This window comes from Epilithonimonas hispanica (assembly GCF_003385395.1).
Lineage (GTDB): Bacteria > Bacteroidota > Bacteroidia > Flavobacteriales > Weeksellaceae > Epilithonimonas > Epilithonimonas hispanica.
Genome location: NZ_QNUG01000022.1, coordinates 1 through 57,671 on the forward strand (window position 1 = coordinate 1; position 57,671 = coordinate 57,671).

34 protein-coding genes and 1 tRNA gene (1 of these 35 running past the window's edge) are annotated in these 57,671 nt (G+C 37.6%); 31 read left to right on the forward strand and 4 right to left on the reverse strand.

The features are described 5' to 3' along the window. Positions 1–735, forward strand: a 735-nt coding sequence (locus DRF58_RS11155) for a tyrosine-type recombinase/integrase (protein WP_245955408.1), incomplete at its 5' end; no start/stop codon positions are given. Next, positions 732–1,946 carry an IS91 family transposase gene (locus DRF58_RS11160; RefSeq protein ID WP_116035485.1) on the forward strand — a complete coding sequence of 405 codons (1,215 nt, stop codon included), beginning with the start codon at positions 732–734 and terminating at the stop codon, positions 1,944–1,946. The genes DRF58_RS11155 and DRF58_RS11160, both read left to right, overlap by 4 nt. 251 nt (positions 1,947–2,197) lie before the next feature. Here the strand turns inward: DRF58_RS11160 and DRF58_RS11165 are convergent, their stop codons facing one another. The 3 genes from DRF58_RS11165 to DRF58_RS11175 all read right to left on the reverse strand — a co-directional run bounded on the left by DRF58_RS11165 (position 2,198) and on the right by DRF58_RS11175 (position 4,062). Beyond that, a complete protein-coding gene (locus DRF58_RS11165) occupies positions 2,198–3,055 on the reverse strand; it encodes a GLPGLI family protein (RefSeq protein WP_157966726.1) in 858 nt (285 codons plus the stop codon). Next, positions 3,009–3,719: a GLPGLI family protein gene (locus tag DRF58_RS11170; RefSeq protein WP_116035488.1), complete on the reverse strand. Its 711-nt coding sequence runs from the start codon at positions 3,717–3,719 to the stop codon at positions 3,009–3,011. The genes DRF58_RS11165 and DRF58_RS11170 overlap by 47 nt, the downstream gene beginning before the upstream one ends. 61 nt (positions 3,720–3,780) lie before the next feature. Further along, positions 3,781–4,062 (reverse strand): hypothetical protein, encoded by a 282-nt coding sequence (locus DRF58_RS11175; protein WP_123902399.1) that lies wholly within the window; start codon positions 4,060–4,062, stop codon positions 3,781–3,783. Between the two features lie 1,021 nt (positions 4,063–5,083). On the opposite strand from DRF58_RS11175, the gene DRF58_RS11180 reads away from it, so the two are divergent. The 3 genes from DRF58_RS11180 (at position 5,084) to DRF58_RS11190 (ending at position 10,146) form a co-directional block, all read left to right on the forward strand. Further along, positions 5,084–8,053, forward strand: coding sequence for a tetratricopeptide repeat protein (locus tag DRF58_RS11180; protein WP_116035491.1), 2,970 nt, complete (start codon positions 5,084–5,086; stop codon positions 8,051–8,053). Positions 8,054–8,200: 147 nt separating this feature from the next. Continuing rightward, positions 8,201–10,000 carry a TonB-dependent receptor gene (locus DRF58_RS11185; protein ID WP_116035493.1) on the forward strand — a complete coding sequence of 600 codons (1,800 nt, stop codon included), beginning with the start codon at positions 8,201–8,203 and terminating at the stop codon, positions 9,998–10,000. A 72-nt stretch (positions 10,001–10,072) separates the two neighbouring features. Next, a tRNA-Arg gene (locus DRF58_RS11190) sits at positions 10,073–10,146 on the forward strand. A gap of 20 nt (positions 10,147–10,166) precedes the next feature. Here DRF58_RS11190 and DRF58_RS11195 read toward each other — a convergent pair. Next, positions 10,167–10,877, reverse strand: a complete 711-nt coding sequence (locus DRF58_RS11195) for a zinc ribbon domain-containing protein (protein WP_116035494.1) — start codon at positions 10,875–10,877, stop codon at positions 10,167–10,169. Positions 10,878–11,819: 942 nt separating this feature from the next. On the opposite strand from DRF58_RS11195, the gene DRF58_RS11200 reads away from it, so the two are divergent. The 26 genes from DRF58_RS11200 to DRF58_RS11320 all read left to right on the forward strand — a co-directional run. Then, on the forward strand, positions 11,820–12,545 hold the full coding sequence (locus DRF58_RS11200) for an NUDIX hydrolase (RefSeq protein ID WP_116035496.1): 726 nt from the start codon (positions 11,820–11,822) through the stop codon (positions 12,543–12,545). 18 nt (positions 12,546–12,563) lie between these two features. Continuing rightward, positions 12,564–14,048: a xylulokinase gene (locus tag DRF58_RS11205; protein ID WP_116035498.1), complete on the forward strand. Its 1,485-nt coding sequence runs from the start codon at positions 12,564–12,566 to the stop codon at positions 14,046–14,048. Positions 14,049–14,157: 109 nt separating this feature from the next. Then, on the forward strand, positions 14,158–15,486 hold the full coding sequence (gene xylA, locus DRF58_RS11210) for a xylose isomerase (protein WP_116035500.1): 1,329 nt from the start codon (positions 14,158–14,160) through the stop codon (positions 15,484–15,486). An 80-nt stretch (positions 15,487–15,566) separates the two neighbouring features. Then, positions 15,567–18,479, forward strand: a complete 2,913-nt coding sequence (locus tag DRF58_RS11215; protein ID WP_116035501.1) for a SusC/RagA family TonB-linked outer membrane protein — start codon at positions 15,567–15,569, stop codon at positions 18,477–18,479. A 10-nt stretch (positions 18,480–18,489) separates the two neighbouring features. After that, positions 18,490–20,310, forward strand: coding sequence for a RagB/SusD family nutrient uptake outer membrane protein (locus DRF58_RS11220; protein ID WP_116035503.1), 1,821 nt, complete (start codon positions 18,490–18,492; stop codon positions 20,308–20,310). Positions 20,311–20,415: 105 nt separating this feature from the next. Further along, complete coding sequence (locus tag DRF58_RS11225; RefSeq protein WP_116035504.1) at positions 20,416–22,875, forward strand: glycoside hydrolase family 95 protein; 2,460 nt, start codon at positions 20,416–20,418, stop codon at positions 22,873–22,875. Between the two features lie 6 nt (positions 22,876–22,881). Next, a complete protein-coding gene (locus DRF58_RS11230) occupies positions 22,882–24,600 on the forward strand; it encodes a glycoside hydrolase family 43 protein (RefSeq protein WP_116035506.1) in 1,719 nt (572 codons plus the stop codon). 249 nt (positions 24,601–24,849) lie between these two features. Next, positions 24,850–26,460, forward strand: coding sequence for a glycoside hydrolase family 43 protein (locus tag DRF58_RS11235; protein ID WP_116035508.1), 1,611 nt, complete (start codon positions 24,850–24,852; stop codon positions 26,458–26,460). Positions 26,461–26,795: 335 nt separating this feature from the next. Continuing rightward, positions 26,796–28,721, forward strand: a complete 1,926-nt coding sequence (locus DRF58_RS11240) for an alpha/beta hydrolase-fold protein (RefSeq protein ID WP_116035510.1) — start codon at positions 26,796–26,798, stop codon at positions 28,719–28,721. A 361-nt stretch (positions 28,722–29,082) separates the two neighbouring features. Further along, positions 29,083–29,589, forward strand: a complete 507-nt coding sequence (locus tag DRF58_RS18730) for an alpha-glucosidase domain-containing protein (RefSeq protein ID WP_245955409.1) — start codon at positions 29,083–29,085, stop codon at positions 29,587–29,589. After that, positions 29,559–31,523 carry a glycoside hydrolase family 31 protein gene (locus tag DRF58_RS11245; protein WP_245955410.1) on the forward strand — a complete coding sequence of 655 codons (1,965 nt, stop codon included), beginning with the start codon at positions 29,559–29,561 and terminating at the stop codon, positions 31,521–31,523. The genes DRF58_RS18730 and DRF58_RS11245 overlap by 31 nt, the downstream gene beginning before the upstream one ends. 15 nt (positions 31,524–31,538) lie before the next feature. Further along, a complete protein-coding gene (locus tag DRF58_RS11250; protein ID WP_116035511.1) occupies positions 31,539–32,906 on the forward strand; it encodes a glycoside hydrolase family 43 protein in 1,368 nt (455 codons plus the stop codon). A gap of 16 nt (positions 32,907–32,922) precedes the next feature. After that, entirely contained in the window at positions 32,923–34,947 is a 2,025-nt protein-coding gene (locus tag DRF58_RS11255; protein WP_116035535.1) for an NPCBM/NEW2 domain-containing protein, read from the forward strand. A 6-nt stretch (positions 34,948–34,953) separates the two neighbouring features. Next, complete coding sequence (locus tag DRF58_RS11260; protein WP_116035513.1) at positions 34,954–36,360, forward strand: glycoside hydrolase family 43 protein; 1,407 nt, start codon at positions 34,954–34,956, stop codon at positions 36,358–36,360. Positions 36,361–36,484: 124 nt separating this feature from the next. After that, the gene (locus DRF58_RS11265) at positions 36,485–37,852 is read left to right on the forward strand and encodes a glycoside hydrolase family 43 protein (protein WP_116035537.1); all 1,368 of its coding nucleotides are present in this window, start codon (positions 36,485–36,487) and stop codon (positions 37,850–37,852) included. A gap of 2 nt (positions 37,853–37,854) precedes the next feature. Further along, positions 37,855–39,798, forward strand: a complete 1,944-nt coding sequence (locus DRF58_RS11270) for a glycoside hydrolase family 97 protein (RefSeq protein WP_206605221.1) — start codon at positions 37,855–37,857, stop codon at positions 39,796–39,798. 48 nt (positions 39,799–39,846) lie between these two features. Further along, complete coding sequence (locus DRF58_RS11275; RefSeq protein ID WP_116035516.1) at positions 39,847–42,372, forward strand: glycosyl hydrolase 115 family protein; 2,526 nt, start codon at positions 39,847–39,849, stop codon at positions 42,370–42,372. 727 nt (positions 42,373–43,099) lie between these two features. Next, entirely contained in the window at positions 43,100–43,594 is a 495-nt protein-coding gene (locus tag DRF58_RS11280) for a glycoside hydrolase (protein WP_157966727.1), read from the forward strand. Between the two features lie 12 nt (positions 43,595–43,606). After that, complete coding sequence (locus DRF58_RS11285; protein ID WP_116035520.1) at positions 43,607–45,775, forward strand: T9SS type A sorting domain-containing protein; 2,169 nt, start codon at positions 43,607–43,609, stop codon at positions 45,773–45,775. 247 nt (positions 45,776–46,022) lie between these two features. After that, the gene (locus tag DRF58_RS11290) at positions 46,023–48,650 is read left to right on the forward strand and encodes a glycoside hydrolase family 3 C-terminal domain-containing protein (RefSeq protein ID WP_116035521.1); all 2,628 of its coding nucleotides are present in this window, start codon (positions 46,023–46,025) and stop codon (positions 48,648–48,650) included. 220 nt (positions 48,651–48,870) lie between these two features. After that, the gene (locus tag DRF58_RS11295) at positions 48,871–50,853 is read left to right on the forward strand and encodes an alpha-L-arabinofuranosidase C-terminal domain-containing protein (RefSeq protein ID WP_116035523.1); all 1,983 of its coding nucleotides are present in this window, start codon (positions 48,871–48,873) and stop codon (positions 50,851–50,853) included. A 220-nt stretch (positions 50,854–51,073) separates the two neighbouring features. Beyond that, entirely contained in the window at positions 51,074–52,768 is a 1,695-nt protein-coding gene (locus tag DRF58_RS11300; RefSeq protein ID WP_116035525.1) for a ribulokinase, read from the forward strand. A gap of 365 nt (positions 52,769–53,133) precedes the next feature. Then, entirely contained in the window at positions 53,134–53,832 is a 699-nt protein-coding gene (locus DRF58_RS11305) for an L-ribulose-5-phosphate 4-epimerase (protein WP_116035526.1), read from the forward strand. Between the two features lie 145 nt (positions 53,833–53,977). Further along, complete coding sequence (gene araA / locus DRF58_RS11310; protein WP_116035528.1) at positions 53,978–55,474, forward strand: L-arabinose isomerase; 1,497 nt, start codon at positions 53,978–53,980, stop codon at positions 55,472–55,474. Positions 55,475–55,494: 20 nt separating this feature from the next. Further along, positions 55,495–56,655 carry an aldose epimerase family protein gene (locus tag DRF58_RS11315; RefSeq protein WP_116035530.1) on the forward strand — a complete coding sequence of 387 codons (1,161 nt, stop codon included), beginning with the start codon at positions 55,495–55,497 and terminating at the stop codon, positions 56,653–56,655. A gap of 3 nt (positions 56,656–56,658) precedes the next feature. Beyond that, on the forward strand, positions 56,659–57,671 hold the 5' portion of the coding sequence (locus DRF58_RS11320; protein WP_116035532.1) for a sodium:solute symporter family transporter. The gene runs 715 nt beyond the window's last position; 1,013 of the gene's 1,728 nt are visible here — the first part of the coding sequence; it begins with the start codon at positions 56,659–56,661; its stop codon lies beyond the right edge, outside the window.

Sequence of the window (57,671 nt, forward strand, 5' to 3'; positions counted from 1 at the left end):
TTTTACCTTCAGAAAAAATCTAAATCGCCTTCGCAATCGTATTTTAAACACACCGTTTACGGACTTCGATTTCTGCTTAAATCGGAAGGTTTGAGCTATGATTATTTGAGTCTTCCGGAAATTAAAAGAGAGAAAAAACTGCCTGTAGTTCTCAGTAAACAGGAGGTTTGGCAGATGCTTTCGGGGTGTAAGCTTTTAAAGCATAAAATCTTAATCGGGATTCTTTACGGTTGCGGATTGCGCTGTATGGAGGTTAGAAATCTGCGTTTATGTGATTTAGATTTTGATCGAAAACAGTTGAAAGTGGTTCAGGGAAAAGGCAAAAAAGACCGTTATTTGCCACTTTCCGAGCATTTGATTCGGGGACTCAAAAAGTATATCGAAGCTGAAAAACCAGAAGATTATCTCTTTGGAATGCCACGAGAAGGAAGAGCCGGCGCTTCGACTTCGCTCAGCACAGGCTTCGATTCCAGATATTCGCAACGGGGCGTTCAATGGGCGGTAAAACAGGCATCAAAAACGGCAAAAATATTGAAAGAAGTGAGTGTTCATACGCTTCGGCACAGTTTTGCGACGCATCTTCTGGAAGATGGGATGGATATTTTAAGCATCAAAAATCTTCTCGGTCACGAAAGTATTGACACGACGTTGATTTATCTTCAAATTGCACAACTTTCCACACAAAAACTCTTTTCACCGCTCGATACCCTTTTTTCAGAATTTGGGAAGAAATGAGAGGTTTTAAAACCATAAAAAAACAGCCAACTCAACCTCAATCTCAATCTCAATATGAAGTTGCCGATGTTTTAAACAAATTAGGTTCAAAATTGGAAGATTTAGGATTAAATTCCTGGCAATTAAGAACTTTATTTGCATTAAAAAAGTGCAGAACATCGGCTTTGGGAGGTCATATTGACGCTTGTGATGAATGTGGAAATGTAAGCATCAGTTACAACTCCTGCCGAAACCGTCACTGCCCAAAATGTCAGGGCAAAAACCGAGAGCAATGGATTGAAAATCGGGAAACCGAACTGCTTCCGGTACCTTATTTCCACGTGGTTTTTACGCTTCCTGATGTATTGAACAAAACCGCGCTTCACGAGCCCAAAATGTTGTACGATTTTTTATTTGAATCTGCCTGGGAAACGCTTCAAACGTTTGGTGAAAATCGAGGTTTAAAAATGGGAATGATTGCTGTTTTGCACACTTGGGGACAGAATCTGAGTCTTCATCCGCATTTGCACTGCATTGTTCCGGGCGGTGGAGTGGATGAAAGCGGAACTTGGAAAAACATTAGAAGTGAGGGTAAATTTTTGTTTCCGGTAAAGGCTTTGAGTAAAGTTTTCAGGGCTAAATTTTGTGAGAAACTGAAGCATCAATTATCATTAAAATTGAATGAAAATCAACGAGAAAAATTTACTGAAAATGAGGCTGGGAATTACGAAAAATTAAGACAAAGTCTGTGGGAAAAACCTTGGGTAGTTTACGCCAAAAAGCCTTTTGGAAGCCCAAAATCTGTGGTGGAATATTTGGGCAGATACACGCATAAAATCGCCATCAGCAACCAGAGAATCAGGAAAATTGACGCGGAAACGGTAACTTTTTCTTACAAAGATTACCGCCAAAAAGGCATCAAAAAGCAGATGGTTTTAAGCCACGAGGAGTTTATCCGCCGTTTTGCGATGCATATTTTACCGAAAAGATTTGTAAAAATCCGTCATTATGGTTTTTTGAGCAGCACCTGGAAGCGTATCAAACTTAAAAATCTGCAACAAAATTTAGGCATCCAACCCAAAGAAAAGGCTTTGCCAAAAGCTTTTCAGCCGAAATGTACGTGTTGTAAAGTTGGAAATCTTGTGACGATTGCCACGTTCGATCTTCGAGGTCCGCCAAGTTGGTTTTTGGAGATGAGCCGAAATTTACCTGCTCCTAAATCTGCATTTTAGCGGATTTGGGTAAGGGAAATGTTACCCTAACGTGAAGGAAAGCACGATAAAACCAAGAAAAACTCGCCAAAATCACCCACAAAAAAAGAGACTCTTCTCAAAGTCTCTTGTATCTCTAAAAATCTTTTGTCGATAAACCCATAGTGTGGGAAAATACCCAGCAAAAAGCTCCCGAAGGTTCCGTTCAACAGGGTTTTCATTGTTCGTGCTTCGCACGCAACGAAAACTTAGCTATTGTACGATGTTTTTATTTATCTTATCCAAATTTTATTTTTCTCAATATGATTATTATGTGTTTGTATGAAATAATTAAATTCTTTATCAATTCTTTGGTACAATTCACTTATTTGTAAAGGGTTTCCGTCCGTTGCTTTAATTTGAACATCGTTATTTCTCATAATAGACTCTCTAACAAATAGAGAAGGATCCCGAATCAATTTATTTTTAATTTTCAAATAGTTTATTTGAGTAGTTTTTATTAACGATGTAGGCAGTTTTATTTTTTCGCTTTTTTTAATAACTGAAACAGTCGAAAAATGATAATTATTCCCTGTGTCATAAATTTCTAAAATTAACCCTGGTAATCCAAAAAATTTATATGGACCATCTGGAATAGGAATATCTTTTGAAAACCACGCTTCCCAAATTCTTCCTCCAAAAATAACAATTGCTTTTGTGCAAGAGTATTTTAAAATTTGTTTTTTTTCATTGGTGATCTTCCAATTCAACTTTTCAAAATCACTTTTGTAGAAAAAATTTCTTGAACTAACATTTTGTATTTCATATAGTTCTTGTTTTGATAAATTTTTGTAAATGCCAAAATTAAGTTCATATTTCAAAGAAATTTTTGGTATTTGTCCTGTTTTCAAATATTCTGTAGTCACACTATCATAAATTGAATCTAACTTAAATTTGGTTTCATTATAAAAGTATGATTTATCTTCAAAATGTTCTAGTGTCATTTCTTCGATGTTATATTTCTCTATGGTAGAATCAGGTTTGTATTTTACTTCATAAATTACTTTAACTTGCGCATAGCTGAAAAAGCATAAAAATAATAAACTAGTAAATAATACCCGATTCGTGTAATTCAGGATATATTTTTTCAATTTTAGTAATTTTAAGAATGTTTTTGCCATCATCTTTACAGTTGCATTTTTGTTCTTTTATGAAATTTTTAGTATCATTTATGTAAAAATTTTCAAATTCTTCCCAAGTAAGAAAAGAATTTTCTTTTAAAAAAAAATCAAAATTTTGGGTTTTGAATTCTTTTTTATCCATTAGTATTCTAGTTGCTTCAAAATTGTATAGACCATCATCACTTTCAACTTTTAAAATTATTCCATCTAATCTACTAAATTTCCAAGGTCCAGAATTCGGCAAAATATTTTTAACATAGTAAGCTTTATAATTTCTTCCTCGAAACAGTGTTGTTGCTGTTAAACATTCATAACCTAAGATAGACGTTTTCTCATTACTCGAAATATCCCAAACTAATTCGGATTTGTCAATAATTGCAACTCTTCTTGTAAGTGTCTTTTCTAAGAAGTAATATTCATTACCTTTTTTAAATAGAGATTTTGAAAAATCATTTGAATTTATTGAATCTCCTTTCGCATTTACTATCATTTTCCACTCACTACTGCCATCATTATTTAGAAGCAGTTGATATTTTAGTTTATTTTCTGTATTCGTAAAATTATAATCAATTACTTGTGATTTAACAATAATAATAAAAACCAAGCCAAAGAGAAAAGTTATATTTTTTTTCATTTTATTTCATTTTTATAAAATATAACAAGGGAAGACTTTTAAAAGTCTTCCCTTGATTAGATTAACATCCTACTCCAAAAACGGCAGCTTTTAATTTAGCAGCAGCACAATTGTAGGCTTCTTCAAAAGTAGTTCTACAGCAAGTAACGGTCACTGTATCCCCATTACAATCACTGGATGATTGTGTTACACATTCGCTAACTTTTTCAACTGATTTAGAAAAGTTAGCTTTTCCAGAATCTTTTTCCGATTTATAAAAATCTTTAGAAACAACGACATTGCTTGAAGCATATGCAAAAGTTCCTAACAATAGGAAAAGAAATGAAAAGAATAAATTTTTCATACAAAATTAGTTTAAGTTATTGCATACTCTCTTATTTTATAACGTTATTTCTGCTTATTCCGTTATTATTTAGCAGTTAATTTGTTTAAAATATCGTACAACACTCAAATATACGAAAGTTTTGTAATATTCTAAAAAAAATAAAATACTATTTTTCAGTGTATTACATTTTTATTATATTTGAATAGCCAGAATACGCAATACGTAGAATATTAAAAATACGCAACTCAAAAATGGAAAACTCATTCCTTGATTTTGACAAAGCACACTTCCATGCAGAGTCCAATCTTCATCAGGAAAAAAATGTAATCTAGATCAGATTTCAGATAAATAAACAACTCAGGTCTACATTTTCACCGTCCGTTCATCGTCTAGACTATCATTTTCATCGTATAAAACACCACTTTCACCGTCCGTTCACCGTCTAGACTATCATTTTCAGCGTATAAAACACCACTTTCACCGTCCAATCACCGTCCATTCACCGTCCATTCACCGTCCATTCATCGTCCATTCATCGTCCAATCACCGTCCAATCATCGTCCAATCACCGTCCATTCACCTTCTACTAGCCGTTCACCAACCATCCAAGCCGCTTATTCGAAAAAAACTCAAAATCTTTCGCAAATAATTTTCAATATACTTCACCTCAAATAATAACTTTTCCCTATTTTCGTTGAAAAAGGAACAAACTTTGATGCAGCTCTCGCTTCGACAATTATTATAACAATATAAATTAAAAAGTGCGGTTAATGATTTAAGCATATATTTTTGAATCTTACAAACAATTAACTTTCGCCCCTTGCTGAGCTATGCGCCTCTGCGAACCTTAAAAATGTTTTCAATAAGATTAAATAAAAACTTGGCGCTCTTTGCGTTAAAATGATATAATTAATTATTTTTAAATATCTAAATTATAAGTCTAAGGCTTCAAAAGACCAAAACAACTGTCAGTCTGAGGCGGAGTTTATCCTGAGCCAGACGAACAGAAGACAAACAAAAAAATTTAATTCAATTAAGAATGAATTCAAAAAAGATATTAATAGCTTCTGTATTATCGCTTTATGGGATTGCAGAGGCGCAACAATCTCAATATTTTACTCAAAAAGAAGACTACCATTTTGGTTTGGCAGAGAATCTCTACAATACCAAAGTCTACAATGCTTCCCAATACGAATATTCCAACCAATATTTTTATAACAAAAGTCTTAGCAATTCCAGAAAAGAAGCGTCATTATTTTTCAGCAATGTGATTGGGGTGATTTTGCAGCAACAATATGCGGAAGAAGGCCTGAATGCTTTTATGAAAGAGTATCCAAAGTCGGCATATTTTGCTCAGGCGAATGGACCTTTGGCGGATTATTATTTGTCCAAAAAAGATTTTGAAAAAGCCTTGGAAACTTTGCAGAAAGTGAATCAATACCAATTGAGCAAAGAGGAAAATACGCAGCATATTATGAAGCTGGGTTACGCTAAGTTTATGACTGGAGATTCTGCCGGAGCGATCGAGGCGTTGGAAGAATCTTTCAAGAATGCCGACGAAAATAGCAAACCTGCCATTTCTTATATGTTGGGACATCTTTATTACGCCGACAAGCAAAATGAAAATGCCTTCGTTTACTTCGACCAAATCAAGAATAATGAGGATTACGCACATCTGGTGAAACCTTATTATGTGCAGATGTATTACAATCAGAAGAATTATGATTTAGCAATCTCGGAAGGAAACGAAATCCTGAACAACGGAAAAACGACAGCTTACGATACAGAAATCCATAAGATTGTAGGAGAGAGTTATTTTATGAAAGGCGATTATCAGTCGGCTTATCCGCACCTTAAGTTATTTTTGGATAAAGAGCAGTCGCCATCAGAAACTGACCTTTATGAAATGGGATTTGTGTCTTCTCAAGTGGGGAAAAATGCCGAAGCGGTCGGTTATTACAATCAATTGATTAACAGCAATTCTCCATTAGCACAAAATGCTTATTATCAGCTTGGGAATGCTTATTTGCAAAACAATCAAAAGCAGGAAGCGCTTTCGGCTTATCGTAATGCGTCTCAGATGAATTATGATGCGAAAGTTCAGCAATTGGCTTTGGAGCAATACGCGAAATTGGGTTACGAATTAGGAAACCCATTCGAGAATTCTTCAAAAGTGATTCAAAGATATTTGGATAAATATCCTAACTCGAAAAGCCAAGAAATGAGGTCGCTTTTGGTGAAGTCTTACTTATATTCCGGAGATTACAAAGCCACTTTGGATGCCCTTTCAAAATTGGATAAGAAAACCAATGAGACCAATAAGATAGAGCAGGAGGTTTCCTATCTTTTAGGTTCCGAGGAATTTAACAAAGGTAATTTTGTCCAAGCTGAATCCTATTTCCTGAGAAGTCTTAAATTCAATTTAAACAAAGATTATTATAAGAAAGCCAAATATTGGTTAGGGCAAACCTACTACCAAAGAGCAGATTACAAGTCTGCAATTGCGGTTTATAAAGAATTGGAAAACGAAACTGCAGAAGGTTTCCCGGAGCGCGAGCAGTTGGATTATGATCTGGGTTACGCTTATTTCAAGTCTAAAGATTTTGCTTCTGCTCAGGAGTATTTTAAGGAATACTTGAGATTCCCGAAGCAGGAGTTCAAAGCAGATGCAGAACTGCGTTTGGCGGATACTTATTATGCCAACAATCAGTTGAATGAAGCGCTTGATATCTACAACAAGACAGAAAATGCCAGCGATTATACATTATACCAAAAAGCATTGGCATTAGGTTTCAAAGGCGATACAGTAGCGAAGATTTCTGAACTGAAAACTTTGATTTCAAAATACCCTAATTCGGAATATGTGGATGATGCGAGTTACGAGATTGGCTCTGCTTATGCTCAGAATGATGATTTTAGTAATTCTAATGCTTACTTTGATAAAGTCATCCAATCAAGTCCAGATAAAGATTTGGTAGCGAATTCTCAGATTTACAGAGCTCAGAATTTGATTGATTTGAATCAGAATGATAATGCAATTGCAGAATTCCGACAATTGGCAAATCAATATAAAAATACAGCTTATGCAGACAAAATTGTTGCGGCTGCAAAACCTGCTTTTGTGAAAAACGGCGATGTTGCAGGCTATGAACAATTTGCAAAAGGTCTTGATGTTAATGTTTCCGGAACCGAAATCAGCGAAATCAATCTGAATTTGGCACAAGACAGTTTCTCGAAAAAAGATTACACAAAAGCAGTTTCTTACTACGAGAAATACCTTGACCAAAGTCCAAGCGGTGACAACCTCTTCAAAGCGCAGTACGAATTGGGAGAAAGTTATTACCAATTGAAACAAACGGATAAAGCTTTATTGCCTTTACAAAATGTGGCAGATTTCCACAACGATTATCAGCAGGAAGCTCAGGTAAGATTGGCTCAGATTTATTTGGCTCAAGATAAAGTGGCTGATGCGAAGAAATACCTAGAGCAAAACGCCAATTCTACCAACGTTACGATTAAAAACTTCGCTTCGGTTGAATTGATGAAAATCTATGCAGATGAAAAGAACTTTGCTGAAGCTGAAAAGTACGCCAATGCTGTAATTTCAAATACAAAAAATTCAGCAGCAACTTTAGAACAGGCAAAAGTCATCAAAGCTAGAAGTCTGATGAATCAAGGAAAGGACAAAGATGCGCAAACCGCTTATACCGCTTTGGAAAAGTCTTCTAATACAGAAGTAGCGGCGGAAGCACTTTACGCAAAAGCCTTTTACCAGAACAAAGGAAAAGCCTTCAAATCGTCCAATGAAACTATTTTCAAACTGGCTAATAATTATGCTTCGGAAGAATATTGGGGCGCAAAAGCGTTGGTAGTAATGGCGAAAAATTACTTAGCTCTCAAAGATAATTACCAGGCAAGTTACACGGTTGACGAAATCATCAATAACTACGGCGATTTCCCAGAGATTGTTGCAGAAGCAAAAGAAGTAAAAGCGCAAATCAAAAAGTAATTTGCAAATATGTTAATCTGATAATGTGAAAATCTCTGCTGAGTTTGAAGTTTATACTGAGCTTACCGAAGTACCTTTGCGAACTTAAAAGCAGTTTGATATTCAAAAAAAATCTTTGCGCTCTTTGCGTTTAAATTAAAGTAAAAAATGAACAAACTAAAATATATCGCCGTTTTGGCATTTTTGGGAACAGTTGGAATCTCGGAATTAGGCGCTCAAATAAAAGAGGAGCAATTGATTCTTAACAGAAAACGTGAACCCGAAGTCAAGAAAATTGAGAAGAAGAAAACCTCTGTTGTTCAGGAAAAAAACTACCCGCCGGATAACAAGAAAAAAGAAGATTCACTCAATCTGAAATATGACATTGTGAATGTTCCACCTGTTTCGGATTTCAAAACAACCGAAATCCAAGGCGAAGATATCTCTCCAAAATTCTCTAATGATTATCAATCCAATTATTTCAGATTAGGTTATGGAAATTATGGAAAGTTTATGGCGGATGCTAATATCTCAGGCAAGATTCAGGACAATGTTGAGATTGGGGCAGATGCGCATTATCTTTCTACGAGCGGTTTGAAAAAAGACTACGATTGGGATTCTAAACAAAATGAAGCCAAAATTGGGGTCTTTTCCAATATTTATACAGAGACAGGGAAGTTTAATATTGACGCGAATTATGCTTTTAACAATTATAATTATTACGGGATTTATGCTTTAACACCAACAAATAACGGTGTTGATTTGCAACAGAAAGTCAATAAATTCAGTGTCAATGGTTATTATGACCACTATTCCAATGATATTCTGAATAACCTGCGTGTAAAATCCTATTTCTTGAGCGACCATTTTGGCGCCAAAGAAAATTACGCCAATGCAGAACTGAATTTGTCTAAGCACGATTTTTCTGTTTATGATGATGTTACAGCCAACGGTGATTTGGGAATCAATCTGGAAACGGTTAATTCTAAATTCGATATCCTGAATAAGAACACCAACAATCAATTCAATTTTACATTGTCGCCAAAAGTGACTTTCTACAAAGGCGATTCTTACTTGTTGATTGGTTCTGATTTCAGTTTCCTTAATTCTAAAAATTCGAGCAATGTAACTGACGAATCAAAGAATAATAAGTTCTACTGGTTTCCAAAAGCAGAAGTTTTGGTTGCAGCAGCAGATGAATTCAAATTCTATGGAGGAATTGACGGCGGTTTAAAACTCAATACTTATGGTAATCTTTTAGAAGAAAACCCCTTTTTGATTTCTGATTTGACTTTAACGCCAACTGAAACTAAATATCATTTCTATTTCGGTTTGAAAGGAGATGTGGATCAGACTTTCAAATATGATGTGAATGCAGGTTTCAGCAAAGTGAATAATGCGCAGTTTTTTGTAAGTAATCCGTTGTTGTTCTATTTGCCTACTCCGAATCCGCTGGGTGTTGATCTGAATCTAGGTAGAAATGGATATGATTATGCGAATACGTTCAGTTCAATCTATGACAATGGAACTTTGATGGAAGTAAAAGGAGATTTGCAAGTATTTCCAATGGAAAACTTGACTGTGGATGCGGGTTTGCATTTTATGAAATATAAACTCGACAATCTGGAAGAAGTTTATTACAAACCATTATTTCAATTCAATCTTGGCGCAAAATATACAATGCTTGAGAAAAAACTGAACCTTGGTTTCAAAGCTTATTTCGTAACCGATAGAACATCTAATTCTTATTCTGTCGTAACCACTTTTCCAGCCTTTAATATGCAAGAGAATGTGAATGAGAAAGTTGGAGGTTATGCAGATATTAATCTTTCTGCAGAGTACAAGATTCACAAAAATTTCAGTATTTTCGCACTCGGAAATAATCTTCTAGGTGCCAAATATCAAAATTACTTGGGCTACAAAGTTTTGGGAGCTCAGGTTGTAGGAGGTGTGAAGATTACGTTCTAAAATAATTGATAGATGATAATTGATGAGAGATGTTGTATCATTTATAATTCATCAATTATCATTTATAGAAAGGGCTTCGTAGTTCAACTGGATAGAATATCGGATTTCGGCTCCGCAGGTTGGGGGTTCGAATCCCTCCGAGGTCACCCAGCGGGAGAAAGCATTTTTAGAAATGCTTTCTCTTTTTTTTTTTTTTACTTCGTAATTGGTTGTTAATCAATACGATTTGAGCAAGTGTGGAATTTAATTTAGGTGTTCGAAATGTTGTTTCTTCAAATTCAAGTTTTTCAGCTAAAATCGAACACAGTATAGAACTTTTTGTCTCATTATCGCCTTTTAAATACAATTTAGAAAGATTTGGTAGAATATCTAGTACTTGATCAAGTTTAGCCTTAATATCTAAATTTTTGCGTGATAGCTTTTGATTTTGAAGTTCCATTTCAAGCTCATCAATCCTTTTCTTACTTTCATTTTTTATAATCTGATAATCCTCAAAATCTAATTTGTCTTCGAGATACTTTTCTCTGGCACTATCCAATCGATTTATCAAATTGGCTATTTGTATAGAAAATTCTTTTTTCTTACTATCAATATTTTCTTGTATGGATTTAAAATTTCTTAATATTATTTCTTTTATTAAGCTATTCATAGATTCATTATAATCGTACTTTTCTAATTCTTTTTCAAATGCAGAATTAACTTTATTTGAGCTATGCCTGTAACCACATTTTGAATTACAGTGATAGTAATAATAGACGTTTTTCTTACCCTTAGATCCACTACCTGAAATATGTCTTCCACATTGAGGACATTTTAAAAAGCCTCGAAGTGGAAATTCGTTTGCCGCAATAATTTTACCTTTGGGTCTTTCTGCCAATGTTTTTTTTTAAATGTCCTGCTTTATAGATACATAGGAATTTTATAAGTAAAATTAAATCACTCCGGATAGTATAAAAAATAGGATATAATTTTAAGAGCTATTTTTTTAGTTTAAATGGTCTTTTAGTTTAAAATAGTATTAAGAATCCTGCCATCAATAATTTTTCATACTATGTTATCAATGCCGAAGAGATATCGAAAAATTGATCAAATATTCGAGGAAAATTTTAGAAATTGATAATCCTGTCTATTGAACTTAACAGGACTCTATTCAAACCAATTATTGGTGGATATAGATATTATTTTGAAAGTATTAAATGGTTTGTGAAATTATTTAAATCGTAAAAGGGAATTTGTAGTCGACGCAATATGCCAAATTGTTACCTAAGTGTTGAAATAAAATCTTATCTCACTAGAAAAAGCAAACCAGTTGCTATCTTAGTTATGTAGTAAATTATATAATCAAATGATTTACTATATATTTATTATTGATAATTTATCCTTAATAAAATTGAAGCAATTATCTTCGTCATAATAATCCTGGAATCTTTATATTTTTGATTTTTTTAATAAAAGTTAAAGACTGATATCTATTTTTGGCATAAATTAAGTGTTAAAAACACATTTTTAATTCGTTTAATGTCGTTTTTAATATATTTTCAAAACTTTTTTTCAACGATTCTTTCTTTTTTCTTATCATATTAATCATTATTTAGTCAATTTAAGACTTCAGTTGTTATCTCCTGATCTTATTCTATTTAGGTAAGCATAGGGAATAGATAGTGTGTTAAATATGATAAGCTTATCATAAATTAGCGTGTTACCTTATCATAAAAATTAGATTTATAAAGTGCTGGTTTTGTGTGAATAATGAAAAATTTATTTTTTTATATCAATTCTATTTTTATATTTGTGATGTTACGTAAATGTTAACACTTAAATGAATCCAGATTTCATTCATACCTACGTTTCTGTCGATTGTGTCGTTTTTGGTTTTGATGCTGAAAATAGACTCAATATTTTGTTGGCACAAAAGCATGCAGATAACGTTTCTGTAGATAGTCAGAAAAAATTACCTGGAAGTTTGATCTTCAGTAATGAAGATGTAGATGACGCGGCAAGCAGAGTGCTGTATGAATTGACAGGAATCAAAAAGATGATTCAGAAACAATTTAAATGTTTTGCAGATCCAAATAGAGCGAGCAACCAGAACGACATCAATTGGATGGGAAATGAGTACAACCAAAACATTGATAGAATCATTACAGTTGCGTACCTCTCGCTTTGTAAGATAGATCATAAGATTAATAGCTCAAAATATGATACAGTAGATTGGCATCCGATAGATAATATTCCAGAGTTGCCTTTTGACCATAATAAAATCATCAACGAATCTTTGATAGAAATCAGAAAATGGATGGAGACAGATTTTTCAATCATTTTTGTTCTTCTGCCAAAGAAATTTACAATCAGGCAGTTGTATCAGCTATATAGTGCAGTTAGTGAGAAAATAATTGACATCAAAAATTTTCACAAGAAGATTTCATCATTCAATTACATCATTCAGCTTGATGAGATTGAACAAAATGTATCACACCGTGCGGCAAGATTTTACAGGTTCGATCCAAAGATTTATAAGAAAACACACACTAAATTAATTAAATAAAATAAGTCTCAAAATAAAATGTATTTATTAGGATTCGATATCGGCAGTTCATCTGTAAAAGTTTGTCTTATTGAGGCATCCAGCGGCAAAGTCATTGCATCTGATTTTTCTCCTAAAAAAGAGATGAAGATCATTGCAGAACAACCGGGATGGGCAGAGCAAAATCCTTCCGATTGGTGGACTAATCTTAAACTGGCGCATCAGTCTGTAATGTCTCACGCAAATATTGAGCCAGAAGATATCAAGGGAATCGGGATTACTTGGCAGATGCACGGATTGATTTTGGTAGATAAAGATCAGAATGTTCTCCGTCCTTCTATCATCTGGTGTGACAGCCGCGCAGTTCCTTATGGCGAAAAGGCGTTTAAAGAAATTGGCGAAGAAAAATGTTTGTCTCACCTTTTAAACTCACCAGGCAATTTTACAGCTTCTAAACTGGCTTGGGTTAAGGAAAATGAGCCAGAGCTTTTTGATAAGATTGATAAAATAATGTTGCCGGGAGATTACATCGCAATGAAACTTTCCGGCGACATTGGAATTACTGTAGAAGGACTTTCCGAAGGGATTTTCTGGGATTTTAAAAACAATTGTATCTCTGAAGATGTTATTAATTATTACGGAATTCCAAAGAGCTTCTTTCCAGAGATCGTTCCAACATTTGGAATTCAGTCTACTGTTTCTTTATCTGCAGCAGAAGAATTAGGATTAAAAGAAGGAACTCCAATTTCGTACAGAGCCGGAGACCAGCCGAATAATGCATTATCGCTTAATGTGTTCAATCCGGGAGAAATTGCTTCCACAGCAGGAACTTCAGGTGTTGTTTACGGAGTTTTGGATCAGTTGGATTATGATAAATTATCAAGAGTTAATACGTTCGCACACGTCAATCATACTGAGGAGCAGATGAGATTGGGTGTTTTACTTTGCATCAATGGAACAGGAATTCTTAATTCTTGGTTGAAACACAATTTTGCCACTTCATTATCGTCTTATGGCGATATGAATGAGTTGGCTTCACTTTCTCCGATCGGTTCCAAGGGGTTAAGCATTATTCCATTTGGGAACGGTGCCGAAAGAGTTTTAGAAAATAAAGATACCAGATGTTCTATCCACGGAATTAATTTTAATATTCATTCAAAAGGTGATGTTCTCCGCGCTGCACAGGAAGCCATCGTTTTTTCTTATGAATATGGGATGAACATTATGAGAGATATGGGAATGAACATCAATGTCATCCGTGCCGGGAATGCCAATATGTTTTTAAGTTCCATTTTCCGCCAGTCGTTGGCAAGTGTGAGCAATGCAACAATTGAACTGTTTGATACAGACGGAGCAGTTGGTGCGGCAAGAGCCGCAGGAATGGGAATCGGTTTTTATGCAGATTCCAAAGAAGCATTTTCCTCGTTAGAAAAAATCACTGTTATAGAACCTGAAGACGAAAAAAGAGAACAATACCTGGAAGCCTATGAGAGGTGGAAAGATCATCTTCAAGAAATAATTTAATCAACCATTTTCAAAAGAATTTTTATAATACTTATTGATCAGAAAAATCAATGAGCAGGGGATTCTCAAATCAATTTTAATCAAAATAATTAAAAAATAAATTAAATATATGAGCACTTTAACAGGTACAAAAGAGTTTTTTACAGGTATCGACAAAATCAAATTTGAAGGTAAAGAAAGCAGAAATCCATTGGCATTCCGCTATTATGATGCAGATAGGGTAGTAATGGGAAAACCAATGAAAGAATGGACAAGATTTGCAATGGCTTGGTGGCACACACTATGTGCAGACGGAAGCGATCCTTTCGGAACGTCTACCATTCATCATCCTTGGAACAAATCTACAGACGCTGTTTCCAGAGCTAAATATAAAATGGATGCAGGTTTCGAGTTTATGCAGAAAATGGGATTCAATTTCTACTGTTTCCACGATATCGACTTGGTAGATCCGGCTGATAACTGGAAAGACTACGAAAAAAATCTTCAGGAGGTTGTAGAATATGCTAAAGAGAAGCAAAAAGAAACGGGTATCAAATTACTTTGGGGAACAGCTAACGTTTTCACGCACGAGCGTTATATGAACGGAGCTTCTACCAACCCTAACTTTGATGTTGTGGCTTGTGCTGGTACTCAGGTTAAAAATTCTATCGATGCAACGATTGCATTGGGTGGAGAAAACTATGTTTTCTGGGGAGGTAGAGAAGGTTATATGAGTCTTTTGAACACAGATATGAAGCGTGAAAAAGAGCATCTTGCACGTTTTCTTACCATTTCTCGTGATTATGCAAGAAGCCAAGGTTTTACAGGTAATTTCTTGATTGAGCCAAAACCGATGGAGCCTACCAAACACCAATACGACTACGATGCAGAAACAGTAATTGGTTTCCTAAGACATTACGGTTTGGATAAAGATTTTAAATTGAATCTTGAGGTTAACCACGCTACATTGGCAGGTCACACCTTCGAGCACGAGCTGCAGGCCGCAGTAGATGCAGGAATGTTAGGAAGCATTGATGCCAATAGAGGCGATTACCAAAACGGTTGGGATACCGACCAGTTTCCTGTAGATTATCTTGAAATGATCCAGGCTTGGTTGGTGCTTCTTCCAGCGGGTGGATTAGGAAAAGGTGGTGTAAACTTCGATGCAAAAATCCGTCGTAATTCTACCGACGCAGAAGACCTTTTCATAGCACACGTTTCCGGTATGGATGCCTTTGCAAAAGGATTATTGGTAGCAGCTGATATTCTTGAAAATTCGGATTACAACAAATTGAGAACAGAAAGATATTCATCATTCGATAATGGTAATGGTAAAGCGTTCGAAGAAGGAAAACTGACTTTGGAAGACCTTCAGAAAATTGCTCATCAATCTGGTGAACCAATGCCAAAAAGCGGAAAACAAGAGTTGTTTGAGGCTATTGTGAATATGTATATCTAAAAAAGACTTTAAGAAAGTTTATCCAATTTCAACAGCTGTTATAAAACTTTCTTAAACCTAACTATTTAAAAATAATAATTATGAATCTATTTCATTTAAGTAAAACCAATAGAGCCGCATTGTTTTTCGCAATGACTCTATTACCAACAGGTCTTGTCTATGCGCAGAGCAAACGGGACACTGTACAAAAGGAGAAGCAGATTGAGGAGGTTGTTATGATAGGCTATGGTAAGCAGAAAAAAGCAGATCTTACATCTGCGATTAGTACGCTAAATCCAAAAGAAGTTTTAAAAGCGCCCGGAGGTGTTGCAAGTGCCTTACAAGGTACTGTTGCTGGTGTTAATGTTTCGGGAGGTAAAATTAGAATCAGGGGTACAGCTTCTATAACAGGCTCTACAGATCCACTCTGGGTTGTTGATGGTATCATTGGAGGTGTTATTCCTAATGATGATGAGATAGAATCAATACAAGTTTTAAAAGATGCTGCTTCTTCTGCCATATATGGGGTAAGAGGATCAAATGGTGTTATTTTGGTAACAACCAAAAAAGGGAAGAAAGGCGCAATGCAGATGAATTTTAATACATATTATGGTATTTCTGAATTATCAAAAAAAATTGATATGATGAATGCCTATGATTATTCGCTGTATGTTAATGAACTTTATTACAATTCATCTAGCCCTGCTGATATTGCTAATGGTACTTGGAACAAAATTGTGCCAACTAATGCAGCAAAACCAAGCCAACCATTGGCAAATACCAATTGGTTCGACAAATATTTTACTAAAACAGCCTTCAAAAAGTATAATTTTAGTGTAAACGGAGGAGGAGATTGGGGAGACTATCGATTCGGAGTATCTCACGAAGACTCAGACAATAGCTTGGACACATATAAATTTAATACCAATAATATTTTTGGTAACGTTCAGGCTACAAAAGACAAATTTACATTTGGGGGTAGAATCAATTTATCTTTTAACAATACGGATCAAAAAACTGGTGCAAGTTTAATGAATACATTGATGCTCCCATCAAACTTACCAGTCTATAATCCCGATGGAAGTTATTATATCACAGGAATAAATGGTCTAGATGGTAATGATCTTTCTAACCAAGTGTGGTTTCTAAAAAATCAACAGGCAAGGAATAGATCAACCAGCACATTAGCCAATGCGTATGTAGAATATAAGATTTTGGATTGGCTAAAGTTTAAATCTTCATACACTTATCAAAACGATAGCTATGTAAACGAAGAAAGAATACCGCAATACGATTTAGGAGCCTCTCGTCAAAATTATAATTATCAAACAAGAACGAGAGGAGGTGGTAACCATCAGATTTGGGAAAATCTTTTATCTTATGATAAAAGTTTTGGAAAACATAATTTCTCAGGAACTGTAGGTACAATATCAGAAACATTCTTTACTTCTTCCACAACCAATACGGGACAGAGTCAGGAAATAAATTATTTTGCTCCAGAAATTTTGTATCCTAATAATCAAACAATTAGAGGAGACAAATATGAGAGTGCATTTTATTCTTATTTAGGTAGATTAATGTACAACTATGATAGTAAATATCTATTTACAGCTAACTTCAGAGCAGACCAAACATCAAAATTTGCTCCAGGAAAACGTTGGGGTTACTTTCCTTCATTTTCTATCGGTTGGAATGTTACGAGAGAATCTTTTATGCAATCGACATCTAATTGGTTAAATAATTGGAAAATACGTGCAACATTAGGATGGATTGGTAGTGCAGGAGCTGTGGGTAATTATGACTATCAATCAGTAGTCCAGATTAATAATAGATATTATACTTTTGGATCAGGACAAACTTCACCAAATGCTGCAGCATCTAATGTGCCTGCACCATTGCCAGAATCAATTGCTAATAAAGAATTAACCTGGGAAACCACTAAGGATATGGGCTTGGGTACAGATATAGATTTGTTTAATAACAAATTATCGATAAACATAGACTATTATAATAGGCAGGTTTCTAACATGATTGTAGGTATACAGCCTCCAGGTTCTGCTGGGACACCTAACATTATTAATATGAATGTCGGTGATATGACCAACAAGGGATTAGAGGTTGCAGCGACTTATCGTCCTCAGATTGGCAATGTAAAATTTAGTATTTCACCTAATTTTTCCACCTATTCTAATATGGTGACAAGTTTAGGAATAGCTAAAGCACTTGCTGGCGGAAATATAAACACAGGGGCTAATGTTACAAAAACTGTTGTAGGTATGCCTGTTGCCCAGTTTTGGGGATACCAGACTAATGGTATTTTTAAAACCGATGCAGAAGCAAAAGCTTCTGGACAGCAAGGAGCTTCTGCTGGTGACTTAAGGTATGTTGATCGTAATGGCGACGGAAAAATTACAGAAGAAGATAAAACTTATCTAGGATCACCACTTCCGAAGTGGTCTGCAGGTATTAATATCACTTTAGAATATAAAGGTTTTGATTTCTCAATCTTAGGCCAAGGCGATTTTGGAAATAAAATTTATAATAACTGGAAATCTCAGCTTATGGGAGGTTATGCCGCTAAAAACCAATTGCAGGATATGAACAACAGATTCCGTGCAACTGATATAACTTTTACAACATATGGTGGTGAGACTGTATTTTTACCGGCTAATACAAATACAAATATTCCAAGAGCCATTTTAAATGATCCAAATAATAATCATATCAATGCTTCGGATTATTTTATAGAAGATGGATCATATTTCAGAATAAATCGAATTACTTTGGGTTATACTCTCAAAAAAGATTTGACAGAAAAACTTTTTGTACAGAATCTTAGATTCTATGCAGGGGTGAGAAATCCATTTACATTTACAAATTATTCTATGTTTGACCCGCAGGTTCCTAATAGCGGAAGTACTTTAGATCGAGGGGTAGATGGGACTGTTTATTATTCAACAAATACCTATTGGAGCCCAAGAGAATATTTCTGGGGATTACAGCTAACTTTCTAAACTTATCAAAATGAAAACAAAATATTCGAATTTTTTAGTAATAGCAGCCGTTGCTCTTTCTGCAAGTGCTTGCCGTCCAGATATGGATTATGCGAATCCACAAGCACCAAATGATCAAAATTATTATAGTACAAAAGAGCATTTAACTTACGCCGTTAATGGTGCTTATAATATATTGCAGAGAGGTGGTGGCTGGGCAAGATGTATGCCTTTCGTTCTAAATGCCCGTAGCGATGAGTATGTTTTTACAAGCGGCGCTGCGGCAGGAGAGCCAGCTTCTGCAAATATGTCAGCTTATACTATTAGTGCTGATAATGAGTTTCTTACGCTTGCATATAGAGATTTTTATGTTCTGCAATATGCAGCCAATCTAGCTATTACTAAGCTTAAGGAAAATCAAGGGAATGCATTCAATCTATCAAATGCAGCCGACAAAGCTTTGTATGATCGTCTTATGGGAGAAGCTTATTTTTTAAGAGGTCTTAGTCGTTTTTACATCACATTTAACTGGGGAGATAAGGTGCCAGATAGAGATTATGTAACAACTGGCGGAAGCGATCTTACAAAAGGCCCGGCTCAACCTGGTGAGATTTATCAAAAGATGATATCTGATTTTAGCACAGCAGCCAATCTTTTACCCGTAAGATCATTAGTATATTCTAATTCAAATGATATAGGAAGAGCAACAAAAGGATCTGCATTAGCATTTTTGGCAAAAGCCTATATGGCAAGACCAATCTTAGATGGTTCTGCATCTGCTGGTAGTGCAGAATGGGGGAAAGCCAAAATAGCTCTTAAACAAATTATTGATAGTGGAGAGTATCAACTAACAAACGATTATAGAAGTAATGGAGCAGAAGCTACAGAAAATAATTCTGAATCTATATTCGAAGTTCAGTTTTCCCAAAGTTTGGATACAAATGGATATAATCCAGTCGCTAATGGTGATGAAGGCGGTTGGACTATTACAGGTCAAAATAACTGGAGACAAATTGAACTTACATCACCTAACTCTGCAGAATCTGGTAGATGGTGGAACGGAATGCCTTCAGTAGCTATATATAATGAATTTGAAAGAGATTCTTCTGGTAAAATTATTGACCCTCGTGCATATCAGGGTATGTGGATTCCTAATGGTGCAAAGTTCTTAGGAAAAAGTGGAAATTGGTTAACTTATAATCAGCTCTTTAGTGGAGGTGTTTTTGATCAATGGCGTAACAAATGGTTTGCAACAAGAAAGTATGGTGAGGATCATTTTGTAAGTGATGCGAGTAGAAGTGGTAATAATGATCGTCTTTTAAGATATGCAGATGTTTTGTTAATGTATGCAGAATGTGCTGTAGAAACAGGTGATAATGCAACAGCTTTACAATACATTAATATAGTAAGAAACCGTGCTAACAATCGTATGCAAAATGTTACTCCAGCAGACGCAGATTTATTTTACGCAACAGGAAGAGGTGCTCTTCCAACAGCAGAACAAGTTCTTGCTTCGGCACCGGTTTTAGGAAGAGTTATTGATGATGCAGGCAACGTCATTGTACCAGGTACACAGATAAATAGTATCAGAAGACTAATTAAACATGAGTACTCTGTAGAGTTATATTGGGAAGGTTGGCGTTTTTTCAATCTTATGAGATGGCATAACAATACCAATGATCCAGATGCTGCAAATATCTTAGATAATTTAGCCAAAAAGAAAGATATACAAATTTATCAAACAGGGCTAACAGGTACTGTACCATTTAATTATTCTAGGCATCTCAGAGTTCCTATTCCTTCTCAAGAATTAACAACAAATCCTAATATGTCAGGAAATTCAGCAAATTAATATCAAATCTTCTCAAAAGGTGAATGGACTTTACTGTCCATTCATCTTTTTGTTATCTACTCTTTTCTTTTAAAGAAAATTAAGTGTAATAGTAAAATAAAATCAATGAACGCCAAACCTTCCATACTCATTATTACTTTGCTTATCAGCCTGTTTTCCTTTGCCCAAAAAGGGAAAAATAAGTTGTGGTACGATAAACCCGCTGTGCAGTGGGTGGAAGCATTACCCGTTGGAAACGGAAGATTGGCGGCTATGGTTTTTGGCAATCCTGCCCAGGAGAAACTTCAGCTGAACGAAGGGACATTCTGGTCGGGCGGCCCATCGCGAAACGACAATCCTGATGGTCCAAAAGTTTTGGATTCTATCCGCTATTATTTATTTAACGGAAACTATAAAAGAGCTCAGATCCTTGCAGATAAAGGCTTAACGGCAAAATCACTTCACGGCTCGGCTTTCCAGAATATTGGTGATTTTACACTCGATTTCAGTAATCTTAATGATGTTAAAAATTATTACCGTGAATTGGATATCGAAAAAGCTATTGCCCCAACGACATTTACTTCCAACGGAATTAATTTTAAAAGAGAAATTTTTACTTCAATTCCGGATCATATAATGGTTATCAGACTAAGTTCTGACCATAGAAACGCACTCAGTTTCAAAGCTAATTTTGATGGCGAACTCAAAAAAAACAGCAAAGCCATTGATTCCAACACCTTGCAAATGGACGGATTGTCCTCGACATTAGACGGCGTTCCGGGGCAGGTGAAATTCAATGCATTGGCGAAATTCATCAATAAAGGAGGCAAAACCAGCGCTTCTGATAACGGAATTTCTGTAAGCAATGCTGACGAAGTAATAATATTAATTTCTATTGCAACCAACTTTACCAATTACAAAACTTTGGATACTGATGAGGTTTCCAAAAGCAGAAAATACATTGCAGAAGCAGAGTACAAGACCTATAAAACTTTACTGGAAAATCATCTGAATATTTATCAGAAATATTTTAAAAGAGTCGATTTTGAATTAGGAACTTCCGAAGCGGCAAAACAGCCCACGGATATTCGGGTAAAAAACTTTGCGAAAAGCTACGACCCGGAACTCATCTCGCTGTACTACCAATTTGGAAGATATTTATTGATTTCTTCTTCCCAACCCGGCGGTCAGCCTGCCAATCTGCAAGGGATTTGGAACAACTCCAACAAACCGGTTTGGGACAGCAAATATACCATCAATATCAATACAGAGATGAATTACTGGCCATCCGAAAAAACCAATCTTCCCGAGATGCACGAGCCACTGATTCAGATGATAAAAGACCTGAGCGAATCGGGGAAAGAAACCGCAAAAGTAATGTACAAAAGCCGTGGCTGGGTTGCCCATCATAACACCGATATTTGGCGTATTACGGGCGTTGTAGACTTTGCCAATGCTGGGCTGTGGCCTTTGGGAGGAGCTTGGCTATCGCAACATCTGTGGGAAAGATATTTATACAGCGGTGACAAAAACTATCTCAAATCTATTTATCCTGTTCTGAAATCTGCGACTCAGTTTTACGAAGATTTTTTAATTGAAGAACCTACGCACCATTGGCTGGTCGTGAGTCCGTCGATGTCTCCCGAAAATATTCCGCAAGGGCATCAGGGAAGTGCTTTGGCAGCAGGCAATACGATGGATAATCAGTTGATGTTCGACTTGTTTTCCAAAACCAGAAAAGCGGCAGAAATTTTAAATTTAGACTCAGATAAAATTCCGGTTTGGAACAATATCATTTCAAAATTACCACCGATGAAAATCGGAAGATATGGTCAATTGCAGGAATGGGCAGAAGACTGGGACAACCCGAAAGATAATCACAGACACGTTTCGCATCTCTACGGATTGTTTCCGTCCAACCAAATCAATCCTTTTACGACACCTGAATTGTTGGATGCCTCCAAAACCGTTTTATTGCATCGTGGCGACGTTTCCACAGGCTGGAGTATGGGCTGGAAAGTCAATCTTTGGGCAAAATTATTAGACGGAACCCACGCCAATAAATTAATCAAAGACCAATTGACTTTAATAGAGAAAGACGGTTGGGGCAAAAAAGGCGGAACATATCCAAATCTTTTCGACGCACATCCGCCGTTTCAGATTGATGGAAATTTTGGCTGCACTTCAGGAATTACCGAAATGCTTTTGCAAACCCAAAACAGTTTCATCGACATTCTTCCCGCACTTCCCGATGAATGGAAAAACGGAAAAATTGCAGGCCTGAAAACGTATGGCGGTTTTGAAATCAACATAATCTGGGAGAATAATAAAGCGAAAGAAATCATCATAAAATCAAATTTAGGCGGAAACTGCAGAATCAGAATTCCGAACGAAATGGAATTAAAAGCAAAAACAAAACTCAAAAAAGCAGAAGGCAAAAACCCGAATCCTTTTTTTGAAACGCCTGAGATAAAAAAGCCGCTGATTTCCAGTGGAGCCCAATTAAATCCTGTCGAAATGAAAGAATCTGTGATCTATGATTTCCCAACTGAAGCAGGAAAAACTTATATTTTAAAAATGAAATAATTATATATGAAAAAGATAACAATGAATCCCAATTTACTAAAAAACAAAACCAGCATTTTTGCTACTCTGGCTCTAATTTCTGCAACCAGCATCTCGGCCCAGACATTCACCGATTTTCAATATAAAGGAAACGATAAGATATATAACGACAACCCTCTGAAACCAGACGAATTTTATTCTCCGATTCTTCAGGGTTGCTATCCCGACCCGAGTATTACCAAAAAAGGAGATGATTATTACTTAGTAAACTCTTCTTTCTCAATGTTTCCGGGTGTTCCGATTTTCACCTCTAAAGATTTGGTGAATTGGAAACAGGTTGGGCACGTTCTCGACAGACCTTCTCAGCTGAAAGTAGAAAAAGGCGGAGTTTCTCACGGAATTTATGCACCAGACATCAAATACAACAAATACAACGACACTTTTTATATGATTACTACCCAGATTGCGGGCGGAGTCGGCAATATGGTCGTAAAAACCAAAGACCCGGCAAAAGGTTGGAGCGAAGTCCAGAAATTGAATTTTGACGGTATCGACCCTGCCATTTTCTTTGATGATGACGGAAAAGCTTACATCGTTCACAACGACGCTCCACCAAAAGGAACCGAGCAGTATCAAGGTCACCGCGTTATAAAAATTTGGGATTACGATTTGGAAAAAGATCAGGTTGTCGAAGGTTCAGACAGAATTATTGTAAACGGTGGAGTCGACCTTTCTCAAAAGCCGATTTGGATTGAAGGTCCGCATTTATACAAATACAAAGGAAAATATTATCTGATGTGTGCGGAAGGCGGAACCGGAGGCAACCACAGCGAAGTGATTTTTATTGCAGATTCTCCGAAAGGTCCGTTTGTTCCCGCTAAAAACAATCCAATTCTTACGCAAAGATATTTTCCTAGAGACAGAAAAGAAAAAGTAGATTGGGCAGGTCACGCCGATTTGGTGGAAGGTCAGAACGGACAATGGTACGGCGTATTTTTAGCCATTCGTCCCAACGAAAAAGGACGTGTAAATCACGGTAGAGAAACCTTTATTCTTCCGGTTGACTGGAGCGGAACTTATCCTGTTTTCCAAAATGGCCTGGTTCCGATGAAACCGAAATTGAAAATGCCACAAGGTGTTCAGAATCAAACCGGACAAAATGGATTTTTCCCGAACGGAAATTTCACGTATAATGATAAACTGACCGATAAAAACCTCGATTTCCGTTGGATTGCAATGCGTGGACCGCGTGAAAACTTCATTTCGACTACAAAAACGGGTGTTAAAGTGAACCCGATGGAGACAAATATCAAAGCGTTGGCTCCGATTTCATCTTTGTTCCACAGATTACAGCACGAAGATTTTGAGACATCTGTAACCCTTGATTTTAAACCTAAATCTGAAAAAGAATTAGCCGGAATCACGCTCTACCAAAGCGAAACGTTCAATTATGTTTTCGGAGTTACGAAGAAAGACAAAGACTTCTACATCGTTTTAGAAAGAACTGAAAAAGGAAGTTCAAAACTGATTGCAAGTGAGAAAATTTCATTAGGTAAGACCATTAAATTCCAGGCAGTTGGTGAGAAAGATAACATTAGCTTCAATTATTCTTTGGACGGCAAAAATTTCAAAAATCTTGGCGGTCCGGTTTCTGGCGATATCCTTTCTACCGATGTTGCAGGAGGTTTCACAGGAAGTTTAATTGGCTTGTACAGCACTTCGTCCAATGATATTGTGCCGAATTAATTTAACCATTTTAAACCTTCAAGGTTTTGTAAAGTAAAAGTAGTAATATCAATAGAAAATCAATAGGAACGGGCTTTAGCCCGTTTTCAAAGAAAACAATCGATCGGCTTTAGCCCAAATTTACAATAATATAAGCTTGATTTGATAAGCTAATTTGAAATAAACAGCTAGTATTAGTAATGTCACACTGAGCTTGTCGAAGTGTTTTTTAAGATTGCTTAAAATCAACCAAACCAAAATATCAAAACCGTGAAAATTAATAAATCATTTTATATAGTTTCTTTTTTGGGATTTATCGGGCTGAATCACCTTTCAGCCCAGGTAAATCACTCTGAAAAGGCGACAACTCAATTTACTAACCCAATCATTTGGGCAGATGCCCCAGATTTATCAATCACCAGAAATGGCGACGATTTTTACCTGATAAGCACTACAATGCATCTTATGCCAGGCGCTCCGGTAATGCATTCTAAAGATTTGGTCCATTGGGAAATGTCGAGCTATGTTTTTGATACACTAAATGATAATTCAAAATACGATTTGATTGACGGAAGTGTTTACGGGCGCGGACAATGGGCATCGTCCATCCGTTATCACAAAGGAAAATATTACGTTCTGTTTTCCCCGAATGATGAGCCTTTCAAATCCTATTTTTATGTTACCGACAATCCTGAAAAAGGCAATTGGAAACTCATCACAAGAACCAGACATTTTCACGATGCATCTTTGCTTTTCGATGATGACGACAAAGTGTATGTCTTCACTTCCAACAAAGTTTTTGAGCTGAGCCCGGATTTTAAAACCATTATCGGAAATCAGGATGGAACGGAAGTTTTTCAGAAAGATGAATCGGAAACCGGACTTTTGGAAGGTAACCAGATCATTAAAAAAGACGGTAAATATTATATGATGATGATTTCCTGGCCGAGAGGTGGAAAACGCCGTCAGGAAGTTTACAGAGCTGATAAAGCTACCGGACCTTATGAGAAAAAAGTCATTCTTGAAGACAATTTTCTTGGATTTTCATACGCCGGACAAGGTGCTTTGATTGATGATAAAAGCGGAAATTGGTACTCACTGATTTTTCAGGACAGAAATGGAGTAGGACGCGTTCCGATTTTGATTCCCGTAAAATGGGAAAACGACTGGCCGGTTTTGGGCGACAACGGAAAAGTACCTTTGACAGGTGAAGTCCCGCTTTCGCCATTTAAACCGAAAAATCATTTGGTAGAAAGTGACGAATTTTCTAACAAAAAAATGAAAATCCAGTGGCAGTGGAATCATAATCCTGTCAATTCAGCTTGGTCTTTATCCGACAGGAAAGGCTTTTTAAGGTTAAAAACGAATAGAGTCGTCGATAATCTGTACCTCGCTCCGAATACGTTGACCCAAAGAATGGAAGGTCCTAAATCCAGTGGTATAGTGGCTTTGGATGTGAAAGGGATGAAAGACGGTGATGTTGCAGGTTTCAGTGCTTTCAACGGTGATTCCGGGATTTTGTCTGTGTTAGTGGAAAATGGTAAAAAGTTTATTGTCTTTTCAACCAATGAAGTCAGTTTAGATAATAAAACTAAGGCGGTTACAGGTGTTAAAAAAGAAGAAAAAAAGAGAATCCCATTAAACTCGGACAAAGTTTATTTTAAAATTGATGCCGATTTCAACCTTGGAAAAGATTTGGCCGAATTTTATTACAGCACCGACCCAAAAAACTGGACCGAAATGGCAAAAGATTACAAAATGATTTTCGATTACCGGAGATTTTTTATGGGTTCAAAGTTTGCGATTTTCAATTATGCAACCAAAAATCTGGGAGGTTTTGTAGATGTTGATTTTTTCAGGGTGAATATAAGTTCGGAATAATTAGAGTTGAATAATTTGGGCAGCTTTATCCGCCTTCCGCTCTCAATCTTTTTTGCAGATGATTTCAGATTAAATAGAACTAGAGTACAAGCAAAAAAGGATTTCCGCTCAAGTCGGGCTGCGAGAGATTCACTGTCTAGAAAAAATGAAAATTATTGCTTTGTAGAAGCAAACTGTTAGAGCAAATAGTTGCTAAAACCCAAAAAAGCCTCGTAGAGGCGACCTGTTAATTACGACAATGATAATTAATATTAAAAATGTAAAAAAGATAAAACCCTTGTCGGTCTTATTTTTTTGTCTAAATTAATAAGTGTAAAAATTACAAATAAAAATTTATGAAAAATTCCCTGATATTCACTGTCACTTTTCTATTGTATGGTCTGTGTGTTTCTGCGCAAAATACTGACAGACAGGCGCCGCAAGGTTTTGATGTGGAAAGAAAAGATATTCCGCACGGAAAAATTGATACCATTCAATATACTTCAAAAACGGTTGGAACTACAAGGAAAGCATTGGTTTACGTACCGCCGGGATTCAAAAAAGGGGAAAAATATCCTGTTCTTTATCTTCTTCACGGCATTGGCGGCGATGAAAAAGAATGGTTTAACCAAGGGAAGCCGAATGTTATCCTGGATAATCTCTATGCACAGGGAAAACTGCAGCCGATGATTGTCGTTTTGCCGAACGGTCGCGCAATGAAAGATGACAGAGAAACGGGAAATATTATGGCTCCTGATAAAGTAGAAGCTTTCGCAACTTTTGAAAAAGATTTGCTGAATGACCTGATTCCATTTGTAGAAAAAAAATATCCTGTCAAAAAAGACCGTGAAAACCGGGCTTTAGCGGGTTTGTCAATGGAAGGCGGACAAACACAGAATTTTGCTTTCTGCAACATCGATAAATTTGCGTGGCTGGGCGCATTTTCTTCAGCACCCAACACGAAAGAACCGACTCAGCTTTTACCCAATCCGCAAGATGCGTTGAAGCTGAAGCTCATTTTTATTTCCTGCGGCGATGCGGACGGATTGATGCCTTTCAGCAAAAGAACCAGCGATTATCTGAAGAAAAATAAAATCCCGCATATATTTTACATCGAACCGGGCGGTCACGATTTCAAGGTCTGGAAAAATGATTTATACATCTTTTCACAGCTCTTATTTAAGCCTGTCGATAAAACTAAATTTGACGGATTTACCGTTTTGGGAACGCCTGCAGCAACCAATATCAGGAATGCGCAGTATCCTCAAATCCTTCCCGATGGAAGAGTAATGTTCAAGGTAAAAGCACCGGAAGCGCAAAAAGTTCAGATTGATTTAGGAAAAAAATACGACCTCAAAAAAGACACAGACGGCTTTTGGACAGGAACAACGAATGTACAAAGCGGAAGCTTTCATTATTATTCTTTGCTGATTGATGGTGTTGCAGTTGCAGACCCGTCCAGCGAAACATTCTACGGAATGGGAAGATACGCCAGTGGAATCGACATCCCTTTTGAAGGCGATGATTTCTATGCATTAAAAGACGTTCCGCACGGTGATATCCGCATCAAAAATTTTTATTCCAAAGTGACCAATTCTTGGAGGAGAGTTTTCATCTACACACCGCCGGGTTACGATCAGAATGCTACTGAATCTTATCCAGCACTATATATTTTACACGGCGGAGGAGAAGATGAAAGCGGTTGGGCGAATCAGGGCAAAACGAATCTGATTTTGGATAACCTGATTGCGGAAGGAAAAGCTAAAAAGATGGTTATTATTATGCCTGATGCCAACATCGGACAAGGCGGACTCCGAAATTTTGGCGAGCGCAATCTCCAGATGTTTGAAAGAGAGCTAAAAGAATCCATCATCCCATTTGCCGAATCCAATTACAGAATAAAAAAAGGCAAAGAAAATCGTGCATTGGCCGGACTTTCAATGGGCGGAATCTATACATTGTATGCAGGAATTCAGAATTCTGATATGTTTTCAAGTCTGGGTGTTTTTAGTTCGGGATATATGCTACCGATGCTTCAGGACGTTGCCGATAAACAGTATAAATTTTTAAATGAAAATAATTCTGCCTTTTCATCCAATGTCAAAAATTTCTGGATTTCAATGGGCGGAAAAGACGATATTGCTTACGAAAACGGTCAGAAAATGCTGAAAGAACTGGATAAAATCGGAATTAAATATTCGTACAGAGATTATCCTGGCGGTCACAGCTGGCCGGTTTGGAGAGACAGTTTGCATCAGTTTGCACAGGAGCTTTTTAAATAAACATTAAATATAAAAATAGAGATTTGTCTTATTTGCTTAATAAAAATAAACTTGTTTGTTCTTGAAAAAGCATTAAGTATTCTTAGAATGATTTGCTAAAATTCTTGTCTGATAAAAATAGAATATAATAAAACAGGTCGCTCTTACAGAGCTTTTAATTCTGAAAATATTGTTTTCTATTAACGGTTCGCTCCAAAGGAGCTGTATTTAGTCCCAGCGGGACTTTCTGATAGTAGAAAAAACAAAGTAAAAAAACAAAGCTCCGGAGGAGCGACCTGTTGATTTATACTATAATATTTATAAAGAAAATTGATAAATCAGGCTTAATTTCTTAATGTTCTAATCCAAAATCAATCCACTAATGAATTTCAACAGAATAAAAAAAGCACTCATTATCACGGTCGTTATCGTATCGGGAAATATTGTTGCGCAATCTTATCAGAAGACAGATTTAGGATTGAAGTTTTCTAATGATAATATGAATGTTGAAGTGAAATTGTATGGAGAAAATACGATTAGAATTATTAAATATCCCGCCGGAAAATCATTTGTCAAAAATAGTTTATCGGTCATTAAACAGGAACAGAAAACTAAATTTTCAGTTTCAGAAAGTAATCATATTATTTCATTAAAAACAAATGATTTAAATATTTTCATTGATGCTAAAAATGGTAAAATCACTTACAATTCATCCTCAGGAAAAGAACTTTTAAAAGAAACCGGAAGCGATTTCAAACCTTTTAATGATGCCGAAAATCCAACTTATTCGGTAACACAAGCTTTTCAACTGGAAAAAGACGAACCCATCTACGGCTTAGGAATTTTACAGAATGGAAAATGTCACAGCGAAATACGGATGTTAAAATGATTCAGAATAACACCTGGGATTTTGTGCCGTTTTTTCAGTCTGTAAAAGGTTATGGCGTTTTTTGGGATAACTATTCTCCGACTCAATTTACCGATAAACCAGACAAAACATCACTCTCATCGGAAGTTGGGGAGGGTGTTGATTATTATTTTATCTACGGAAAAAATGCTGATGGAGTAGTTGCAGGAATGCGAAATCTGACTGGAAAAGTCCCGATGATTCCGCTCTGGACTTATGGTTACTGGCAGAGCAAAGAACGTTACAAAAGTCAGGATGAACTTTTGGAGGTTGTTAAAAAATACCGTGATTTGAAAGTTCCTTTAGACGGAATTATCCAAGATTGGCAATATTGGGGCAACAATTACCAGTGGAATGCGATGGATTTCATCAGCCCTGATTTTCCCGATGCCAAAAAAATGATACAGGATATCCACGATATGAATGCGCATCTTTCGGTTTCCATCTGGTCGTCGTTCGGACCGATGACAAATCCGTACCGTGAAATGGATAAAAAAGGAATGCTTTTCGATTTCAAAACCTGGCCGGAATCGGGCCGGGAAGTCTGGCCTCCCGATATGGATTATCCTTCCGGAGTCCGTGTTTACGACGCCTACAATCCCGAAGCCAGAAATATTTACTGGAAATATCTGAACAAAGGCGTTTTCAGTCTTGGCGTAGATTCTTGGTGGATGGATTCTACGGAACCCGACCATCTCAGCCAAAAACCGGAAGATTTAGATACCAAAACATACCTCGGTTCATTCCGAAAAGTGAGAAATGCGTATCCCCTGATGACCGTTGGTGGCGTTTACGACCATCAGCGTGAAACTACGAGTGATAAAAGGGTTTTTATATTAACAAGGTCGGCTTTTGCAGGACAGCAAAGATACGCAGCCAATACTTGGTCGGGCGATGTCAACTCTTCGTGGGAATCTTTGCGCAATCAGGTTCCGGCAGGTTTAAATTTCAGCCTGACTGGAAACCCGAATTTCAACTCTGATATCGGCGGTTTCTTTGCCTGTATTTATAAAAGAAACGGCGGTGCTAACAATCCGATGTTTCAGGAATTGTACGTGCGTTGGTTGCAATACGGAACTTTCACGCCAATGATGCGTTCGCACGGAACCGATGTTCCGAGGGAAATTTATCAGTTTGGGAAAAAAGGAGATGTGGTCTATGATGCGATAGAGAAATTTATCAATCTTCGTTACAGTATGTTGCCCTACATTTATTCCGTTTCGTGGGATGTTTCTAAAAATAATTCGAGTTTTTTGAGGGCACTTTCGATGGATTTTTCATCAGACCAAAAAACCTGGAATATCAACAATGAATATATTTTCGGAAAATCATTCTTAGTGTCACCGATTCTCAATCCTCAATACACACCGGAAAAATTCATTAAAACCGATGAAAATGAAGGCTGGAATAAAACCGATGCCACCAAAAAAGAAAATTCGCTTTCCAATATAGATTTCAATCAAAATAAAACCGTTAAAGTTTACCTTCCTGCAGGTTCAGACTGGTTTGATTTCTGGACGAATGAAAAATCCAAAGGCGGTCAGGAAATTGAAAAGTCCATTAACCTTCAAAGTATTCCGCTGTATGTGAAAGCGGGAAGCATCATTCCGTTTGGCCCCGATGTGCAATACGCAACTGAAAAAAAATGGGACAATCTTACCATAAAAATCTATCCGGGAACGGATGCAGATTTTGTTTTATACGAAGATGAATTTGATAATTACAACTACGAAAAAGGCGATTACACTGAAATCCCTTTCCACTGGAACGAAAAATCAAAAACCTTAACGATAGATTCCCGAAAAGGAAATTTTAAAGGAATGATTGAAAAACGGACTTTCAATGTAATGCTTCCTGATGGTCAAAAGAAATCGGTGAGTTATTCAGGAAAGAAAGTGAATGTCAAATTTAAATAATCTTAAAAACAGACTATGAAATTTTTAAGTTTAATAACGATATTAGGTTTTTTTCAGATTTCCTTCGCCCAAAATCCGATTATCCAAACCAAGTATACCGCCGACCCTGCACCGATGGTTCATAATGACACGGTTTTTCTGTACACCAGTCACGATGAAGACGATGCTTTCGGATTCAAGATGAAAGACTGGTTACTATACACGTCCACCGATATGGTCAATTGGACCGACCACGGAATTGTAGCTTCCCTGAAAGATTTCAAATGGACCGACCCTGAAAACGGAGCGTGGGCACCACAGGTTATCGAAAGAAACGGTAAATTTTATATGTATTGCCCGATGCCGGGACAAAGAGGAATAGGCGTTTTGGTGGCGGACAGTCCGTATGGTCCTTTCAAAGACCCGATTGGAAAACCTTTGGTAAAAAATTCCAGCGATGATATCGACCCGACCGTTTTTATTGACGACGACGGGCAGGCTTATCTCTATTGGGGAAATCCCAATCTTTGGTATGTAAAACTCAATGAAGATATGATTTCCGTGAATGGTGACATAGTAAAAGACCCGTCAATTGCCAAAGTGAAAGGTTTACCGGACCCGTTTCATTATCAGGAAGGACCTTGGGTTTGGAAGAAAAATGGACATTATTATCTGGCTTACGCTTCTAAATGTTGTCCGGAAGGGATTGGTTATGCAATGGCAAAATCACCTACAGGTCCTTGGAATTACGGAGGCGTAATAATGGATGGCGACCAGAGATCCAGCGGAAATCATCCCGGTATCATAGATTTCAAAGGCAAATCTTATGTTTTCGGATTTAATCATATGCTTAGAATGCAGACGATGAGCAAACATTACGAACGCCGGTCTGTTAGTGTCACAGAAATTACCTACAATGCAGATGGGACCATTCAGAAGCTTCCTTTCTGGACTACGGATGGTGCAAAAAGAGTGGGCACTCTGAACCCTTATAAAAAAGTTGAAGCAGAAACAATGGCTTACAGCGAAGGTCTGAAAACAGAAATGGTCACAGAATGGGAACGAAATCAACCCTATAACAGAGGTAAAAAAATCACAGACCGTGTCATCGTTACCTCAATTAACAATGGTGATTATATTAAAATCCAAGGGGTAGATTTTTCCAAAGGCGTAAAATCTTTGGATGTAAATGTTGCTTCTCTTTACGGAGGAAAAATAGAAGTGCGTTCAGATGCTCTTAATGAGCCATTGCTGGGAGTTGTTAACGTTACAGGAAAAGGTGAGGGCGACTTATATAAAACCATTAATACACCTCTGAAAAGTATAAAAGGAATCCACGATTTATATTTTGTTTTTAAGGGAGAAAAAGACCTTTTCTATTTTGATTGGTGGAAATTTAATTAAATCCAAATTTTTAATAATGTTGAAGACGAAAATACTTTTAATTGCTGTAACATTTCTATTGTCGGGAAATATTTCCAAGGCGCAGTCAACCGTTTGGTTAGACCAGTTGGATTTAAGCGTAGCAACACAGGGGCACGGAAAACCTGGCATCAATACTTCGGTGGACGGAAAACCTTTGACAATTGCCGACAAAGTTTTCAAAAGAGGTTTTGGTACGCACGCTCAAAGTTCTTTGTTGATTAAATTAAATGGCAAAGCAAAAAGCTTTTCCGCAATGGTGGGACTGGATGATGAAATGAAAGGCCACGAACCCGCAGCGGAATTCGAGATTTATGGCGACAATAAAAAACTCTGGTCCAGGGGAATAATGAAATTAGGTGATAAAGCAAAGCCTGTTTCCGTTTCGCTGGAAGGTGTACAACAATTAGAGTTAGTGGTAACAGACGGCGGAAACGTACCTTATTATGACCACGCCGACTGGGCAGATGCCAAATTTGAAACAACAGACGGTGCAAAACTGATAACATTTAATCCGATTTCATCAGTGCCTTATATTTTGACGCCAAAACCTGCGGCAACGCCAAAAATTAATTCAGCAGGTGTTTATGGCGTTCGTCCCGGCTCACCTTTTTTGTTCAGGGTTGCGGCAACGGGTGACAGGCCAATGACTTTTACGGCAAACAATCTTCCGAAAGGTTTAACAATAGATTCACAAACCGGAATCATTACCGGAAAAATAGATCCGAAAGGAACCTATGAAGTCCTTTTATCAGCTAAAAATGCTAAAGGTTCAGTTTCAAAAAAATTAAGAATCGAAAGCGGTGACAAAATAGCTTTGACACCCACAATGGGATGGAACAGCTGGAACTGTTTCGGACACGAAGTTTCTGCCGATAAAGTAAAACGCGCTGCCGATGCTTTGGTCAAATCAGAATTGGTAAACCACGGCTGGAATTATATCAATATCGATGATTCGTGGCAATTTAACAGAGACGGAAAAGACCCGTCTTTCAAAGGTAAAATGCGTGATGAAAACGGTCATATCCTGACCAATTCAAAATTTCCGGATATGAAGGAATTAACCGATTACTTTCATTCAAAAGGTCTGAAAGCAGGAATTTATTCCTCTCCCGGACCCTGGACTTGCGGTGGTTGCGCAGGAAGCTACGGCTACGAAAAGCAGGATGCCGAAAGCTACGCCAAATGGGGAATCGATTATCTGAAATACGACTGGTGCAGCTACGGAGGCGTGATTGACGGTTTGCCTGATAATGATCCGAATAAAGTTTCTTCACTCAATTTTCAGGGTGGAGGAGATTTGGATAAAGGCGTGAAACCATTTAAACTGATGGGCGATTTATTAAAAAATCAGCCTCGTGATATTGTGTATAATCTTTGTCAATACGGAATGGGCGATGTCTGGAAATGGGGAAATGATGCCGATGCACAATCCTGGCGAACAACCAATGACATCACCGATACCTGGGCAAGTGTTAAAAATATTGCTTTGGCTCAGGATAAAGCCGCACCTTACGCAAAACCCGGCAACTGGAACGACCCGGATATGTTGGTGGTAGGTGTCGTAGGTTGGGGAAATCCACACCAGAGCCGATTGAAACCAGACGAACAATATTTACATATCAGTCTTTGGAGCATTTTTTCTGCACCATTACTTATTGGTTGCGACCTTGAGAAACTGGATGATTTTACTTTAAATCTTTTAACGAATGATGAAGTTATTGCTGTAAATCAGGATGCTCTGGGAAAACAGGGCGTTTGTCTGCAGACCATTGGCGAATTGAAAATTTATGTAAAAGACCTAGAGGACGGCGGAAAAGCGGTGGCTTTTGCCAATTTCGGAAGGGAAAAAGTGGATATGTCTTACAAAGATTTTAAAAAATTGGGAATTTCAGGAAATCAGGTAGTGAGAAATATCTGGAGACAGAAGGATATTGCCAAAATCAATACATCAAATCAGACATTATCACTTGATATTCCGGCGCACGGGGTGGCTTATTATAAATTTATTTCATCAAAATAATAAAATATGATTCAATTTAAATCAAAATATATCGCCTTATCATTTTTGCTGGCAGGAATTTATATTTCTGCCCAAAATCCCGTAATCCAAACCCATTTTACGCCAGATCCTGCACCGATGGTGTACAAAAATAAAATGTATATCTATACCGGAGACGATATTCCTGGATATGATTTTTATTATATGACGAAATGGAGAGTCTATTCTTCTGATGATATGGTCAACTGGACCGACCACGGTTCTCCACTTTCATTGGAATCTTTCAGCTGGGCCCGTGACAGAGCGTGGGCGGCACAATGTATTGAACGTAACGGCAAATTCTATTGGTACATCTGCGTTCAGACCGTTGATAACAATATGGCGATTGGCGTTGCGGTATCCGACAGTCCGACAGGTCCTTTTAAAGATGCACTCGGAAAACCATTGGTGACAACGGGAACTTGGGATAATATCGACCCGACGGTTTTTATTGATGATGACGGACAGGCCTATCTGTATTGGGGGAACAGCAAATTATTTTACGTGAAGCTCAACAAAGATATGGTTTCCTATGAAGGAAAAATCACCGAAATTCTACAATCGGCGGAAGCTTTTGGAGGATTGAGACGTCCCGGAAGAAGCGATGAGGTTTTGCAGAAACAGGAACAGTTTAAAGATGTTTTTGTGGAAGGACCTTGGTTCTACAAACGTAACAAGCAATATTATATGATGTACGCCGGAATGACCGACCGAACTGAATGCCTGTCTTATTCCATAAGCGATTCACCGACCGGACCGTGGAAATATCAGGGAAAAATAATGACCGGCCAACCGACCAACAGTTTCACTAACCACGGCGGAATTATCGATTTTAAAGGGAAATCCTACCTGTTCTATCACACAGGATTATTGCCTGGTGCAGGAAGCTACGGAAGGTCAACGTCTATTGAAGAATTCAAATACAATCAGGATGGCAGCATTCCGAAAATTGCAATGACCAAAGAGGGCGTAAATCCGGTTGCAACACTCAATCCCTACAAAAGAAACGAAGCGGAAACTATGGCGTGGTCAGAGAAATGCAGCACTTCCGAAAACAAAAAGACGGGAGTTTATGTTTCCGATACCAGAGTGGGAGGTTATATCAAAGTCCGTTCAGTAGATTTTGAAAAAGGTCCCTCTGAATTTTCAGCTTCAATTGCCGCAGGTGTTGACGGAGGAATTTTAGAAGTCAGATTGGATAAATTGGACGGAAATAAAATTGCTGGGATTGAAGTTCCGAGAACCGGAGGTTGGGAAGAATTTAAAACCCTGACATCAAAAATTTCAGAATCGGTTTCCGGCGTTCACGATGTTTATTTTGTCTTTAAAGGTAAAAACATTACAGCCGGAAGAGTTCTTTTCAATTTTGACCACTGGAGTTTTCAGAAAAAATAAATTAAATTCTTTTGTTAGAATTAATAACGTAAGACTTTTATAAGCGTTAGCGGCTTTGTGAAACTAAAAAAAATATTTATAAAAAAACTTTGCGCAATTAGTGTTCAAAATCAAAAAATTAAATATGAAAAAAACAATACTCAATCTCTGTTTAATAGCATATTCGGGAATATTATTCTCTCAGAATCCCATTATTCAGACCAATTATACCGCAGACCCTGCGCCGATGGTTTATAACGACAGGCTTTACGTCTACACTACTCACGATGAGGACGATTCCACCTGGTTTGTAATGAACGACTGGAAGGTCTATTCCACCAACGATATGGTGAACTGGACCGACCACGGAAGTATTTTGAGCTATAAAGATTTCGACTGGGCAAAACGAGATGCCTGGGCAGCGCAATGCGTGGAAAGAAACGGCAAATTCTTTATGTATGTTCCGATGTGGTCCAAAACCAACAACAAAGGAGCAATTGGTGTTGCGGTAGGTGACAGTCCGTTTGGACCATTCCACGACCCGCTTGGAAAACCATTGGTTCAGAGTGAATGGGGCGATATTGACCCGACGGTTTTTATTGATGACGACGGTCAAGCCTATATGTATTGGGGAAATCCCAAACTTAAAATGGTTAAGCTCAATCAGGATATGATTTCCTATTCCGGTGATATTGTGGAAGTGCCAATGACCGCAGAATCTTTCGGAAAAAGGGACGGAAAAGAAAACCCTGAAAGACCGACAAAATATGAGGAAGGGCCTTGGCTGTACAAAAGAAAAAATCTGTATTATCTATTCTGGCCTGGCGGTCCGCTTCCTGAATTCATCGGATATTCTACAAGCAAAAGTGCACAGGGACCTTGGAAACACGGAGGAATCGTAATGCCAACTGAAGGAAAATCTTTCACCAATCATCCCGGAATTGTCGATTTCAGAGGAAAATCCTATTTCTTTTATCACAACGGGGCTTTGCCGGGAGGAAGTGGTTTTACAAGGTCGGTAAGTGTTGAGGAACTTAATTTTAATAAAGACGGTTCTATCTCACCCATCAAAATGACGAATGGAATTACCAAAGCGATTGCAACCATTAATCCTTATGCTTTTAATCAGGCAGAAACAATTGCGTGGTCTGAAAATGTAAAATCTTATCAGAACAAAGAAGCAGGCGTCTTCATCAAAGCTAAAAAAAGCGGCGCCTACACCAGCGTGAAAAATGTTGATTTTGGTAAAAAAGGAGCATCAGCATTTTCGGCCAGAGTTGGAACGACACACAATAGCGATGTGACGATGGACGTTCATCTTGACAGTATCAGCGGACCTATTATCGCCACGGTAAAAGTTCCGTTGACAGGTGGAGACGACCGTTGGGAAACGGTGAAAGCCGAAGTAAAGGAAAAAATTACCGGTGTTCACGATGTGTATTTTATATTTAATGGAAAAGCAGCAAAGGATATTATGTTTTTCGATTATTGGACTTTTCTTGAAACTCATTAATTATGATTAAACTTTTTTTAAAACTATCACTCGCCTTTAGTATTCTCATTATGAATACTGTTTTTGCGCAGGTTGCAGAAATCTCCAGTCCTGACGGAAAATTGAAACTGAATGTTTTTTCAGAGAATGGAAAAGCACTCTATAATGTTACTTTTCAAGGGGAAACAATGCTTGATAAATCTCCATTGGGCTTAGTCACCAATGAATCTGATTTTTCTAAAAATTTAAAATTCATTGACAGCAAAAAAAATAAGGTTTCCAAAAATTACACGAACGAAAAAATCAAAAAATCACAAGTCAGTTATACAGCTAATACTCTGACAGTCAATTTTACCAATGCAGATAACTTCAATATCGGGATTGAATTTCAGGTGAGCGATAATAATGTCGCTTTCAGATATGAGATTCAGCCGATGAAAGACCGTTTGAGTGCAATTGTACAATCGGAAATCACAGGTTACAGATTTCCGTCTCAAACCACGACTTTCCTTTCTCCAATGATGAAGCCAATGACAGGTTTTGCCAGAACCGCCCCAAGCTACGAAAGCGGTTATAAAGCTGATGCAGAATTAGGAACAAAAGCCGATTATGGTTACGTTTTCCCTGGACTATTTCATATTGGAAATGACGGCTGGATTTTATTGTCTGAAACAGGAGTGAACAGTTTGTATTGCGCTTCTCATTTGGATACGACTTCAGAAAAAAATCTTTATCAGGTTGCTTATCCGAATATGGCTGAAAATAACGGTTTCGGAAGTACCGGAGCTGCCATTTCACTTCCGGGAAAAACGCCTTGGAGAACTATCACGATTGGCGATTCTTTGAAACCGATTGTTGAAACGACGATTCCTTTTGATGTAGTAGAACCGATGTATGAACCTTCGCAGAAATACACTTTCGGAAAATCGACCTGGAGCTGGATTTTGTGGCAGGACAACAGTATGAATTACGAAGACCAGAGTCTTTTTATTGATTTAGCATCAAAATTGGGTTATGAATACATTTTGATTGATGCACTTTGGGACAAAAATATCGGAAAAGAACGAATGAAAGACCTGATTCAGTATCCCAAATCCAAAAATGTCGGAGTATTGCTTTGGTACAATTCCAATGGTGCTGCGAATGATGCGCCGATGGGACCGAGAAACAAAATGAGCTCATCCATCGAACGAAAAAAAGAAATGAAATGGCTGAAAGATATCGGTGTAAAAGGTCTGAAAGTCGACTTTTTCGGAGGCGACAAGCAGGAAACGATGCGTCTTTACGAAGATATTCTTTCTGATGCCAATGATTTTGGGTTAAAGATTATTTTCCACGGAGCTACTTTGCCGAGAGGCTGGGAAGTAATGTACCCCAATTATGCAGGAAGCGAAGCGGTTTTAGCTTCAGAAATGCTGTATTTTTCGGAAGATGTTCGCAAACAGGAAGCATTTTTCGCAACATTACATCCGTTCATCAGAAACACGGTCGGAAGTATGGAATTTGGTGGAACTTTCCCCAACAAATATTTAACAAAATCCAACAAGGATAAAAATAAAAGATATACCACAGATGGTTTCCAGTTGGCAACGGCGGTTCTGTTTCAAAATCCGGTTCAGATGTTTGGAATAATGCCCAATAATTTGACTGATGCACCGAAATTCCAGCTCGATTTTATGAAAGAAGTGCCAACGCTTTGGGACGAAACAGTGTTCATCGACGGTTATCCAGGGAAATATTCCGTGATTGCCAGAAGACATCAGAATCAATGGTTTGTTGCAGGAATCAATGCAGAAAAAACGGTTAAAAAACTGAAAATCAATCTTCCAATGTTTGCGGCAAAAACTGTAAAATTGATCAATGATGATGCTCAGGGAAATTCATCAGAAAAAGAAGTGAAAGTGAATGCAAAAGGTGAGTTTAATGTAGAAATTCAGCCGAACGGAGGATTTGTTTTGAGAAATTAATACTCTTTAAAGCTGAAAAGTTTCAGATAAAACATAAAATAAAAGATTATGAATCAAATAAAAATATTTTTTCTCGTCACATTATTCGGATTTTGCCTTCGGATAAATGCGGCTGAACCATTCATCAGTACAGAAAAAAATTCAGAAACGATTGTTTTGAAGGAAAAATCAGTCAATTTTTCGATTTTTATCAATTCAGGAATAGATAATGGTATTTTGAGAGCCGTAAAAAACCTACAATCTGATTTTCAGAAGGTAACGGGAACTCAGCCCGTAATTTTGAATCAGATTTCAGTAATGAATTCGCCTTTGATTATTATCGGAACTGTCGGAACAAAATCGGTGGTTGATGATTTAATCAAACAAAAGAAAATCGACGGAAAATCTTTAACAGGAAAAAAAGAAAAATATATCATTCAAAATATCAGTAATCCGTTTCCCGGCGTTTCCGAAGCGATTGTGATTGCAGGAAGCGACAAACTCGGAACAATTTACGGAATCTACGAGATGTCTCAACAGATAGGCGTTTCACCTTGGTATTATTGGGCGGATGTTCCGGTTGAGAAAAAAGAAAATCTATACTTTAAAAAAGGAATTTACACAGACGGAGAACCTGCAGTAGAATATCGCGGGATTTTTCTTAACGATGAAGAACCTTCATTGGGAGGGTGGGCAAGAGCAACGTTTGGAGGAATTAATTCTAAATTTTATGAAAAAGTTTTTGAACTGATTCTTCGAATGAAAGGTAATTACATCTGGCCTGCAATGTGGGGAAAAGCTTTTTATGATGATGACGTTTTGAACGGACCTTTAGCCAACGAAATGGGAATCATTATGGGAACTTCGCATCACGAACCGATGGCTCAGGCTCAAACCGATTGGCATAGATACATTAAGAAGAATAATCTTCCGAATATCTGGGATTACTCGAAAAATGAGAAAGTTTTGCAGGAATTCTGGAAATTGGGGCTGGAAAGAAGTAAAAACTGGGAGAAATTAGTCACAGTCGGAATGCGTGGCGACGGCGATGAAGCGATGGGAGAGGGAACTAATATCTCCTTGCTTGAAAAAATTGTGAAAGATCAGCGAAAAATCATTGCTGATGTTACAGGCAAAAAAGCAGAAAAAACGCCTCAGGTCTGGGCTTTATATAAAGAAGTTCAGGATTATTATGACAAAGGAATGCGCGTTCCGGACGATGTAATTTTGTTGTTTTGTGATGATAACTGGGGTAATGTTCGAAAACTTCCGGATCTTTCAAAACCTTTGCATAAAGGCGGTTACGGGATGTATTACCACTTCGATTACGTGGGCGGACCAAGAAATTCAAAATGGATCAATATCAGTCCGATTCAAAGGGTTTGGGAGCAGATGAATCTTTCTTATGAACATAAAGTGGATAAAGTTTGGGTCGTGAATGTGGGAGATTTAAAACCAATGGAATTTCCTATCAGCTTTTTCCTGGAAATGGCCTGGAATCCAAGGCAATTCAATTCAAAAAATCTTTTGAAATACACTGAAAAATGGGCTGCACAGCAATTTGGTGAAAAGTACGCTAAGGAAATTGCAAGAATGATCAATCTTTATTCAAAATACAACCGTCGTGTAACGCCGGAAACACTGGACAGCAAAACATTCAGCCTTGAAAATTATCACGAATTCGAAACAGTTCTCAATGATTACAGAGCTTTGGCCATTGATGCATTGCATTTGAAAGAACAGATTCCGGCAGAATATCAGGATGCTTATTATCAGTTGGTTCTTTATCCTATCGATGCCTGCAGCAATTTGTATGAAATGTATTATGCCGTTGCCAAAAATAGGGAATTGGCTGCCAAATATGATCTAAAAGCAAATTATTATGCCGATAGAGTAAAAGAATGTTTTGAAAGAAATGCTTATTTGGATCATAAATATAACAATGAAATTGCCAGTGGAAAGTGGCAGCATATGATGGACCAGATGAGAATAGGATACAAAGCCTGGTTTGACGGAAAAGAAAATATAATGCCTGAAGTTACCCGTGTTTCTGAGTCTGAAGTTCCGAAAGAAAAAGTGTTTCAGGAGAAAAACGGTTATGTTTCCATAGAAGCAGAAAATTTTGCAAGAATGAACAATTCAGACCGAATCCATTGGGAAGTGATTCCGGATTTCGGAAAAACTAAATCTGGTGTAACAACTTTTCCTCAAAATGCTTATCCAAAAGCTGATGAAAATCTCTATCTGGAATATGATATAAATTTTGAATCCAAAGGTGAATTTGAAGTCCAGTTGTTATTAGCCCCGACTTTGAATTTCAATCATAATAAAGGTTTGCGTTATGAGATTTCCTTTGATGGCGGAACTCCGCAGGTTGTCAATTTCAACGGTCATTACAAAGGTGAATTGGGAAGATGGCAGTCTGAGCATATCATCAAGTCTACAACAAAACATCAGATTTCTCAACCTGGAAAACATACGTTGCGATTCCGTGTTCTGGAGCCGGGAATCGTGCTTGAAAAAATATTGATCAATACAGGAGGTTTACTGCCTTCTTATCTGGGTGCACCGGAAAGTGAAATTTCAGGAAAATAATTATTCTTCATTTTTAAAATTTAAAATTAATAACCACTCAAAGACAATTCTTTGAGTGGTTTTTTTATTTTGTATCCGTTATAATTTCTTTTTTTAATTTTTGAAGACTATTTCGGGGAATCTGAAGTTGATTTTCAGATTAAATTTGCACTTAAATCAATAAAAAATGATGATATTTTTAGAATTTTGAGAATAAATATTGGTTTTTTTGATGTATTTGTATAAATACTTATCATAATCTATGATTACACAGTAATACACTTTTAAATTTTCATTTTTAGAATATGCTTTTAAATCGATATTTCAATATTGCATAATCATTAACATAATGATAACATAATCATAATTAATTCAAATTTAATTTATTCTATTAGATAATAATTTTTAAAAATATTGTGAATTTTAGTGGTTTTAGTGTTGTTTGATTGTGTTATTTATTATATTAGTGTTAAAATAACACTTAATAATTTAGTGAATATGAAAGCAAAAATTTACTCTTTCCGATAATCCGAGGTAGGATTAAATAAAAATAAAAATCAGTTCGAAACTTATTTTTAACTCCTTTTACAACAATTTTTCATTCTCTCTACAAAGATGCTTTCCAAAACAGCATCCGGTCATTCTTATGCCTTATCTGAAAAAATAAAAATTCAAAAACTATCGTAAAAATCTTTAAGCTATGAAAAAAACTATTTTAAAATCACTTGGCCAATTTGCCTTTATTGCAATGGCATTTCTAAGTTTTTTGGTAGATGCGCAAACACCAAAAGTCCGTATCGACAACACTACACCCAGACAGAAAATCACAGGTTTCGGTGGTTTCGTTTGCAGTCCGCAGTTCGCCTACGACCATATGACCCCTGCCGAAATAGAAAAAATGTGGGGAACAAATAGTGAAGCTGGATACAATATTATGCGACTGTATATTCCTACTACAAAAGCAAATTGGAGCGTCGCTTTAGCCACTGCACAAAAAGCACAGTCTCTAGGCCTGATTATCTTTGCAAGTCCGTGGTCGCCACCCGCCGAATGGAAAACTAATGGAAATGACGCAGGAACCTATAATGGTGTTGAAGGTTTTTTGAAACCTGAGCATTACGGAGATTTTGCAAATTACCTGAATGACTTTGTTATTTATCTAAGAAATAATGGTGTTGAGCTGGAAGGTATCTCTCTGCAAAATGAGCCAGATTATGTAGTAGAATATACAGGATGCACTTAGACAACTACTCAAATGACCAATTTTCTGAAGAATTATTCAGATGTTATTAGTTGTAAGATTATTGCGCCGGAAACTGTGGGATTGTCAAACAACTTTGCTAATGCACTTCTTGCCACAGATGTATTGTCGAAGTTTGAAATCTACGCTGGACATCAATATGTAGGAATAGGTTCTGCATATAAAGGTTTCCTTAATACAAATAAAGAAATCTGGATGACAGAGTTTCTGATCAATTGGAATTCCAATGGTGGCACAAGGAATTTTTCTTGGAACACAGATGCATTTGACTTTGCAAAAAGCATCAATGATGTTATGGTAGGCGGAGGAAATGCCTGGATCCATTATGCTACAAAAAGATATTATGGAATGATGGGAGACGGTCAATTCGGAACAGTAGCTGGAGAAATGACGAAAAGAGGATATATACTTTCTCATTTTGCAAAATACACCACAGGTTCCAGAAGACTCGATGCGATATGGAGTGATCAAGGCTCTATGCAAGGTTCAGCTTACATCAATGACTCGGGTGATAAGGTTACGCTGATGGTTTTCAATTCTTCGGCTAATACTTATAACCTTAAAGTGGATTTGCCGTTTTACACCACTTCCGCACAGAGAATTCTTACCAATGAAACAACCAATATGGTTTCTTCCAACCTTAATTTCACTGAGACATTTCGGCCGACCATACAAGTCAATCCTTCCAGTTTCATAACTTTTGTTTTTAATAAAAGTAATATCAGAGAAGTTTCCAATATGACGGGCCAGGATATTAATTATACTAAAATTGAAAGTCAAACGGTTACCAATCCTGCGTTCGGAACAACTTATCAATTGAGTGGTAAAACAGCGACTTTGTATAATTCTACACCTTTGATCAGTTCCAATATGAATGATGCGAACGGCTATGTCAGCCTGGACGACAGATATAATAAATTGGTTTTCCACGTGAATAGTTATACAACAAGCAATCTGCCAACATCGTCTAACACGACTTTATATTATGTTGACAATGCAGGCGTTGTGAAATCTTATAATTATGGAACAGTTAACTTGCCATCGTCCGGCTCGTCCAATTTCGATTTGACGTTTGATATCTCCAGAGCAGTTCTTACAACTGGCTGCAAAGGAATTATTGGACTTAGAAATGGTAATTTCAGTTCTGTATTGACATTCAATTTTGGCGATGTCTATTTTGCAATTTCGAATGAAAAAGCAATGAAGTTTGCCGGCGTTTATTCCGATGGAGATAGCAACCTGATGGATGTTTATGAAAATACATATTACACGTCATTGGATTTTACCAGTGTAACAGCAATCAATACTTCAGCTAACTGGAAAAGTAAGATGGCTAATAGTAACAGTATTTTTTATGTTAATTCAGGTTCAGGCTTTATAAATTCCAAAGCTGCCAACTCAAATGTAGTTTCAGGAACTGTTGCTGCATCATTGGAATTATCCGATCAGGGCGGTGACTTTAATGCACCTTTTGCTTTCAGTGCAACTTCCGCATCGTACACAAAAGCATTGAGTGGATATTCCGTGATTGTATTGCCATTTGAAGCTAATGTTCCGGTTGGTGTACAGGCTTACAATATGCTGCCTTCGTCATCAAAAGTTTTATGCACCAGTGTTCCGAATGGAAAAATTCCTGCTAATACACCAGTGCTGATTAATGGAAACGGAACATTTACTTTCACAGGATCAGGATCTGTTTCTACAACAAAAGCGATTGTTTCTAATCAGTTCAATGCAGACTATAGCACGGTAAAAGCTTACACAGGAGGATATGTTCTCAAAACAGTTGGGGGAGTTACAGGATTCTATAAAATAAGCAGTGGAAGCGAGACTGTTCCGGCGTTTAGCGCATATATTTCTGAAGAAAATGCTTATTCTGCTTCACTTCTGCCATTGGAGTTTGAAACACTTGCTGTTCAGGGTATATCTGATTCCAAATTGCAGCTTTATCCAAATCCTGCTAAAAACGAGATTTTTGTTAATTGGAAATCGTCGGATGCAGCTTATTCGATTATTGATGCTAAAGGAAGCCTGATCTCACATCAATCGAAACTTATCAGTGGTAAAAATAGAATTGATATTTCTAAACTTACTTCCGGAGTATATTTTATTGAAATATATGATGCAGGGAAAAGCATCAGAACGAAATTTATTAAACAATAACTATCATATTTTCAAATCAAATTTTATTAAAAGTCACCCGTTTATTCTGGTGACTTTTTTTTAATTAATATGAGCTAAAATCCTATTATTCGAATATAAAAAAATTGGTCAGTCGGCAAAATTTAAATATTATTCTTTAAATTAAGTGTTATTTATACATTTATTAGAAATAGAATCTTATATTTGTTAATAATCAAATATCGAATGTCAGTCTTTGAAATCAATCTGATATTTTAAATCAATTATAATGAAAAGAATCCTGTTTTCCTTATCAGTCTTCATCTGCGTATTCTCTTCCGCACAGAATTTCAAATATCCGTTCCAGAACCCCAGACTTCCTGTTGAACAAAGAATTGAAAATCTTCTCGGATTATTGACGGTTGATGAAAAAATCGGGATGATGATGGACAATTCCAAAGCAGTTCCGAGGTTGGATATTCCCGGTTACGGTTGGTGGAACGAGGCACTTCACGGTGTTGCAAGAGCAGGAACAGCTACGGTTTTTCCGCAGGCAATCGGAATGGCGGCAACCTGGGATGTTCCGGAACATCTCAAAACGTTTGAAATGATTTCCGATGAAGCCAGAGCAAAATATAATAGATCTTTTGATGAATCTCAAAAAACCGGACGCTACGAAGGACTTACATTCTGGACACCAAACATCAATATTTTCCGCGATCCGAGATGGGGAAGAGGTCAGGAAACTTATGGTGAGGATCCTTATCTGACTTCAGTTTTAGGTGTTGCAGCCGTAAAAGGTTTGCAGGGAAACGATCCGAAATATTTTAAAACGCACGCCTGCGCCAAACATTTTGCCGTTCACAGCGGTCCGGAATGGAACCGACACTCTTACAACGCCGAAGTTTCCAAAAGAGATTTATACGAAACCTATCTTCCGGCTTTCAAAGCATTGGTTCTGGAAGGAAATGTAAGGGAAGTGATGTGCGCGTATAATGCATTCGACGGTCAACCTTGCTGTGCAAACAATACTTTACTGACAGAAATTCTTCGCGGAAAATGGAACTACGATGGAATGGTCGTTTCCGATTGTTGGGCATTGGCAGATTTCTACCAGAAACAGTACCACGGAACACATCCTGACGAAAAAAGTACCGCCGCAGACGCCCTGAAACATTCTACAGATCTGGAGTGTGGCGACACGTATAATAATTTAAATAAATCTCTCGCAAGCGGATTAATCACCGAGAAAGACCTCGATATTTCGATGCGAAGAATTCTGAAAGGTTGGTTTGAATTAGGAATGCTCGACCCAAAATCTTCCGTTCACTGGAACTCCATTCCATATTCAGTTGTTGATTCTGAAGAGCATAAAAAACAGGCTTTAAAAATGGCTCAGAAATCTATTGTTCTGATGAAAAATGAGAATAATATTTTGCCTTTAAATAAAAATATCAAAAAAATTGCTGTTGTCGGTCCAAACGCTGATGACGGATTGATGCAGTTGGGAAATTATAACGGAACACCTTCATCCATCGTAACGATTTTGGACGGTATCAAAACCAAATTTCCAAACGCAGAAATTATTTATGAAAAAGGAACTGAAGTCGCAGACCCATCTTCCAGAACTTCGCTTTACCAAAACTTTTTAAGCCAGAAAAAAGGCGAAAAAGGAATGAAAGTAGCGTTTTTCAACAATAATGAATCCAAAGGAACTCCCGCTAATGTTTCTGTCAACAAAAGCGGAATCAATTACAACAGTTTTGGCGGAACTCAGCTCGCCCCGAATGTCGGAAGAGAAAATACATCGGCTATTATTTCCGGCGTTTTCAAAAGCCCTTACACGGGCGATGTAATTCTTTCGCCATCAACTTCCGATGTTTACACACTTTTTGTTGACGGTAAAGAAATCGCCACCAGAAAAGGTCCAGACGCAAGACATCCTTCAGAATTTCCTGTAAAAATGGAAACAGGCAAGGAATACAATATTGAATTACGTCACACCCAAAAAGGAAAATATGTAAGCATCACTTTTGATGTCTACAGAAAAGATCCTGTTAATTTTGCTGCAGTAAAGGAAAAAGTGAAAGATGCGGACGTTATTGTCTTCGCGGGCGGACTTTCTCCAAGTCTGGAAGGCGAAGAAATGATGGTGAACGCAGAAGGTTTCAAAGGCGGCGATAAAACGTCTATCGACCTTCCGAAAGTTCAGCGTGAATTGCTGGCTGAACTAAGAAAAACAGGAAAACCTGTCGTTTTTGTCCTTAGTACGGGAAGTTCATTGGGTTTAGCGCAGGATGAAAAAAATTATGATGCGTTGATTAATGCTTGGTATGGCGGACAATCCGGCGGAACTGCCGTTGCAGACGTTTTGGCGGGAGATTACAATCCGTCCGGAAGATTACCGATTACATTCTATAAAAATCTGGAACAGCTTGATAATAATTTGTCTACAACCAGCAAACATCAGGGTTTTGAAAACTATGATATGCAGGGAAGAACCTATCGTTATATCACGGAAAAGCCATTGTATGCTTTCGGTCACGGGTTGAGTTATTCAAAATTTGCTTACGGAAATGCTAGGCTGAACAAAAATACCATCAATGCTAATGAAAATCTGACGATTACAATTCCTGTTACCAATAATTCGGAAAGAGATGGTGAGGAAGTGATTCAGATTTATGTCAAAAGAAACAATGATACATCAGCCCCTGTAAAGACTTTGAGAGCCTTTGAAAGGGTTTTGATTAAATCTAAGGAAACAAAAAATATTCAATTAACGATTTCTAAAGATTCATTTAAATTTTATGATGAAAAAGTAGATGACTTAGCTCCAAAAGCAGGAGATTACACGATTTTCTACGGCGGAACTTCCGATGAATCCGGATTGAAAAGCCTTCAATTGAAAGTAAACTAATCTTTACTGTTAAAACTAATTTTAAATTAACCGCAAATCGAAGATTCGGCAGAGCTAAAAGAGGCAAAAAATTAGACTTCAAAAGTCTGCAAAATAAAAAATCAAAGATTTTTTTTAAGCTTATGTGTTCTTTTTTATATCCAAATATTAAGCTTAAAAAATAAAGTACTGAAATCTTTTGTGCCTTTTGTGGTTAGAAAAACTGTCTAAAAATCAATCAATGAAAACAAAAACCAAAATATTCACAACCGCTATTTCGCTAAGTGTTGCATTTTTTTCAGCCCAAAATAAAACTATCAAAACCCATTTCCTCGATTTGGACGGAACTACTACCAACATCAAAATCCAGCCCACGATGTACGGGATTTTCTTCGAAGACATCAACTTTGCGGCAGACGGCGGATTGTATGCAGAACTGATTAAAAACCGAAGTTTCGAGTTTGATGAACCGTTGACAGGCTGGAAACAACCCAACACAAAAACACTTTCTCCAAACTTGGATTCCGGTTTTTTAACAATTATAACCGACAAATCCAAATCCAATAAAAATTATGCAAGAATTACGGTTTGGAATGATAAAAATTATATTCTTGAGAACGAAGGTTTCAGAGGAATTGGTTTGCATCAAGGGGAGAAATATGACTTAAGTTTCAATTTAGAAAGCATTTCAGGCAATATTTCTGCCATCAATACAAGCCTGATTGATGAAAACGGAACAGTGATTTCTTCAGTTTCTACAATCATCAAAGGCGGAGGCTGGCAAAAATATAATGCTGTTTTCGCACCTTCCAAAACTGTTGAAAAAGCTAAACTTCAGATCACTTTTACCGGAAAAGGCGTTGTGAATATGGATATGATTTCACTATTTCCTCAAGATACCTGGAAAGGCAGAAAAGGTGGTTTAAGAAAAGATTTGGTTCAAAAATTATATGATTTACAACCCGGATTTTTACGTTTTCCTGGTGGCTGTATCGTGGAAGGAAGAACGTTGGCAGAACGTTACCAATGGAAAAAAACGGTTGGTAAAGTGGAAGACCGGGAAAATCTGATTAATAAATGGAACAACGGATTTGCCCATCGTCTTACGCCGGATTATTGGCAGTCTTTCGGACTTGGATTTTTTGAATATTTCCAGCTTGCGGAAGATTTAGGCGCAGAACCGCTTCCGATTTTAAGCTGCGGAATGGCCTGTCAGTTCAATACAGCCGAACTTGTAAAAATGGAGGATTTGGATCCTTACATTCAGGATGCTTTGGATCTGATTGAATTTGCAAACGGCGATTCCAACACGAAATGGGGAAAAATTCGTACTGAAATGGGACATCCTACGCCTTTCAATATGAAATACATCGGCGTCGGAAACGAGCAGTGGGGCGCAGATTATATTGAACGTTACAAAGTTTTTGAAAAAGCGATTCACGCCAAATATCCCGATGTCAAAATCATTTCCGGAAGCGGGCCGTCTCCCGATGGCGAATTTTTCGATTACGGCTGGAAAGAGCTTAAAAAACTGAATGCACAAATCGTCGATGAACATTATTACAATTCTCCGGAATGGTTCTTAAAAAATGCAGATAGATACGATAAATACGATAGAAGAGGACCAAAAGTTTTCGCCGGAGAATATGCCGCACAATCGGTTGGCGTTGTAAAACCTGACAATAAAAATAACTGGTTGACCGCACTTTCAGAAGCCGCTTTTATGACCGGACTGGAACGCAACGCAGATGTTGTGACAATGACTTCTTATGCACCGCTTTTCGCCCACGCAGAAGGTTGGCAATGGACGCCGGATTTAATTTGGTTCAATAATTTAAAATCTTACGCTACTCCGAATTATTACGTTCAGAAATTATTCTCCAACAACAAAGGAACGGATTTAATTAAAATCTCAGAAAACGGAAAACCGTTGAAAGGGGAGGATAATCTCTATGCATCGGCAGTTCGTGACCTTAAAAAGGAAGAAACTATTATTAAAATTGTTAATGCTAATTCTGAGGGAACCTCAGTTGAAATCAACCCGAAAAATAGTAAAATGGGCAGTCAATTCACCAAAATTGTACTGACTTCTGCAGGACTTTCCGATGAAAATAATTTCCAATCAGAAACCATTACACCAAAAGAGGAAACGCAGGCCATTAAAAAAGGAAAGATTTCTGTTGAAATTCCCGCAAATTCTTTAGTTGTTTTGAAAATAAAATAGCTTCAAAACACCGTAAATAAAGGAAAATTTAAAATTAAGTGTAAATATTACATTTATTTAAAATAGAATCTTATATTTGTTTTAGCTCTTAAACAGAAAACGAGAGAATTCTTTAAGGTAAATGAAAACTTAATGAAAAATCTTTGTAGAATATAATCCATTGCATCGGTTATTTTAAAAAGAGCTAAAAACAAATAATCAAAATAAATCACTTTCGTTAATGAAAAAATACGTTATCGGCTTAGACTACGGAACAGACTCCGTTCGGGCCGTTTTGATTGATACGGAAAACGGGGCAGAACTGGCAACTTCCGTAAGCTATTACCAAAGATGGAAAGAAGGAAAATTCTGCAAGCCGGAAGAAAATCAATTTCGTCAGCATCCGCTAGACCACATCGAAGGTTTGGAAAAAACCATTTCAACCCTTGTCAAGGAAAGTGGCGTTGCGCCGGAAAATATCGCCAGTATTTGTATTGATACGACAGGTTCGTCACCGCTTCCCGTGAATAAGGATGGAATTGCCTTGTCACTTTTGCCTGAATTTTCAGAAAATCCCAATGCAATGATGGTGCTGTGGAAAGACCATACTTCCATCAACGAAGCCGAAGAAATCAACCATCTGGCAAGAAACTGGGGTGGCGAAGATTATACAAAATTTGAAGGTGGAATCTATTCTTCCGAATGGTTTTGGGCAAAAATTCTTCACATCAACAAAGATGAAGCGGTGAAAAATGCCGCATACAGCTGGATGGAGCATTGCGATTACCTCACATTTTTACTTTCCGACAACCAGGATTTAGCAACTTTTAAAAGAAGCCGTTGTGCAGCCGGTCACAAAGCAATGTGGCACGAATCGTGGGACGGACTTCCTTCCAAAGAGTTTCTCGGTCAGCTGGATTCTTCACTGGCAGAACTTCGTGACAGGCTGTACGATAAAACCTACACGTCCGATGAAGTTGCCGGAAATCTGAACGAAGAATGGGCAACAAAATTAGGCTTAACGACCAATACGGTAATTGCTGTCGGAACTTTCGACGCTCATTCAGGAGCGGTGGGAGCAAAAGTAGAGGAGAATACACTAATCAGAATTATGGGAACGTCAACCTGCGATATTATGGTGGCTCCCAACGAAATCATCGGCGACAAAACAGTTAAAGGAATCTGCGGACAGGTCGATGGTTCTGTAATTCCTGGGTTGATGGGGCTGGAAGCGGGGCAATCTGCATTTGGTGACGTTCTGGCTTGGTACAAAGACATTCTGACCTGGCCTACACACAATATTTTGATGAATTCCAATGTCATTGATGAAAATCAAAAACAGTTGCTGAAAGAAGAAATAGAAAACAATCTTATTCGCAATCTCACTTTGGAAGCGGAAAAAATTCCACTTTCGGAGGTGGTTCCGGTTGCTTTGGATTGGATTAACGGACGAAGAACACCAGACGCCAATCAGGAACTGAAAATGGCGATTAGCAACCTTTCATTGGGAACAAAAGCACCACATATTTTCAAAGCTTTGGTGAATGCCATTTGCTTTGGAGCAAAAAAAATCGTTGACCGTTTCGAAGAAGAAGGCGTAAAAATCGAAAAAGTGATAGGAATTGGTGGCGTTGCCAGAAAATCCCCTTTTATTATGCAGACTTTGGGCAACGTTCTTAATATGCCGATTGTTGTTGCAGCTTCAGATCAGGCTCCGGCTTTGGGTGCAGCCATTTATGCGGCCGTTGCGGCTGGAATTTATCCGACTGTTCAGGAAGCAAGCCAAAAAATGGGTTCCGATTTCGAAGCAGAATATTTCCCACAGGCTGAAAAGGTAGAAAAATATGCAGAATTTATGAAACAATATCAGATTCTAGCAGATTTCACAGAAAATAATATCAAGTCTAAGAAAAAGTTGACAGTTGACAGTTTATAATTGATAGGAATTAATAAAAACAGCTCCGTAGGAGCGCCCTGTTAATAGCAAATATGTAAACATTATCATCACAAAGAGAGCCTCGTAGAGGCGACCTGTTAAATATTTACATTAAGTGGAACAACCGTCAACAAGCCGGGCTGCGTGCAATTCGACGTTTAAAACTTGAATAAGATTATTCAATAGAGGCGGGTTTTAGCCCGTCTACAAAAGAACGAAAACAAATTCGGCTTTAGCCGAAACGTAAATTTTGGCTAAAGCCAAATGAAAATCAAAAATAAGACATCGGGCTAAAGCCTGACGCAATTGAAAAATAAATATTTGATTCTTAAATCAATAATATTTCAATCATTAATAAAATAAAAATGAGCATCTATAAAGAATTAAAACGAGAATGTTACGAAGCCAATATGCAGCTCGAAGCATTGAAGCTGGTCGTTTACACATTCGGAAATGTAAGCGCTGTCGACCGTGACAAAGGAATCTTTGCCATCAAACCGAGCGGTGTTCCTTACGAATTATTGAAGCCGGAAGACATCGTGATTTTAGATTACGATGTCAATGTGGTAGAAGGAAATTTAAGACCGTCTTCCGATACCAAAACCCACGCTTATCTTTATAAAAACTGGGAAAACATCGGTGGAATCTCACATACACACGCCATCTATTCCGTAGCTTGGGCACAGGCACAGCTAGACATCCCGATTTTCGGAACGACCCACGCAGACCATCTGACAACAGATATTCCTTGCGCACCGCCGATGCGAGACGATTTAATCGAAGGAAACTACGAATACAACACCGGAATCCAGATTCTGGATTGTTTCAAAGAAAAGAATTTGTCTTACGAAGAAGTGGAAATGGTACTCATCGGAAATCACGGACCGTTCACCTGGGGAAAAAATGCTGAAAAAGCCGTTTACAACAGCAAAGTCCTCGAAACCATCGCTGAAATGGCTTATCTCACAAGGCAAATTAATCCGAATGCGCCGCGTTTGAAAGATTCATTAATCAAAAAACATTACGAACGGAAACACGGCAAAAACGCCTATTACGGACAATAATAGAATTAAATAAAGTCTGTCATTCTGAACGAAACGTAGTGTAGTGAAGAATCTCAATTATCAACAGAGATTCTTCGTTCCTCGGAATGACAAAACAAAATAATAAAGACTATCAACAATCAACCAACAACATCAACTAAAAAATATGTTAACACCTCTCAATACGAAAGAAATCTGGTTCATCACCGGAAGCCAGCATTTATACGGCCCTGAAACATTAGCCCAGGTTGCGGAACATTCAGCGAAAATCGTGGAAGCTTTAAACGCTTCTTCACAGATTTCTGTGAAAGTCGTTTTGAAGCCAACCGTAAAAACGACAGAAGAAATTTTTGAAACACTTACAGCTGCCAACTTTGCAAAAGATTGTATCGGAATCGTAACCTGGATGCACACGTTTTCACCCGCAAAAATGTGGATTCGTGGACTGACCGCATTACAAAAGCCAATGTTGCATCTTCATACGCAATTCAACCAGGATATTCCGTGGTCTACGATGGATATGGATTTTATGAACCTGAATCAGGCTGCGCACGGCGACCGTGAATTCGGATTTATGGTAAGCCGTCTGCGCAAAAACAGAAAAGTAGTCGTAGGACATTGGGCTGAAGAAAGAGTTCAGAAACAGATTGGAGAATGGACTAGAGTTGCCGCAGGCTGGGATGATTGGCAAGGTGCAAAATTCGCCCGTTTTGGTGATAATATGAGATTTGTAGCCGTTACGGATGGCGATAAAGTGGAAGCGGAAACCAAATTTGGTTTTTCGGTAAACACTTGGGGAATCGGAGATTTGGTGAGCGTTGTCAACTCGATTGGCGATGGCGAAATCAAAACCTTAATTGAAGAATATGAAGCTTCATACAAAATGGCAGAATCCCTTCTTTCCGGAGGTTCAAACAGAAAATCTCTGGAAGTTGCCGCAAGAATTGAATTAGGTTTGGAAAAATTTCTAAAAGACGGAAATTTCAAAGGTTTCTCTGATACTTTCGAAGATCTTCACGGATTGGAACAATTGCCTGGAATTGCCGTTCAAAGATTAATGGAAAAGGGTTACGGATTTGCCGGAGAAGGCGATTGGAAAACTGCCGCTTTGGTTCGTGCAATGAAAACAATGGGACAAGGTTTGGATGGCGGAAACGCCTTTATGGAAGATTATACGTATCATTTAAATCCTTCCAATCCTTCGATTTTAGGTTCACATATGTTGGAAGTTGACCCTGTTTTGGCGATTGACAAACCTTCTTGTGAAATTCATCCATTGGGAATTGGCGGAAAAGCTGACCCGGTTCGTCTGGTTTTCAATTCGAGAGGAAATATCGATTCTTTAAATGCCGCTTTGATGGATTTCGGAAATCATTTCAGACTATTAATCAACAAAACAAAAGCGTTGGAAATCACCAAAGAATTGCCAAAACTTCCGGTTGCGAGAGTCCTCTGGAAACCGCTTCCTGACCTGTACACAGCAGCTGAGGCGTGGATTTTGGCAGGTGGAGCGCATCACACGTGTTACAGTGAGAATATCAGCGTGGAACAGTTGGAAGATTTTGCGGAGATTGCAGGTATCGAATCGCTTGTTATTGATGAAGATACCAAAATCCGTGATTTTAAGAACACGCTTCGCTGGAATGAAATATATTATCGTTAAACTTGCAAAACTTCTAAAAAATGAGAAAAACAAGTATCAACCTGATAATTCTTTTTGCCGTTTTATGTATTTTCGGGTGCAATAAAAAAGAAAATCAATCAAAAACTCAACCGGAAACAATGGAAAACATACAGGTTTCAGATTATGGAGTCACGTCAAAAGGCGATTCCATCAAAAAATATACTTTGACCAACAAAAACGGGATGAAGCTGGAAGTCATTAACTTCGGTGGAATTATCACTTCACTTACCGCTCCCGACAAGAACGGAAAATACGAAGATGTCGTTTTAGGATTTACAAAGCCTGAAGATTATTTCAACGGAAATCCTTACTATTTTGGAGCATTGATTGGCCGTTACGGAAACAGAATTGCCAATGCCAAATTTACATTGGAAGGCAAATCGTATGACATCGACAAAAATGACGGACCAAACAGTCTTCACGGCGGAAAAGAAGGGTTTCATACCAAATTCTGGAATATTGAACCAGTGAAAGATACAAAATTCCCGACTTTGAAACTGACTTACACCAGCGCAGACGGTGAAGAAGGCTATCCTGGAAAATTAACGACAACCGTTTTGTATACTTTGACAGATGATAATGCTTTGGAAATTTCTTACGAAGCGGAAACCGATAAACCGACTGTTGTCAATCTTACCCAGCATTCGTATTTCAATCTTTCAGGGAATTTTTCAAAAGCCATTCTTGACCACGAATTGCAGATTAATGCGGATAAATTTACACCAGTTAATGAAACTCTAATTCCTACAGGTGAGCAAAAAGCGGTGAAGGGAAGCGCATTTGATTTCACAGTTTCAAAAGCGATTGGAAAAGATATCAATGCTGATGACGACCAACTGAAAAAAGGAAAAGGTTACGACCACAATTGGATTCTGAACGGAAGCGGATTGAGAAGCATTGCCAAAGTTTATCATCCTGAATCAGGAAGAGTAATGGAAGTTTTGACCGATGAACCGGGCGTTCAGTTCTATTCAGGAAACTTTTTGGATGGAAAATTCGATACCAAAACAGGTGGGAAAAATGAATTCAGAACAGGTTTTTGCTTGGAAACCCAGCATTTTCCGGATTCTCCAAATCAGACTTCTTTCCCTTCTACAGAACTGAAGCCGGGAGAGAAATACCAGTCGAAAACAATTTACAAATTCTCAGTTAAACAATAAAGTATGGGAAATTTAGCAACTATTGATATCATCATATTTCTGATTTATTTTGTGGTGGTCGCCGGTTACGGAATCTGGATTTATAACAGAAAAAAGTCCGCAGCAACAGGCAGTAAAGATTATTTCCTGGCGGAAGGCTCACTCACTTGGTGGGCGATTGGAGCAAGTTTGATTGCATCTAACATCTCAGCGGAACAGTTCATCGGGATGTCCGGTGAAGGATTTTTCGTGGGGGTAGCGGTGGCAGCTTACGAATGGATTGCAGCATTGGCGCTCATCATTATTGCCATTTGGTTCATTCCGATTTATCTTAAAAATAAAATCTACACTATGCCGCAATTTCTGGAAACCCGTTACAACAAATCGGTTTCCCTGATTATGGCGGTGTTCTGGCTGTTTTTATATGTGATTGTCAACCTGACTTCCATTCTTTATTTGGGTGCTTTGGCAATCGATACTTTATTGGGTGGCGGTCATCTTCATATCATTATGATTGGATTGCTTCTAATGGCATTATTAATAGGTCTTGGCGGTATGAAAGTAATCGGTTACACCGACGTAATTCAGGTAGCGGTTTTGATTATCGGAGGTTTTGCTACGGTTTATATGGCGCTACAGATTGTTGACCAAAGAATCAACGGAGCGGCTGTAGGAAATGCTTTTGCAGGTTTTCAGACCTTGATGAACGAAGCACCGCAACATTTCAAATTAATGCTTGAAAAACCGGTTAAGACAACAACGACTTTAGCAATGCCTGAAAATCTGGATGTTCAGAAATATGTGGTTTTACCGGGATTGGCAATGTATTTTGCAGGACAGTGGATTGTTAATTTAAATTATTGGGGTTGTAACCAGTACATCACGCAAAGAGCTTTGGGAGCTGATTTGAAAACAGCAAGAACCGGGATTTTATTCGCAGGATTCCTTAAATTATTTATGCCGATTATCGTAATGCTTCCAGGAATTGCAGCTTACGTTTTGTATACAAAAGGTCACTTACCTGGCTTTAACGGAGT

Coding starts and splice junctions, on each gene's coding strand:
- DRF58_RS11160 (WP_116035485.1), top strand. CDS start 732: ATGAGAGGTTTTAAAACCATAAAAAAACAGCCAACTCAACCTCAATCT.
- DRF58_RS11170 (WP_116035488.1), bottom strand. CDS start 3,719: ATGAAAAAAAATATAACTTTTCTCTTTGGCTTGGTTTTTATTATTATT.
- DRF58_RS11175 (WP_123902399.1), bottom strand. CDS start 4,062: ATGAAAAATTTATTCTTTTCATTTCTTTTCCTATTGTTAGGAACTTTT.
- DRF58_RS11180 (WP_116035491.1), top strand. CDS start 5,084: ATGAATTCAAAAAAGATATTAATAGCTTCTGTATTATCGCTTTATGGG.
- DRF58_RS11185 (WP_116035493.1), top strand. CDS start 8,201: ATGAACAAACTAAAATATATCGCCGTTTTGGCATTTTTGGGAACAGTT.
- DRF58_RS11200 (WP_116035496.1), top strand. CDS start 11,820: ATGAATCCAGATTTCATTCATACCTACGTTTCTGTCGATTGTGTCGTT.
- DRF58_RS11205 (WP_116035498.1), top strand. CDS start 12,564: ATGTATTTATTAGGATTCGATATCGGCAGTTCATCTGTAAAAGTTTGT.
- xylA (WP_116035500.1), top strand. CDS start 14,158: ATGAGCACTTTAACAGGTACAAAAGAGTTTTTTACAGGTATCGACAAA.
- DRF58_RS11215 (WP_116035501.1), top strand. CDS start 15,567: ATGAATCTATTTCATTTAAGTAAAACCAATAGAGCCGCATTGTTTTTC.
- DRF58_RS11220 (WP_116035503.1), top strand. CDS start 18,490: ATGAAAACAAAATATTCGAATTTTTTAGTAATAGCAGCCGTTGCTCTT.
- DRF58_RS11225 (WP_116035504.1), top strand. CDS start 20,416: ATGAACGCCAAACCTTCCATACTCATTATTACTTTGCTTATCAGCCTG.
- DRF58_RS11230 (WP_116035506.1), top strand. CDS start 22,882: ATGAAAAAGATAACAATGAATCCCAATTTACTAAAAAACAAAACCAGC.
- DRF58_RS11240 (WP_116035510.1), top strand. CDS start 26,796: ATGAAAAATTCCCTGATATTCACTGTCACTTTTCTATTGTATGGTCTG.
- DRF58_RS18730 (WP_245955409.1), top strand. CDS start 29,083: ATGAATTTCAACAGAATAAAAAAAGCACTCATTATCACGGTCGTTATC.
- DRF58_RS11245 (WP_245955410.1), top strand. CDS start 29,559: ATGTCACAGCGAAATACGGATGTTAAAATGATTCAGAATAACACCTGG.
- DRF58_RS11250 (WP_116035511.1), top strand. CDS start 31,539: ATGAAATTTTTAAGTTTAATAACGATATTAGGTTTTTTTCAGATTTCC.
- DRF58_RS11255 (WP_116035535.1), top strand. CDS start 32,923: ATGTTGAAGACGAAAATACTTTTAATTGCTGTAACATTTCTATTGTCG.
- DRF58_RS11260 (WP_116035513.1), top strand. CDS start 34,954: ATGATTCAATTTAAATCAAAATATATCGCCTTATCATTTTTGCTGGCA.
- DRF58_RS11265 (WP_116035537.1), top strand. CDS start 36,485: ATGAAAAAAACAATACTCAATCTCTGTTTAATAGCATATTCGGGAATA.
- DRF58_RS11270 (WP_206605221.1), top strand. CDS start 37,855: ATGATTAAACTTTTTTTAAAACTATCACTCGCCTTTAGTATTCTCATT.
- DRF58_RS11275 (WP_116035516.1), top strand. CDS start 39,847: ATGAATCAAATAAAAATATTTTTTCTCGTCACATTATTCGGATTTTGC.
- DRF58_RS11280 (WP_157966727.1), top strand. CDS start 43,100: ATGGCATTTCTAAGTTTTTTGGTAGATGCGCAAACACCAAAAGTCCGT.
- DRF58_RS11285 (WP_116035520.1), top strand. CDS start 43,607: ATGACCAATTTTCTGAAGAATTATTCAGATGTTATTAGTTGTAAGATT.
- DRF58_RS11290 (WP_116035521.1), top strand. CDS start 46,023: ATGAAAAGAATCCTGTTTTCCTTATCAGTCTTCATCTGCGTATTCTCT.
- DRF58_RS11295 (WP_116035523.1), top strand. CDS start 48,871: ATGAAAACAAAAACCAAAATATTCACAACCGCTATTTCGCTAAGTGTT.
- DRF58_RS11300 (WP_116035525.1), top strand. CDS start 51,074: ATGAAAAAATACGTTATCGGCTTAGACTACGGAACAGACTCCGTTCGG.
- DRF58_RS11305 (WP_116035526.1), top strand. CDS start 53,134: ATGAGCATCTATAAAGAATTAAAACGAGAATGTTACGAAGCCAATATG.
- araA (WP_116035528.1), top strand. CDS start 53,978: ATGTTAACACCTCTCAATACGAAAGAAATCTGGTTCATCACCGGAAGC.
- DRF58_RS11315 (WP_116035530.1), top strand. CDS start 55,495: ATGAGAAAAACAAGTATCAACCTGATAATTCTTTTTGCCGTTTTATGT.